40 protein-coding genes, 3 pseudogenes and 1 riboswitch are annotated in these 48,269 nt (G+C 72.2%); of the genes and pseudogenes, 25 read left to right on the forward strand and 18 right to left on the reverse strand.

Translation table 11 applies throughout. The annotated features are described in order from the left end of the window. A pseudogene (locus AB0B85_RS30010) lies at window positions 1–99 on the reverse strand (pentapeptide repeat-containing protein); the annotation flags it as partial. A gap of 212 nt (window positions 100–311) precedes the next feature. On the opposite strand from AB0B85_RS30010, the gene AB0B85_RS30015 reads away from it, so the two are divergent. The 3 genes from AB0B85_RS30015 (at window position 312) to AB0B85_RS30025 (ending at window position 4,586) form a co-directional block, all read left to right on the forward strand. Next, window positions 312–713 (forward strand): hypothetical protein, encoded by a 402-nt coding sequence (locus AB0B85_RS30015; protein WP_357412529.1) that lies wholly within the window; start codon window positions 312–314, stop codon window positions 711–713. An 87-nt stretch (window positions 714–800) separates the two neighbouring features. Next, window positions 801–2,897, forward strand: a complete 2,097-nt coding sequence (locus tag AB0B85_RS30020; protein WP_357412531.1) for an amino acid transporter — start codon at window positions 801–803, stop codon at window positions 2,895–2,897. 171 nt (window positions 2,898–3,068) lie between these two features. Continuing rightward, entirely contained in the window at window positions 3,069–4,586 is a 1,518-nt protein-coding gene (locus tag AB0B85_RS30025; protein ID WP_357412533.1) for a hypothetical protein, read from the forward strand. Between the two features lie 157 nt (window positions 4,587–4,743). Here AB0B85_RS30025 and AB0B85_RS30030 read toward each other — a convergent pair whose 3' ends face one another. After that, window positions 4,744–5,703, reverse strand: coding sequence for a TIGR03557 family F420-dependent LLM class oxidoreductase (locus AB0B85_RS30030; RefSeq protein ID WP_357412535.1), 960 nt, complete (start codon window positions 5,701–5,703; stop codon window positions 4,744–4,746). 190 nt (window positions 5,704–5,893) lie between these two features. Then, on the reverse strand, window positions 5,894–6,100 hold the full coding sequence (locus AB0B85_RS30035; RefSeq protein ID WP_110566517.1) for a hypothetical protein: 207 nt from the start codon (window positions 6,098–6,100) through the stop codon (window positions 5,894–5,896). A 251-nt stretch (window positions 6,101–6,351) separates the two neighbouring features. Here AB0B85_RS30035 and AB0B85_RS30040 point away from each other — a divergent pair, with 251 nt between their 5' ends. Continuing rightward, the gene (locus AB0B85_RS30040; protein WP_357412538.1) at window positions 6,352–7,179 is read left to right on the forward strand and encodes a hypothetical protein; all 828 of its coding nucleotides are present in this window, start codon (window positions 6,352–6,354) and stop codon (window positions 7,177–7,179) included. Between the two features lie 225 nt (window positions 7,180–7,404). Here the strand turns inward: AB0B85_RS30040 and AB0B85_RS30045 are convergent, their stop codons facing one another. The 5 genes and pseudogenes from AB0B85_RS30045 to AB0B85_RS30065 all read right to left on the reverse strand — a co-directional run bounded on the left by AB0B85_RS30045 (window position 7,405) and on the right by AB0B85_RS30065 (window position 13,006). Beyond that, the gene (locus AB0B85_RS30045) at window positions 7,405–8,595 is read right to left on the reverse strand and encodes a low temperature requirement protein A (RefSeq protein ID WP_357412540.1); all 1,191 of its coding nucleotides are present in this window, start codon (window positions 8,593–8,595) and stop codon (window positions 7,405–7,407) included. A 265-nt stretch (window positions 8,596–8,860) separates the two neighbouring features. Next, window positions 8,861–9,115: pseudogene (locus tag AB0B85_RS30050) on the reverse strand (hypothetical protein); the annotation flags it as partial. Window positions 9,116–10,299: 1,184 nt separating this feature from the next. Beyond that, entirely contained in the window at window positions 10,300–11,649 is a 1,350-nt protein-coding gene (locus AB0B85_RS30055; protein ID WP_357412542.1) for an NAD(P)/FAD-dependent oxidoreductase, read from the reverse strand. A 154-nt stretch (window positions 11,650–11,803) separates the two neighbouring features. Then, a pseudogene (locus AB0B85_RS30060) lies at window positions 11,804–12,118 on the reverse strand (TcmI family type II polyketide cyclase); the annotation flags it as partial. 90 nt (window positions 12,119–12,208) lie between these two features. After that, window positions 12,209–13,006, reverse strand: a complete 798-nt coding sequence (locus AB0B85_RS30065) for a BTAD domain-containing putative transcriptional regulator (protein ID WP_357412544.1) — start codon at window positions 13,004–13,006, stop codon at window positions 12,209–12,211. A 445-nt stretch (window positions 13,007–13,451) separates the two neighbouring features. Here AB0B85_RS30065 and AB0B85_RS30070 point away from each other — a divergent pair, with 445 nt between their 5' ends. From AB0B85_RS30070 to AB0B85_RS30115, 10 genes are all read left to right on the forward strand, one after another. Continuing rightward, a complete protein-coding gene (locus AB0B85_RS30070; RefSeq protein ID WP_357412546.1) occupies window positions 13,452–13,790 on the forward strand; it encodes a TcmI family type II polyketide cyclase in 339 nt (112 codons plus the stop codon). After that, a complete protein-coding gene (locus AB0B85_RS30075) occupies window positions 13,787–15,520 on the forward strand; it encodes an acetyl-CoA carboxylase carboxyltransferase subunit alpha (RefSeq protein ID WP_357412548.1) in 1,734 nt (577 codons plus the stop codon). Before AB0B85_RS30070 ends, AB0B85_RS30075 begins: the two co-directional genes overlap by 4 nt. Continuing rightward, window positions 15,517–16,038 carry an acetyl-CoA carboxylase biotin carboxyl carrier protein gene (gene accB / locus AB0B85_RS30080; RefSeq protein ID WP_357412550.1) on the forward strand — a complete coding sequence of 174 codons (522 nt, stop codon included), beginning with the start codon at window positions 15,517–15,519 and terminating at the stop codon, window positions 16,036–16,038. The genes AB0B85_RS30075 and accB overlap by 4 nt, the downstream gene beginning before the upstream one ends. Window positions 16,039–16,057: 19 nt before the next feature. Next, entirely contained in the window at window positions 16,058–17,500 is a 1,443-nt protein-coding gene (locus AB0B85_RS30085) for an acetyl-CoA carboxylase biotin carboxylase subunit (protein WP_357412552.1), read from the forward strand. After that, window positions 17,497–18,252 (forward strand): SRPBCC family protein, encoded by a 756-nt coding sequence (locus AB0B85_RS30090; RefSeq protein ID WP_357412554.1) that lies wholly within the window; start codon window positions 17,497–17,499, stop codon window positions 18,250–18,252. Before AB0B85_RS30085 ends, AB0B85_RS30090 begins: the two co-directional genes overlap by 4 nt. Then, window positions 18,245–18,649, forward strand: a complete 405-nt coding sequence (locus tag AB0B85_RS30095) for a cupin domain-containing protein (protein WP_357412556.1) — start codon at window positions 18,245–18,247, stop codon at window positions 18,647–18,649. Before AB0B85_RS30090 ends, AB0B85_RS30095 begins: the two co-directional genes overlap by 8 nt. Window positions 18,650–18,695: 46 nt before the next feature. Beyond that, complete coding sequence (locus tag AB0B85_RS30100; RefSeq protein ID WP_357412558.1) at window positions 18,696–19,970, forward strand: beta-ketoacyl-[acyl-carrier-protein] synthase family protein; 1,275 nt, start codon at window positions 18,696–18,698, stop codon at window positions 19,968–19,970. A gap of 50 nt (window positions 19,971–20,020) precedes the next feature. Then, a complete protein-coding gene (locus tag AB0B85_RS30105; RefSeq protein ID WP_357412598.1) occupies window positions 20,021–21,277 on the forward strand; it encodes a beta-ketoacyl synthase N-terminal-like domain-containing protein in 1,257 nt (418 codons plus the stop codon). Next, window positions 21,274–21,591 (forward strand): antibiotic biosynthesis monooxygenase family protein, encoded by a 318-nt coding sequence (locus AB0B85_RS30110; protein ID WP_357412559.1) that lies wholly within the window; start codon window positions 21,274–21,276, stop codon window positions 21,589–21,591. Before AB0B85_RS30105 ends, AB0B85_RS30110 begins: the two co-directional genes overlap by 4 nt. Before the next feature lie 86 nt (window positions 21,592–21,677). Further along, complete coding sequence (locus tag AB0B85_RS30115) at window positions 21,678–21,938, forward strand: hypothetical protein (protein WP_357412561.1); 261 nt, start codon at window positions 21,678–21,680, stop codon at window positions 21,936–21,938. A 147-nt stretch (window positions 21,939–22,085) separates the two neighbouring features. On the opposite strand, the gene AB0B85_RS30120 is transcribed toward AB0B85_RS30115, so the two are convergent. Then, entirely contained in the window at window positions 22,086–23,522 is a 1,437-nt protein-coding gene (locus AB0B85_RS30120; RefSeq protein ID WP_357412563.1) for a glycine hydroxymethyltransferase, read from the reverse strand. 19 nt (window positions 23,523–23,541) lie between these two features. Beyond that, window positions 23,542–23,631, reverse strand: a riboswitch (ZMP/ZTP riboswitch). A 131-nt stretch (window positions 23,632–23,762) separates the two neighbouring features. Here AB0B85_RS30120 and AB0B85_RS30125 point away from each other — a divergent pair. Then, window positions 23,763–24,569: an SDR family NAD(P)-dependent oxidoreductase gene (locus tag AB0B85_RS30125; protein WP_357412565.1), complete on the forward strand. Its 807-nt coding sequence runs from the start codon at window positions 23,763–23,765 to the stop codon at window positions 24,567–24,569. Between the two features lie 60 nt (window positions 24,570–24,629). On the opposite strand, the gene AB0B85_RS30130 is transcribed toward AB0B85_RS30125, so the two are convergent. The 4 genes from AB0B85_RS30130 to AB0B85_RS30145 all read right to left on the reverse strand — a co-directional run bounded on the left by AB0B85_RS30130 (window position 24,630) and on the right by AB0B85_RS30145 (window position 28,398). Beyond that, window positions 24,630–25,130, reverse strand: coding sequence for a hemerythrin domain-containing protein (locus AB0B85_RS30130; RefSeq protein WP_357412567.1), 501 nt, complete (start codon window positions 25,128–25,130; stop codon window positions 24,630–24,632). Between the two features lie 80 nt (window positions 25,131–25,210). Continuing rightward, window positions 25,211–26,080, reverse strand: coding sequence for an NAD(P)H-hydrate dehydratase (locus tag AB0B85_RS30135; RefSeq protein WP_357412569.1), 870 nt, complete (start codon window positions 26,078–26,080; stop codon window positions 25,211–25,213). Then, a complete protein-coding gene (locus tag AB0B85_RS30140; protein ID WP_357412571.1) occupies window positions 26,064–26,795 on the reverse strand; it encodes a histidine phosphatase family protein in 732 nt (243 codons plus the stop codon). Before AB0B85_RS30140 ends, AB0B85_RS30135 begins: the two co-directional genes overlap by 17 nt. 43 nt (window positions 26,796–26,838) lie before the next feature. Further along, on the reverse strand, window positions 26,839–28,398 hold the full coding sequence (locus AB0B85_RS30145; RefSeq protein ID WP_357412573.1) for a glycosyltransferase family 39 protein: 1,560 nt from the start codon (window positions 28,396–28,398) through the stop codon (window positions 26,839–26,841). A 196-nt stretch (window positions 28,399–28,594) separates the two neighbouring features. On the opposite strand from AB0B85_RS30145, the gene AB0B85_RS30150 reads away from it, so the two are divergent. The 4 genes from AB0B85_RS30150 to AB0B85_RS30165 are packed head-to-tail and all read left to right on the forward strand — an operon-like array spanning window position 28,595 to window position 32,818. Next, the gene (locus AB0B85_RS30150; RefSeq protein ID WP_357412575.1) at window positions 28,595–29,485 is read left to right on the forward strand and encodes a glycosyltransferase; all 891 of its coding nucleotides are present in this window, start codon (window positions 28,595–28,597) and stop codon (window positions 29,483–29,485) included. 23 nt (window positions 29,486–29,508) lie between these two features. Further along, a complete protein-coding gene (locus AB0B85_RS30155) occupies window positions 29,509–30,483 on the forward strand; it encodes an NAD(P)-dependent oxidoreductase (RefSeq protein WP_357412577.1) in 975 nt (324 codons plus the stop codon). Between the two features lie 21 nt (window positions 30,484–30,504). After that, the gene (locus AB0B85_RS30160; protein ID WP_357412579.1) at window positions 30,505–31,809 is read left to right on the forward strand and encodes an acyltransferase; all 1,305 of its coding nucleotides are present in this window, start codon (window positions 30,505–30,507) and stop codon (window positions 31,807–31,809) included. A 37-nt stretch (window positions 31,810–31,846) separates the two neighbouring features. After that, a complete protein-coding gene (locus AB0B85_RS30165) occupies window positions 31,847–32,818 on the forward strand; it encodes a DNA primase small subunit domain-containing protein (RefSeq protein ID WP_357412581.1) in 972 nt (323 codons plus the stop codon). Between the two features lie 13 nt (window positions 32,819–32,831). Here AB0B85_RS30165 and AB0B85_RS30170 read toward each other — a convergent pair whose 3' ends face one another. Both AB0B85_RS30170 and AB0B85_RS30175 read right to left on the reverse strand, forming a co-directional pair. Next, on the reverse strand, window positions 32,832–35,021 hold the full coding sequence (locus AB0B85_RS30170) for an acyltransferase family protein (RefSeq protein WP_357412584.1): 2,190 nt from the start codon (window positions 35,019–35,021) through the stop codon (window positions 32,832–32,834). 75 nt (window positions 35,022–35,096) lie between these two features. Further along, window positions 35,097–35,570, reverse strand: a complete 474-nt coding sequence (locus AB0B85_RS30175; RefSeq protein ID WP_357412600.1) for an Lrp/AsnC family transcriptional regulator — start codon at window positions 35,568–35,570, stop codon at window positions 35,097–35,099. Between the two features lie 106 nt (window positions 35,571–35,676). On the opposite strand from AB0B85_RS30175, the gene pdhA reads away from it, so the two are divergent. From pdhA to AB0B85_RS30195, 4 genes are all read left to right on the forward strand, one after another. Beyond that, window positions 35,677–36,876, forward strand: coding sequence for a pyruvate dehydrogenase (acetyl-transferring) E1 component subunit alpha (gene pdhA, locus AB0B85_RS30180; protein WP_357412602.1), 1,200 nt, complete (start codon window positions 35,677–35,679; stop codon window positions 36,874–36,876). Then, window positions 36,873–37,877: an alpha-ketoacid dehydrogenase subunit beta gene (locus AB0B85_RS30185; RefSeq protein ID WP_357412604.1), complete on the forward strand. Its 1,005-nt coding sequence runs from the start codon at window positions 36,873–36,875 to the stop codon at window positions 37,875–37,877. The genes pdhA and AB0B85_RS30185 overlap by 4 nt, the downstream gene beginning before the upstream one ends. Further along, window positions 37,874–39,316 carry a dihydrolipoamide acetyltransferase family protein gene (locus tag AB0B85_RS30190; RefSeq protein WP_357412586.1) on the forward strand — a complete coding sequence of 481 codons (1,443 nt, stop codon included), beginning with the start codon at window positions 37,874–37,876 and terminating at the stop codon, window positions 39,314–39,316. The genes AB0B85_RS30185 and AB0B85_RS30190 overlap by 4 nt, the downstream gene beginning before the upstream one ends. A gap of 215 nt (window positions 39,317–39,531) precedes the next feature. Then, a complete protein-coding gene (locus AB0B85_RS30195) occupies window positions 39,532–41,211 on the forward strand; it encodes a right-handed parallel beta-helix repeat-containing protein (protein WP_357412606.1) in 1,680 nt (559 codons plus the stop codon). Between the two features lie 101 nt (window positions 41,212–41,312). Here AB0B85_RS30195 and AB0B85_RS30200 read toward each other — a convergent pair whose 3' ends face one another. Together AB0B85_RS30200 and AB0B85_RS30205 are read right to left on the reverse strand one after the other, a co-directional pair. Then, window positions 41,313–43,412 (reverse strand): PQQ-dependent sugar dehydrogenase, encoded by a 2,100-nt coding sequence (locus AB0B85_RS30200; RefSeq protein WP_357412588.1) that lies wholly within the window; start codon window positions 43,410–43,412, stop codon window positions 41,313–41,315. A 23-nt stretch (window positions 43,413–43,435) separates the two neighbouring features. Then, complete coding sequence (locus AB0B85_RS30205) at window positions 43,436–44,386, reverse strand: sugar phosphate isomerase/epimerase (protein ID WP_357412590.1); 951 nt, start codon at window positions 44,384–44,386, stop codon at window positions 43,436–43,438. A 711-nt stretch (window positions 44,387–45,097) separates the two neighbouring features. Here AB0B85_RS30205 and AB0B85_RS30210 point away from each other — a divergent pair. Continuing rightward, the gene (locus tag AB0B85_RS30210) at window positions 45,098–46,366 is read left to right on the forward strand and encodes an Ig-like domain-containing protein (protein ID WP_357412592.1); all 1,269 of its coding nucleotides are present in this window, start codon (window positions 45,098–45,100) and stop codon (window positions 46,364–46,366) included. Between the two features lie 112 nt (window positions 46,367–46,478). Here the strand turns inward: AB0B85_RS30210 and AB0B85_RS30215 are convergent, their stop codons facing one another. Beyond that, window positions 46,479–47,492, reverse strand: a complete 1,014-nt coding sequence (locus AB0B85_RS30215; RefSeq protein WP_357412594.1) for an SMP-30/gluconolactonase/LRE family protein — start codon at window positions 47,490–47,492, stop codon at window positions 46,479–46,481. 200 nt (window positions 47,493–47,692) lie between these two features. Between AB0B85_RS30215 and AB0B85_RS30220 the strand changes: the two genes are divergently transcribed. Continuing rightward, window positions 47,693–48,115: an STAS domain-containing protein gene (locus tag AB0B85_RS30220; RefSeq protein WP_357412596.1), complete on the forward strand. Its 423-nt coding sequence runs from the start codon at window positions 47,693–47,695 to the stop codon at window positions 48,113–48,115. Window positions 48,116–48,269: the final 154 nt, after the last annotated feature.

A 48,269-nucleotide genomic window follows, 5' to 3' on the forward strand; every position in this document is an offset into this window, starting at 1 on the left:
GATGCGCGGTAGTCGACTGGAGGACCACGCGCCGTTGGTGAGATTGCAGTCGGTGAACGCTTCCGAGCCGACGGCGGCGACGCGGTGGAAGGTGGGCCACGGGGGTGCCGGCCGACGGTGGGGTCCGGGGGAGTCGGGGTCGTCCCGACGATGGCGCGCTGTCGGGGGTGTCGGCGGGCTCGTAGCGGGTACGCCCGCGCCATGACCGTCCTGGCCCGGCGCCGGCCCGCCGCCCGACCCCGGCCCGCGCGGCCCGGCCCGCTGCGGCCAGGCGGCCCGGTGCCGCGACCCACCATCCGACCTGGTGCGCGATGACCGGTGCCGAGACGCGGTTCGCGTTCCGCTTCGACCCGCTGTTCCGGCCGGTGCTGGCGCTGCTGGGGGTCCGCCCGGCGACGGCCTGGGTCGCTGTCACCGACCGGGAGCTGTTGATCCGGTACGGGCCGTGGCGGCTGCGGACCGAGCGCGGGAACGTGACAGCCGTCGAGCTGAGTGGCCCGTACCGCTGGTGGCGGGTGATCGGACCGCACATGTCGCTCGCCGACGCGGGCGCCAGCTTCGGCACCAGCACGGCCGGCGGGATCTGCCTGCGTTTCGGGACGCCGGTGCCGGCTGTGGTGCCGGGCGGGCGGCCACGACACCCGGCCGCCACGGTGACCATCGCCGACCCGCCCGCGCTGGCCCGCCTGCTCGCTGTTCCGGACCTGTCCTGAGCTGGCCATTCACCTGCCCGGTTCCGCCGGCCGGGTCCCGCGCCACCGCCTACCGTCGGATCAGGACCTGTGAGGGTGGGACTGGCGATGGGTGACGAGCACCGGGCGAAACCACGACGTTGGAGCGGACGCCGTCACGCGCCCACCGGGCCGGACCCGGCTCTGCGGGCGGCCCGCGACCCGGCCCGCCCGCACCGGGGCGGCCGGCCGGGTGTCGTGGTGCCCGAACGCGTGGCGACGCCGGCGCGCTCGACGCCGCCGGCCAGTCCGCTGCGCCGGTGGCTGTTCCAGCACCAGGTGCAGCCACCCGGGCCGGAGGCGGGCGAGGGACAGAACCGCAGGCACGCCTGGTGGCAGGTGATGTGCCTGACCGGCGTCGACTACTTCTCGACGCTGTCGTACCTGCCGGGTATCGCGGCGGTGGCGGCCGGTGCGCTGTCCCCGCTGGCGACCCTGCTGATCGTCGTGCTCACCCTGTTCGGCATGCTGCCGATGTACCGGCGAGTGGCCCAGGAGAGCCCGCACGGGCAGGGGTCGGTGGCCATGCTGGAGCGCCTGCTGCCGTTCTGGCGGGGCAAGATCTTCGTACTCGTGCTGCTCGGCTTCGTGGCCACCTCCTGGATCATCACGATCACCCTCTCCTCGGCGGACGCCACAGTGCACCTGTTGGAGAACCCGTACCTGCCGGACGCGCTGCACGGCCCCGCCGTCCCGGTCGTCGTCACCGTGGTGCTGCTGCTCATCCTCGGCGGGGTGTTCCTGCTCGGCTTCCGGGAGGCGGTGGTGGTGGCCATCCCGCTGGTCGCCGTCTTCCTGGCGCTCAACGCGGTGATCGTCGTGGTCGCGGTGGCCCGGATCGTCGACGACCCGGGCATCGTGTCGGACTGGACCGCCGCGCTCACCGCAGGCGGCGGCGGGCCGGGCCACGTGCTGCTCACTGCCGTGCTGGCGTTCCCGCTGCTGGTGCTGGGCCTGTCCGGTTTCGAGACCGGGGTGAGCATGATGCCGCTGGTCCGGGCCGACGGGGCGGACAAGCCGGCCCGGCTGGCCGCCAGGATCCGCAACACCCGGCGGCTGCTCACCACCGCCGCGCTGATCATGTCGGTCTACCTCATCTCGACGACCTTCGTGACCACGGCGCTGATCCCGCAGGAGGAGTTCCGCCCCGGCGGGGCCGCCAACGGGCGGGCCCTGGCGTTCCTGGCGCACGCCCATCTGGGGGAGGCCTTCGGCACCGTCTACGACGTGAGCAGCGTGCTCATCCTCTGGTTCGCCGGCGCCTCGGCGATGGCCGGGCTGATCAACATCGTGCCGCGCTACCTGCCCTCGTACGGCATGGCACCGGAGTGGGCGCGGGCGGTGCGCCCTGTGGTGATCGTCTACACCGTGGTCAGCGTCGCCATCACCGTGGCCTTCCGGGCCGACGTCAACGCGCAGGCCGGGGCGTACGCGACGGGCATCCTGGCGATGATGGTCTCCGGTGCGGTGGCGGTGACGATCTCCGCGGTCCGCCACCGCCAGCGCGCCATCGCCATCGGTTTCACGGTGCTGACCCTGGTGCTGCTGTACGCGTTGCTGGAGAACGTCATCGAGCAGCCGGACGGGATCACCATCTCCGCGTTGTTCATCCTCGGCATCATCGTGGTCTCGTTGGTCTCCCGGGTCACCCGGACCACCGAGCTGCGCGCCGAGCGGATCGAGTTCGACGAGCCGGCCCGTCGGTTCATCACCGAGTCGCTGGCCCACGACGGGCAGCTGCACCTGATCGCGAACAAGCGGCAGCGCGGGTCGGTGAAGGAGTACACGATCAAGGAACGGGCGCAACGGGGGATGAATCCGGTGCCCGGGGCGGCGGACGTGCTCTTCCTGGAGATCGACGTGGTCGACCCGTCGGAGTTCAGCCAGGTGCTGCGGGTGCACGGGATCGAGGCAGGTGGCTTCCGGGTGTTGCGGGCCAGCAGCCCGGCGGTGCCGAACGCGATCGCCGCGATCCTGCTGGCCCTGCGCGACGCCACCGGGGTGCGGCCGCACGCGCACTTCGAGTGGTCCGAGGGGAGCCCGATCGCGCACCTGGCGCGCTATCTCATCCTCGGTCGAGGTGACACCCCGCCGGTGGTACGGGAGATCATCCGGCGGACCGAGCGGGACCCGTTGCGCCGTCCCGGGATCCATGTCGGCGGCTGACCGGCGACCGTTTGGTGGGTTCAAAGATGAATAGGGGCACTATTCACGTTCACACCTTCCTGTCCGTATTGCGGACCTATCGTGACGTTTGGTGGTCGACGCTACGTCGAGCCCCCCGCGCCCGGATCGGCGCGCGGTCACGTCTTGCAGCCAGGAAGGCAGGCACCTTTGATGTCCACGTACCACGGGGGAGACCGCGAGATCCGACCCAGACGCCGGTCCCGATGGTTACTGGCCAGCGGGTTGCTGGCGGGGAGCCTGGTCGTGGGAGCGGCCGGCGTGGCCGGTGTGGCCGCTGCGGCCGACCGTCACCTCGCCCTCCCCGGTCTGGGCCGGCTGAGCACGGCAGCCGGCAACGACGACGACCGCCGGCCCGGCGACCGGGGCGGCGCGGAGCGCGACCCGGACAGCGCCGAGCGGGGCCGCGCACCCGGCCCGGGCACCGGCAAGCGGGGCGTGGTGTCGGTGCCCTGCGACGCCGCGAAGCTGGTCGCGGCGCTGGTGACGGCGAACGCCGAGGGCGGCGGGGAACTCCGGCTCGCGCCCAAGTGCCGCTACCTGCTCACCGAGGCGTTCCACGAGACCGACCAGTACGACGGGGGGATCCGCGACGCACGGGAGGCGGCCGACGCCGCGGAGACCCCCGGCGACGCCGACGCCCCACCGCACAACCCGGCCGACGACACCGCCGGCCTGCCGGTGATCTACCAGAGCATCACGATCGACGGCGCCGGCGCCACCATCGCCCGGGACGCCCAGGCCGCGCCGTTCCGCTTCTTCACCGTCCGCGACGGTGGCGAGTTGACCCTGCGCGACATGGAACTGCACAACGGCCGTTCGGCGATCGAGGGCGGCAGCGTGCACGTGGTGCACGGGGCCACCGCGGTGGTGGAGCGGGTCACCGTCTCGCAGAGCACCTCGCTGTCCCCGGAGGGCGGCGGCGGTGGAATCTTCAACGACGGCAACATGGTGGTCAGCGACTGCACCTTCGTGGGCAACAGTGCCTCCGGCGCGGCGGGCAAGGGCGGGGGCCTGCTCAACGGCGGTGTGCTGACCCTGAAGCGCTCCGAGTTCCGCAGCAACAGCGCGAACGGCTACGGCGGCGGGCTGGGCAACTACCGCGGCGCGGCCGACGTGGAGAGCGTCTCGTTCACCCAGAACAGCGCGGGCCAGGGCGGCGGTCTGGCCAGCTTCTCGGCCCGCACGAAGGTCTCCGACACCGAGTTGCTCAACAACACCGCGCAGGTCGGCGGCGGCGCGGCGAACTCCGACGCGGTGCTGGTGATGCGCAAGATGACCATCCGCGGCAACACGTCCACCGTCAACGGTGGCGGCATCTCCACAGTGAAGGGCCTGACGCCGATCGACGACAGCGTTGTCGACGGCAACACCACCCACGGCGTCGGCGCCGGGATCTACGCCGAGAAGTCGAACCTGCTGGTCCGCGGCAGTGACGTGACCCGCAACGAGGCGGTCGGCGCGGCGTCCACCGGCGGTGGCATCTACGCCTCAGCGGGTTCGGTGGCGATCTACACCAGCAAGGTCACCCACAACGCCTCCACCGTGAAGCCCGGTGGCATCTCCGCCATGCACGCCCAGGTCAAGATCGACGACGAGAGCGTGGTCGTCGAGAACGAGCCGACCAACTGCGAGGGCAGCCCGGTACCGATCGCGCACTGCTTCCGCTGAGCAGACCGACGCGCCGGCGCGGCGCGTGGCCGGCCGCCCGGACGATCACCACGATCGTCCGGGCGGCCGTCCGCTGTCCCGCCCGGCCGTCGCGGGCGGTCGTCGCCTCGTCCCGTTCGACAGTCCGAGCGTGCGGGCGGTGGCCGTGCCGGCTGCGTCAGGACCTGGCCCGCAGCCGGGCGGAGAGGGTGCCGGCGAAGAAGTCGAGGAAGCCGTCCGGGTCGGGGCCGGCGTTCTGCAGGACGATGTGATCGAAGCCGGCCTCGACGTACGACTGGACCTTTGCCACGTGCGGCTCCGGATCCGGGCCGACGGCGAAGAGCTGACGGATGTGCTTCTCCTCCACGTGCGCGCTCGCCGCGTCGAAGTTGACAGGGTTCGGCAGTTCGCTCATCACCTTCCAACCGGTAACCATCCACCTGCTGGTCTGCATCACCGCCCGTACCGCCTGCTGCTCGTCACTTGCCCACGCCAGGGGGACCTCGGCGTAGCGCGGGCCGGAGCCGCGGGCCCGCCGGTAGTGCTCGACGATCGAGGCGTCCGGTTCGGTGGCGAACAACCCGTCGCCCAGCTCGGCGGCGAGCTGGGCCGACGCCTCGCCACTGGCCGCCACCGCGATCACCGGCGGGGTGTCCGGCAGGTCGAAGATCCGGGCGTCCTCCAGGTGCAGGTGCCGGCCTTCGTAGGACTGGTAGCCGCCCTGCCAGAGCAGTCGGATGATCTCCAGCGCCTCGCGCAGCCGTTCGTGTCGGCCCCGGACGCTGGGAAAGCCCGCTCCGACCACGTGCTCGTTGAGTCGTTCGCCGGCCCCCACCCCGAGGGTGAACCGCCCGTCGGAGACCAGCGCCATGGTCGCCGCCGCCTGCGCGATGATCGCCGGGTGGTAGCGGACGGTCGGGCAGGTGACGCCGGTGGCCAGACCCAGGGTGCTGGTCTTGGCGGCGATGGCGCCGAGCACGCTCCAGGTGAACGAGGAGTGGCCCTGCGCGTCCAGCCAGGGGTGGAAGTGGTCGCTCATCTCGACGAAGTCGAAACCAGCCCGTTCGGCAAGCACGGCCTGCCGGATGATCTCCTGAGGGCCGTATCCCTCCGCGGCCAGCTTGTAGCCGATCTGCATGCCACGCTCCCGTTGTCGTCGGCCGACTGACGCGGGGGCGGTTCCCGACCTCCGCGCCGACAAACCCCGACGACACCCGCAGGCCAGCCTCCTAGGATGCCGTACGGGGTGTGTGAGCCGAGCCGCCCTCCGGGCAGACCTCGGCCCGTGCCCCGGGGTCAGGGGGCACGGGCCGAGGTACGTCTGGGTCCTACTTGGAGGGCTCCGGCAGCTTGCAGTCGACCTTGGGGTTGGCGCCGATGTAGTTCAACGGACCGGCCACGATGGTGACCAGGATGGTGCCGGCTTCGGCGCAGTTGGTGTCGTCGCCGCTGTAGTAGCCACGCTGGCCGGCGGCGATCGCGCCGATCAGCAGCCAGATCACGACGATGACTCCGAGTATCGAGGTGCCGCGCATCGCTGCCTCCTGAGGAAATGTGGTGGATCTGAGGTGCAGTCGTTGTACCCAATTGGGTCGTGCGGCTAACGGCCACCGGAACGGGGCCGGGCCGGATCCTCCGTCCGGCCGATGCCGTTCGCCGTTGCGTACCGCCCGGGGTCGGCCGCTCGCACGTGGAAACGCGTGTCGGCTATCGGATCGGCGACCGACCCGGCCGTCGTGCCGTCCGCGGACGTAGAACTGCCTCACGGCCCCGCCGAGGAGGACTCATGGAAGCCCGGACACCGCCCCTGTACATCGACCGCCCCGAGGACGTCGCGGTCGCGGCCCGCGCGCTGGCTCGCGGCGCGGTCGTCGCGGCGGCGTTCGCCAACTTCTACGTCATCGTCACGCGCCCCGAGGCGGACACCGTCCGCCGGGTCAATCTGGCCAAGGGCCGCCCAGCCCAGCAGGTCGGCAGCATCACCACCGCGATCGGCCGGATCCCGGGGATGTTCGACTGGACCCGGATCTCGCCGCGGCTGCCGGTCGGTCGGGTGCGGGCCCTGATGGACGCCCTCTACGGGGCGGGGCCGTTCGGCTTCCGGGGGCCGGCGGCGGAGCGCCTCCCCGGGCACCTCACCCAGGTCGACCAGGGGCTGCGCACCACCCAGGTGATCGCCCCGGGCCTGACCTGCCCGTCCAACGTCTTCTTCGAGCGGGCGCTCGCCGAGACCGGATCCGACCACCTCTACATCACCTCGGCGAACCGGTCCCGGCATCTCACCGGCGCGGCGGAGGAGCCGGCGCACTGGAAGGCCGGCGCTCTCGCCGCCGACTTCGCACACCTCGACGACCTGGTGGTGCTCGCCCACCGGGACGAGTCTGCGGCCCGCGCCGCGTACCCGGGCTATCTCACCACCTCGGTCACCCTGCTCTCTTTCCACGCGCCGGAGGGCGAGCTCGAGGAGCCGCCGGTGCTCACCGTCGACCGGCACGGGTCCCTGCACCTTGACGACGTGCGCCGCGCCGCCGCGCCGCTCGGGTTGCAGGTGCGCCTGGGCGGCACCGCCGGGCAGCGGCTGCGGGTCCGCGCGTACGCCGGGGCGCTGGTGTGAGCGGTTACCGCGTCGGCCTGGTGGTACCGAGGCGGCGAGTCTGAGCGAGCCGGACAACGTCGCGGTGGGGCGCATCCCCACCGCTCGACTGGTCGAGCTGGCCGAGCGACTGGACGTGACCGACGTGGACACGGTGGTGCTGTCCGCCTGCGTCCAGCTGCCGTCGTTGGTGGCTGCTCGCCGGGTCGACCGCACGCTGAGGTGGGCCGGTGCTGGCCGGCCGGTTCAGTGCGGCGGGGACGGGGCCTCGGGTGGTTTGCCGTAGCTGCGCCGGAAGTCAGCGTAGGCCACCCCGATCAGCACCAACAGGGCACCGATCGAGGCGAACACCGGCGTCAGGTACAGCACCGCGGGCGCGATGGTCAGCAGCGCCAGCACACCGCCGGGCCGGGATCGGGACACCCTGCTGAACACCTCGTACTCGAAGGAGGCCCGGCCGGCCAGGAAGAGGGCCGGACCGCCGAGGATCACCGCCGCCCAGGCCGGCGGCGTCGGCCCGGTCGTCTCGTGCAGCACGAGGTCGAACCCGGAGGCCGTGGTGACCACCCCGGCGACCATCAGCAGATGGGTGTACGGCGCGGTGAACAGGAACTTGCTCGGCGACCCCGACCCCTTGATGGCCTGCGGGAGCAGCTGACCGGACTTGTGCACGTAGATCCGCCAGAGCAGCAGTGTGGTCAGGAACGCCACAGCGAACGCACCGATGTTGTGCACCTCGCTGTGAGCGGCGCTGAACATGGTGCCGATGGTCAGGATGGCGTCGCCGAGGGCGATGATGAAGAACTGCTGGTAGCGCTCGGAGAGATGCTCCGCGGTGACGTTGCGCTGGGGTTCGGGCACCACTCCGAGCCCCGGCACCGGGTACGCCAGTCGGAAGCCGACGTAGTCGATCGCGAGCGCGATGGCCCAGCACGCCAGGCGGGCGTCCTTGCTGACGAACGCACCGATGATCCAGGGGATCGCGGACACCGCGAACCAGACGAAGATGCGTGCCGCGCGGCGTTGGGTCTGTGGTTCGCGGCGGACGGCCGGCATCAGGAACAGCCCGCGCCCGAGGTGGATCGAAACGTAGGTGCCGGCGAACACGAGCCCACGGTCGCCGAACGCCTCCGGGATCGCCGTGGTCATCAGCAGTGCGCCGAACATCACGGCGCTGATCAGCAGCTTGATCTCGGTGCGTTCCGGGTTGTACAGGTCGGTGACCAGGGTGGTGATCACCCAGGTCCACCAGACGGCGGCCAGCATGATCAGTGCCTGTCCGGCCCGGTGCCAGTCGAGCTGGTTGACCAGCCCTCGGGAGATCAGTGCCAGGGCGACCACGTACACCAGGTCGAAGAAGAGTTCGAGGAGGGTCACCCGGCGCGGTGCCGCCGGGTCACGCACCGGGGACCCGGGCTCCGGCGCGGCGAGGTGCACTGTCTACTCCTGCGGAACCGGTCGACGACGGACCTGTCCGGCCCACCTGAGCGGACGGTAACCAGCTGTCGGCCGCGCGGCTGCGGATTCGCCGGGTCTTCCCCCAACCGGGGACTATCGACTCGCGTTCCCGCAGGCCGGGGTGTCCGGGGCGGCCCGATGCCCCGACTTCCTTGGACTCCGGGCCGGTTGTGGCGAGCCTTCCGGTCCCGGAGCCCCGGCCCACGGTCGCGTCGGACGGTGGGCCGGGGCCTCGATCCAGGTGTCAGGCCTGGTTGCCGTTCGACAGCACGGCGGCCATCTCGTCGCCCGCACCGGCCAGCACGCGGGCCTGCTGCGGCCAGGTGGCCAGCGCGGGTGCCGCGCGCAGGCCGGCGGCCCGGATCAGCTCGCGCAGCGCCGCCTCGTCGAGCGCACCGAGCTGGCCGTACGTACGCACACCGGCGTCCTGCAGGGCAGCCGCCATCTTCGGCCCGATGCCCTGGATGCGGCGGAAGTCGTCCGCCGGACCGGTCGGGTCGGTGTCCGTGTCGCTGGCGTTGTCGACGGCCGGGTCGACCGGCGGCGTCGCGGTGTCGCTCGGGAGGTCCGCAGGCGTGGCCGCCACCGGCCGCACCGACTCCGGCTCGGCGTCCAGCGACTCCGCTTTGGTCGTCCCGGTGCCCACCGCGCCGACGTTCACCAGGTCGTCGCCCACCGCGTCCACGCCGTTGGTCCGCACCGCGGTGCTCTCCGCAGCGTCGGCGTCCGCCGTGTTGGCGTCCGCGTCCTTCGACTCCGCGTGCACCGCGCCGTCGGTCACCGGTGCCTCCGCCGGCACCTCGTCGGTCGCCGCATCGTCCGTCGGGGTCGCCGGGGCCGGCTCGTCGGTCGGGGTGGTGTCGAGCGGCGTGCTGTCGGCGGACGGGAGGTCGTCCGCGGGCTGGCGGGGGGCGATCACGGCAGCCGGGGCGGGCTGCTCGTCGACCGCTACCGGCTCGGGGGTCGGCTCCACAGTGGGCTCCGCCGGCAGGTCAGCCGGGTCGGACTGCTCGGCGGCCGGTACGGGCGGCGGGGCCTCGGTCAGCGCCATGTCACCCGGGTCGACGGTGCTCGGGGCGTCCGCCGGTACCGCCACTGGCGTGGGCGCCGAGCTGGCGCCGTCCGGGCCGGTGACGGCGGCGGGCGCGCTCACCGTGTCCACCGGCGCCGGTTCGTCGGCGACCGCGGTCGGCGCGGCGTCGATGGTGGCCGCGGGCCGGGCCTCGTCGGTGGTGGCTGCCGGCGTCGGCGTGGCGATCACGGCCAGGCCGGCGACGGGATCACCGTCCACTATCGAATTGCCCTGTACGCCCCGCCGGCCGCGCAGCAGCCACCCGGCGGCCAGGCCCAGCAACAGTGCCAGTACCACTATCAGCGAGTGTCCGATAGACCACGCCACGGCGAACCTCCCTCTCAGCTCGTTGGAAAAGTCACGAGAAAAACTCGCCGCAGCTTCGCATACGCGTATTTCCGACGACAGACAGGATCGGCAGCAGATGTCCCGTTGGGGACTGTCACCTCAGACGGTGCCCGCCGAGTCACCCAGCGTCGCGCCGACAGGCGCAAAACCGGGATGACGGCGGCACCGGGAGAACGACGGGGGTGGGAACCCCACGGGGCCGGACACGACGGGACCCGGGCCGGCGGGGACGCCGGACCCGGGTCGACAGGCCGATACCGGGCTCAGTCCTGGTCGCCCTCATAGGTGTGGAAGTCGTCGACGAACCGGCGACGCAGCCGCGGCACCCGGCTTGTCACTCCGAAGTAGCCGCGTGCGCCGAGCAGCGCGAGTCGACCCACCACCGGCCGGTACATCCGGTCGTCGCCGCTGGTGCCGCTGCGGTTGAGTGATTCGGCGACCCGGGCGAAGCCGTACGGCACCATCGCGGCCTCGTAGTCGGCAACCGCCTGGACCAGCGTCTTGTCGCCGGTGACGGCCTGGCCGAGCTGGTCGCAGAGCAGGCGGGCGTCCCGAAGCGCGGTGTTCGCGCCCACCCCACGGCCGGGGGTCATGGTGTGGATGGCGTCGCCGAGCATGGTGACGGTGGTGCTCTTCCAGGGCGGCGTCGGCTCGGACGTGGACACCCGGATCGGCAGGGCACTCGCTGGGTCCGCGCGGGTCAGCAACTCCCGCAGGTTCGGGTGCCAGTTCGAGGTGAGGTCCAGGGCGACGCTGATCAGGTCCTCGCCGCGACGCTCCAGCACGTCGGCCGGGAAGCGGCGGCCGGTGCTCCAGATGATCAGATTGATGTTGTCGGTGGTGGTGTCGTGGGACAGGCCGGGCCAGCTGCGCAGCAGGGCGGCGTCGGCGTCGCTGACGTCGGGTTTGACCGCACGCCGGGCGTCCCACTTGAACTCCATGACGTGCAGCACGCCCATCATCCCGCCGACGCCGAAGATCAGCGAGATGCCCTGCCGGACCCGCTCCGGGACGAGACCACGGGTGTGCGGGGTGAGCGGAATCCGGGTGGCGATGTTGATCGTGCCGGCGTCGCGGGTGACGGCGTGCGGCAGGTACTGCCGGCGTACCGCAGAGTGGGTGCCGTCCGCGCCGACAAGCAGGTTGCCGGTGGCGCTGGTGCCGTCGGCGAAGTACGCGGTGACCGTGCCGTCGTCGCGCTGCTCGTAGTGGGTGAAGGTCTTGTCGAAGTGCACCACGTCGTCCAGGCCGGTGAGCAGCACCTGGCGCAGCACCATCCGGGCCACCGAATGTTCGGTGCGCACCGGGTCGGCGTTCGGTCGTAGCGCGAACGACGCGGTCTGGCGCAGCCCCTGGGTGACCACGTTGAAGTAGTGCGGTGGCCGCGCGCAGGTGACCAGGAAGGTGGCGAACAACTCCGGGGGCAGGCACTGCCGCAGGGCCCGGCTACCGGTGGGGCCGATGCCGACCCGGTAGCCGAGCAGTCCTTCGGTGCGGTCGCGGTGCCGTTCGTAGACGGCGACGCTGATCCCGGCCCGGCGCAGACCGTGCGCCAGGCACAGTCCGCCCGTGCCGGCGCCGATGATCAGGACGTGCGGTGGGGCGGCGGGCATGTCAGCCGGCCGGGTGCGCGGCTGGCGCGTCGGTGCTGGCCGGACGCGTGCCGGGCACGTCGGCGTTGGCCGGGCGCGTCGCGGAGGCGTCGGTGCTGGTCGGGCGGGTGGGGGACGCGTCGGTGCTGGCCGGGCGCGTGGGGGACGCGTCGGTGGCGTCCCACCGGTAGAAGCAGCCGGCGATCGCGTCCCGGGGGGAGCGCCAGGTCGGCAGGTACGGCGACGTGTGGGCGGAGAGCCGCTCGTTCACCTGTTGGAAGAGTGGGTGGTTGCGGGCCGCCGCGAGCGCGTCCGGGTCGACGTCCGAGGTCTCCAACAGGTGTACGCACAGGTCGTGCAGGCAGTACAGGGATCGGTGCGTGACGCCGGTCAGGCCGGGCAGGTCGGTGGCGTCGGACTCGGCGAAGATCTGTGCGACCCGCCCCTCCGCGCCCGGGATGATCCGGCTGACGATCAGTAGACGACTCATGGGACCCCTTCCGCCGGTGGCTCTCCGATCCTCGGACCGGCGCCACGTGCTCTGTGCGCCTACCGTGCCGCAGCGTCTGTCACATCACCGTCACGTCCGCCGGGCCACTGGTGACGGACGGTCGGTCACGGGGTCGCGGGTGGCCTGGCGGATCGGGGCCAGGGTGTCGTCGAGCAGGGCGCTCATCGCGGGACTCGGCTCCAGACTCAACTCCCGACGCAGCAGGTCCCGGTAGACGTAGAAGGCGTGCACGGCCTCGAAGGCGTTGCCCTCGGCGAGGTGGATGCGGACCACCAGCCGGTGCGGCGTCTCCCGTAGCGGCTCGGCGGCCATCGCCTCCAGCGCGGCCTCGAGGGCCTCGCCGTGCCGCCCCGCGCTCAGGTGCTGCCCGGCCACCTGTTCCAGCATGTGCAGGCGAAGTTGGCGCAGTCGCTCCCGGTCCAGCAGCACCCAGTCGTCGTACCAGCCGGGCAGCAGGTCGTGGCGGCCGGCGGCGAGAGCTCCCGCCGCGATCCGCGGATCGTCGCCGTGGCGGACCCGGGCCGCGGTGCCGACCAGGTCGTCCACGTCGAGCCGGACCGTCGGGTCGAGCCGTACGGTGTCGCCGGCCACTGTCATCGGGCAGCACGGGTCCTGGCGGAGCCGCCACAGCGCGGTGCGCAGCGAGGACAACGCCCGTTCCTCCGACGCGTCGGACCAGAGCAGCCCGGCGAGTTGGCTGCGGGTGGCACCGGGGCGCAGGCCGATCAGGGCGATCACCCGTTGCAGCCCGCGCGGGACCACGACCGGCACCGCCCCGCGCAACAGTCGGAAACCACCGAGCAGGTGCAGTGCGACGCCGTCGCCGGGCGGCTCGCCGGCGGTCGGCACGGACGGGTCAGCGGTCACGGCGGCACCCCCTGCGGAACGCTCGTCCCGACTGTCAGCTGTGTCCCGGATTGGTCGCCCGGGACGCCACTGTCGGCCCCGCCGGTGCAGGCGCGGCCCCACGGCTGCCGGGCGCGGCCCTGCCCGCCGAGGCGGCCGGGCTGACCACCACGAAGATTATCAATAGCGGTCACGGTGAGTCAACGACGCGGCGGCCGTTCTATTGGCGACAGTCAACCTGAGATCGGTTCTGAACTGCGAAAACGTGCACCGGGTTGGCTGCTTTGGGTGGGGCGCGCGCATAGCTGGTACACAGGTTGCGTCAACGCAGCGTCACCATCATGCGTCGCTGGCCGATGCGGCACGGTGACGCCGCCGTGACGAGGACTGCCGCATCGTGTCCGCAGTCGTCCAGCGCGTCCGGGGCCACCCGTCGCCGGCCGGACGCCGTGGGGGGAGGCCCAGGATGGACCGATCACTGATCGTCGCGAAGGTGGATCCGACCGCCGAGGAGCGGGTCGCCGAGATCTTCGCCGAGTCGGACGCGACGGAGCTGCCGCGCCTGGTCGGCGTCCGACACCGTTCGCTGTACCGGCTGCACGATCTCTACGTGCACCTGCTGGAGACCGAGCAGCAGGCAGCGGACGCGGTGGAGGGCGCCCGGGGCCACCCCGAGTTCATCCGGGTCAGCGAGCGCCTACGCCCGTACGTGTCGCCGTACCTGCCGACCTGGCGCTCGCCGCGCGACGCGATGGCGCAGTGCTTCTACCGGTTCGACGCCCCGGACACCCGGCGGCGGTCGTGACCGCCACCGCACCACGGGAGGAGCAGCTCTGGTCCCGCTGCGCCGGCTGTGCCAGCCTGCTCTACCGCAAACGGTTACGCCGCAACCTGGATGTCTGCCCCGAGTGTGGCGAGCACGCCCGCCTCGGCGCTCCGGAGCGCCTGCGTCAGCTTGTCGACCCGGGGTCGCTGCGTCTGCTGCCCAACCAACTCCCCGAGACGGACCCGCTCGACTTCGTCGACGTGCTGCCGTACCCGCACCGGCTCAGCGCCGCCCGTGCCAGCACCGGCCTGGCCGAGGCGGTCGTCTGCGCCACCGCCACCATCGGCGGGCACCCGGCAGTGTTGGCGGTGATGGATTTCCGGTTCCTGGGCGGCAGCCTGGGCTGCGCGGTGGGGGAGCTGATCACCCGGGCCGCCGAACGCGCACTCGACGACGGCGTCCCGCTGATCCTCATCACCGCCTCCGGCGGGGCGCGGATGCAGGAGGGCGTGCTGTCGTTGATGCAGATGGCCACCGTCAGCCAGGCCATCGCCGCGCTACGCGAGGCGGGCCTGCTCACCGTGAGTGTCCTCACCGACCCGACCTACGGCGGGGTGGCCGCGTCGTTCGCCACGAACACCGATCTGGTGCTCGCGGAGAGCGGCGCGCGGATGGGCTTCGCCGGCCCCCGGGTGATCCGCCAGGTCACCGGCCGGGCGCTGCCGGAGGGCTTCCAGAGCGCCGACGTCCTGCTGCGGCACGGACAGGTCGACATGGTGGTGCAGCGCCGGTCCCTGCGCGCCCGGCTGGGGGCGCTGCTCGCCGCCACCCGCGCCACCCGACCGGCCCGTGCGCCGGTACCCCGGCAGGAGCCGGCGCCGCGCCACGAGCGCCTCGGCGAGGCCGCCGCGACCCCGGCGGGCACGCCGGGTGCGGTGGACTCCCCGACGGTACGCGACGCGTGGGACACGGTCCGGCTGGCGCGACACCCCGGGCGACCGACCACACTGGACTACCTCGACTCGGTCTTCGACGGGTTCCTGGAGCTGCACGGCGATCGGCTCGGCGGAGACTGTCCGGCGGTCGTGGGCGGGGTGGCGCGGCTGGCCGACCGGCACGTGATGGTCATCGGCCACCAGAAGGGGCACACCACCGCCGAGTTGGTGGCCCGCAACTTCGGCATGGCCAGCCCGGCCGGGCATCGCAAGGCGCTGCGGCTGATGCGCCTCGCCGCCCGGCTCGGCCTGCCCGTGGTCACGCTGGTGGACACCCCCGGTGCCGACCCCGGGGTGAGCGCCGAGGAGCAGGGCCAGGCGGCGGCCATCGCGGAGAACATCCTCACCCTCACCGTGCTGCCCACCCCCGTGCTGGCCGTGATCACCGGTGAGGGCGGCAGCGGCGGCGCACTGGCCCTCGCCGTCGCCGACCGGGTGTTGATGTTGGAGAACGCCGTCTACTCGGTGATCAGCCCCGAGGGATGCGCGGCGATCCTCTGGCCGGACCGGTCGGCGGCGCCGCAGGCCGCCCGCGCTCTCCGACTGACCGCGCCCGACCTGTGCCGACTCGGAGTGGTCGACGAGGTCGTACCGGAGCCGTCGAGCGCCGCGCACGACGACCCGGCGGAGACCGCCCGCCGGTTGCGCGCCGCCCTGCTGAGCAATCTGCTGCCGCTGCTGGACGTGCCGCCCGCCATGTTGGTTCGCCTGCGTCGACAGCGCTTCCGCCGGTTCGGGGCGGCCCGTGCCGGTGCTCGGGCGGGTGCCCGATGACCGCCGGGGACACGAGCGTGTCGAGCGTCGAGGCACCCTCCGACGACGGGGTGGACGGCGAGGAGGCGCTCGCCGTCCTGCGTCGGCAGGCACACCACCTGATCGCCGAACTGGCCGGGCCGGTGCGCCGGATCCGGCTGCGCAGTGGGCCGGCGGTGCTGGAGGTCGAGTGGCACCCGGAGGAGCCGACCCGAGCGGACGGGCCCGCCGCGTCGACCGGGGCGCAGCGACCTACCGTCGATCCGCCGGGGGCGCCGGTGCGGGCCCCGGCGCCCGGACGGGCCGCGGTGCGGGCACCCATCGTCGGCACCTTCTACCGGGCACCCGAGCCCGGCGCGAAGCCCTTCGTCGCGGTGGGTGACCTGGTCCGTCCGGGCCAACCGGTCGCCATCGTCGAGGCGATGAAGCTGATGAACGAGGTGAGCGCCGACCGCGCCGGTCGGGTGGTCGCGATCCTCGTCGAGGACGGCCACCCGGTGGAGTACGACCAGCCGCTCGTCGAGCTGGACCCGGCATGACGGCGCGGGGTGGTGGACCATGTTCGAGACCGTGCTGATCGCCAATCGGGGCGAGATCGCGCTGCGGGTGCTGCGCGCCTGCAAGGAGTTGGGCGTGCGCACGGCGGTGGTCTACTCCGCGGCGGACGCCGACTCGGCGGCGGTCCGCCTCGCCGACCAGGCGGTCCGGATCGGGCCCGCGTCGAGCCGGCGCAGCTACCTCAACGCGGCGGCGATCGTGGAGGCCGCCCGGCAGGTGGGCGCGCAGGCGGTGCATCCCGGTTACGGCTTCCTCTCCGAGGACGCCGACTTCGCCGAGATCTGCGCGGACAACGGGCTGATCTTCATCGGCCCACCACCGGCGGTGATGGCCGCGCTGGCCGACAAGTCCTCGGCGCGGGCCCTGCTGAGCCGCGCCGGGCTACCACTGTCGCCGGGCAGTGTCGCACCGGTGCCGACCGCCGCCGCGGCGGCGGAGGTCGCCAACGCCGTCGGGTACCCGGTGATCGTGAAGGCCGCGGCCGGCGGCGGCGGTCGGGGCATGACCGTCGTGCGGACGCCCGGCGAGCTGCGCCGGGCGTACCCGCGGACCCGGGCGGCCGCCCAGGCCGCCTTCGGCGACGACCGGGTGTACGTCGAGCGTTACCTCACCGAGGCGCGCCACGTCGAGGTGCAGGTGCTCTGCGACTCCCACGGCAACGGTGTGCACCTGGGCACCCGGGACTGCTCGGTGCAGCGCCGGCACCAGAAGCTGGTCGAGGAGGCGCCCGCTCCGGCGCTGTCCGCCGCCGTCCTCGACACCATCGCCGAGGCCGCCCTGCGGGGTGCGCTGGCTGTCGGTTTCGTCGGTGCCGGCACGCTCGAGTTCCTTGTCGACGCCGACGAGAAGTTCCACTTCCTGGAGATCAACTGCCGGATCCAGGTCGAGCATCCGGTCACCGAGATGGTCACCGGCATCGACCTGGTGCACGAGCAACTGCACATCGCCGCCGGGGTGCCACTGCGCTTGCGGCAGGAGGAGATCCGTCTGCGGGGCGTCGCTGTGGAGTGCCGGGTCAACACCGAGGACCCGGCCCGGGACTTCGCACCGACCCCCGGCCGGTTGACCCGGTTCACCCCACCCGGCGGCCCGTTCACCAGGGTGGACACCCACGCCAGCGCCGGCTACCTGGTCGGCCCCTGGTACGACTCGCTGCTGGCCAAGGTGATCGTCTGGGCGCCGGACCGGGAGTCGGCCCTCAACCGGCTGGAACGGGCCCTCGGCGAGTTCGACATCGCCGGACCGGGCGTACACACCACCATCCCGTTCGTCCGGCGCGTGCTCGACGACGCCGGATTCCGCAAGGGCCGCTACACGACCGGCCTGGTCGACCGGCTGCTCGCCGCACCCGACGCGACGACCGCGCAGCGGCCGACGGCCACCCCCGCCCCACGCCCCGCCGCCGCGGCGGAGCCCGACAACACCCTCAGGAGGACCCGATGACCGTCACTCATGGTCGCCCGATGACCGCCGAGATCACCGACATCCTGGTGGCGCACTGTGGGCTGGACCCCGACGCGGCGGCCCGGGCACCCGCCGCGTCGCTCGAAGAGCTGGGGATGGACTCCCTCGCGCTGCTGGAACTCTCCGCGGTCGTCGCCGACCGGTGGCAGGTGAGCATCCCCGAGCAGGCCGGGGCGCTGAGCATCCCGGCGGTGGCCGACCTGGTGGCCCGCCGCGTCGACCCACCCGGGCACACCGAGAACACGGTGCTCATCGACGCGCCGCTGCCGCTGGTCTGGGAGGTCACCAACGACGTGGCGAACTGGACCGAGCTGTTCACCGAGTACGCAGTGGTGGACATCCTGCACCGCGAGGGGCACACCGTGCGGTTCCGGCTCACCATGTATCCCGACGAGAACGGGGTGTCCTGGAGCTGGGTCAGCGAGCGCACCTCCGACCCGGTGAGCAGGCAGGTCCGGGCGTACCGGGTGGAGACCGGGCCGTTCGAGTACATGCGGATCCACTGGCGCTACACCGAGGAGGCCGGCGGCACCCGGATGACCTGGACGCAGGACTTCGCGATGAAGCCGACCGCGCCGGTCGACAACGCCGCGATGACCGAGCGGATCAACACCAACAGCGTCATCCAACTCGCGGTGATCAAGGATCGGGTGGAGCGGATCGCCCGGCAGCGCGCCGACCAGGGCGTCCCGGTGGCCGGCGCCGACACGACGGAGGCCGACGATGAGTGACCTGAGCACCCGGCCGATCGCCGCCGGGGACGTACCCGCCGACCGTCGACGCGGTGGTGAGCTGCGGGTGTTGCTCGGTCCCCGCACCGTCGGCAGCACCTCCGGGTTCCTCGGGGTCGCCACCATCGCGCCGGGGGAGCGGATCGCCGAGCACTACCACCCGTACAGCGAGGAGTTCCTGTACGTGGTGCGCGGCGCGATCACCGTCGACCTGGACGACCAGCCGACCCTGCTGGCCGCCGGTGAGGCGCTGTTCGTACCGGTGAACGTGCGGCACCGACTGCGCAACACCGGTGTCGAACCGGCCGAGGTGGTCTTCCACCTGGGCCCGCTCGCACCCCGCCCGGAGCTGGGGCATGTCGACACCGAGCTGGCCGAACAGCGCGGTGGGTCGTGAGCGCGAGTCGGGCGCCAGCCGTACCGTCGCGAACCGGGGTGCCGTCGTGACCGCACGCCGCACTGTGGTGACCGGGATCGGGGTGGTCGCCCCCGGCGGCGCGAGCCGGGACCGGTTCTGGAAGACCATCACCGAGGGGCGGACCGCCACCCGGCGGATCAGTTTCTTCGACCCGTCGGCGTTCCGGTCGCAGATCGCCGCGGAGTGCGACTTCGACCCGGGCGCCGCGGGGCTCACCGACGCCGAACGGCGCCGCGCCGACCGGTACGTGCAGTTCGCGCTGGCCTGCTCCGTGGAGGCCGTCGCCGACGCCGGGCTGGCGCTCACCGACGCCGAACGGGACCGGGCCGGGGTGGTGCTCGGCACCGCGGTGGGCGGCACGATGGCGCTGGAGCAGGAGTACGTCACCGTCAGCGAGCACGGCCAGCGCTGGCTTGTCGACGCGACCCGCGGTGGCCCCTACCTCTACCAGGCGCTGGTGCCCAGCAGCCTCGCCGCCGACGTGGCCTGCCGGCACGGGCTGCACGGCCCGGCGCAGGTGGTGTCCACCGGCTGCACCTCCGGCATCGACGCCATCGGCTACGCCCACCAGTTGATCGTGGACGGTGAGGCGGACGTGATGCTGGCCGGGGCGGCGGACTCGCCGATCTCGCCGGTCACCGTCGCCTCGTTCGACGCGATCAAGGCGACCAGCCCGGACAACGACGACCCGGCGCACGCCTCGCGCCCGTTCGACGCCGACCGGCACGGGTTCGTGCTGGCCGAGGGCGGGGCGGTGCTGGTGTTGGAGGAGTTCGGGCACGCCCGCCGGCGGGGCGCGCACATCTACTGCGAGGTGGCCGGCTACGCCAGCCGCAGCAACGGTTACCACATGACCGGGCTGCGCCCGGACGGGCTGGAGATGAGCCTCGCCGTCAGCGACGCGCTGAAACAGGGGCGGGTTCTCCCCGAGCAGGTGTCCTACATCAGCGCCCACGGCTCGGGCACCCGGCAGAACGACAGGCACGAGACTGCCGCGTTCAAACGGGCCCTGGGCCAGGCCGCGTACCGGGTGCCGATCAGCTCGATCAAGTCGATGGTCGGGCACTCGCTCGGCGCGATCGGGTCGATCGAGATGGCGGCCTGCGCCCTCGCCATCGAGTTCGGCGTGGTGCCCCCGACGGCCAACTGGAGCACCCGCGACCCGGAGTGCGACCTGGACTACGTACCGAACGAGGCTCGGGAGGTCCCGGTGGACGTGGCACTGTCGGTGGGCAGCGGGTTCGGCGGCTTCCAGTCGGCGATGGTGTTCCGCAGGCCGATCGGGCCGGTGGCGGCGTGAGCGCCGCCCAGGAGCGTGCCGGCGTGAGCGCGCCTCAGCAGCGGGACGGGATGAGCGTCCCCGCGGCCCGGGCGGTGGTGACCGGCATCGGGGTGGTCGCGCCCAGTGGCATCGGTGCGGACGCGCACTGGGAAACGGTGCTGGCCGGCACCCGACGGACCGGACCGATCACCCTGTTCGACCCGGCCGGCTATCCGACCCGACTCGGCGGTGAGGTGCCCGGCTTCACCGCCGACTCGTACGCCGACAGTCGACAGGTGGTGCAGACCGACAGGTGGACGCACCTCGGTTTCGCCGCCACCCGACTGGCGTTGGCCGACGCCGGCCTGCCCGAGCGGGCCCCCGACCCGTACGGCTACGCGGTGACCCTGGCCAGCTCGTCCGGAGGCAACCTGTTCGGCCAGCGGGAGCTGCAACGGCTGTGGGGCGGGCCGTCGCGCACGGTCGGGGCGTACCAGTCGATCGCCTGGTTCTACGCGGCGAGCGTTGGGCAGCTCTCCATCCACCACCAGTTCAAGGGCCCCAGCGGGGTGCTGGTCGCGGAGTCCGCCGGCGGGCTGGACAGCCTCGCGCACGCTGCCCGGGCGGTACGCCGGGGCACCCCGGTGGTGATCGCCGGGGGCACCGAGTGCCCACTCAGCCCGTACGCGTTGGCGTGCCAGCTGCGCTCCGGGCTGCTCAGCGACGTCGCCGATCCGCAGCGCGCGTACCGACCGTTCGACGCCTCGGCAAGCGGCTACCTGCCCGCCGAGGGGGGCGCGGTGTTCGTGGTGGAGGAGCTGGGGCATGCCCTCGCCCGGGGTGCCCGGGTCTACGGCGAGGTGAGCGGGTGGGGTTCCACCCACGACGCCGCGCACACCACAGCGGACAGTGCCGGCGACCCGGCCCAGTACGCGCGGGCCATGCGGCTGGCCCTGGACCGGGCCGGCGTGGTCGCGGGCGGGATCGACGTGGTGCTGCCCGACGCCCTCGGGGTGCCCCGCTACGACCGCAGCGAGGCCGAGGCGTTACGCGCCGTGTTCGCCGACCGGCCGGTGCCGGTGACGACGCAGAAGCCGCTGACCGGGCGGGCGTACCAGGGCGGGTCGGCGTTGGACGTGGCCACCGCGCTGCTGGCCTTCGCGCACGACACGCTGCCCGCGTCGGCCGGCCCGGAAGAGGTCGCCGAGGGGTGCGAACTCGACTTCCTGCGCGAGCACCGCCAGCCGCGCAGCCGCCTCGCGTTGGTCTGCGCGCGGGGTTTCGACGGGTTCAACAGTGCGCTGGTCCTGCGCGGGGCGGTGCCGATGAGAGGAGAGACGCCATGAGTGGACAGCGGGCGCGGGTGGTGTTCCTGGTGCGGGTGCCGGTGCCCCGCACCGAGGAGTTCCTCGCCGCCTACGAACAGGTGCGGCACCTGGTCGCCGACGGGGTACCGGGACACCTGGTCGACCAGGTGTGCCGCTCGTCGACCGACCCGGAGCAGTGGTTGATCACCAGCGAGTGGGCGACCCTCGCCGACTTCGAGGCCTGGGAGCGCAGCCCCGAGCACCGGGATCTGGTCCGCCCGATGCGGGAGTGCTTCACCGACGCCCGCTCGCTGCGGTTCCACATCCACGCCCAGACCCCGGCCCTGGTCTGACGAAGACGGGAACCGCTGACACACCGCGTTCACCGGATGGCAATGCGCGACGGTCAGTGTGCCGTCGTCCTGGGTGGACGGTCATAATGGGCCGCATGGTTGCCTGGGAGTACGCCCTGCTCGTCCGCCGCTATCAGGGACAGGGCCGCAATTTCCATGTCTCGTTCGTCTGGTACGCCCCGGACGGGTCCCGCAAGGACATCACCGCCTACGGTGACACCGCCATCGCGCACCTCAACCGCGCCGGCCGGGAGGGCTGGGAGCTGGTCTCCGCCGCCGAAGACGTCAACAACGTCCAAGGCAGCACCGAAGTCCACCGCTACCACCTAAAACGCCCCCTCCCCTAACCCACCCCCACCCCCACCCCCCACGCCCCACGCCCCACGCCCCACCCCCGCCCGGGTCGATCATGGAGTTGTGGTGGTGGACAAAGCGCGCTATCCGCCCCGATTCGGGCACCACAACTCCATGATCGACCCCGCAGGGGGCGGGGGTCAGGTCAGGTTGATGGCGGGGTAGAGGGGGTGGGGGGCCAGCAGGTCGGTCGCCTGCCGGGCGATCTTGTCGGCCAGGTCGGTGTCGAGAACGTACTTCGCCTTGGACGGGGTGCCGTCGGCGTTGGCGCCGGCGGTGGTCTGGGTCAGCACGGTGTGGATCAGATCCGCGGTCTGGTCCATCTCGGCGGTGCCCAGGCCCCGGGTGGTCAGGGCCGGGGTGCCGATCCGGATGCCGGAGGTGTACCAGGCGCCGTTCGGGTCCTGCGGGACCGAGTTGCGGTTGGTGACGATGCCCGAGTCGAGCAGCGCCTGCTCGGCCTGCCGGCCGGTGAGCCCGTAACCGGACACGTCGATCAGCACCAGGTGGTTGTCGGTGCCACCGGTGACCAGCTTCGCGCCCCGGCTCAGCAGCCCTTCGGCGAGGGCCTGGGCGTTGTCCACGATCCGCTGGGCGTAGTCGGCGAAGTCGGGGCGGCGGGCCTCGGCGAGGGCGACGGCCTTGGCGGCCATCACGTGCGGCAGCGGACCGCCGAGCACCATCGGGCAGCCCCGGTCCACCTGGTCGGCCAGCTCCGGCTGGCAGAGCACCATGCCGCCGCGTGGGCCGCGCAGCGACTTGTGGGTGGTGGTGGTGACGATGTGCGCGTGCGGCACCGGGTCGAAGTCGCCGGTGAAGACCTTGCCGGCGACCAGACCGGCGAAGTGGGCCATGTCGACCATGAAGGTGGCGCCGACCGAGTCGGCGATCTCCCGCAGGATCCGGAAGTTCACCTTGCGGGGGTACGCCGAGTAGCCGCCGACCAGGATCAGCGGCTTGAACTCGCGGGCCGCCTCGGCCACCCGGTCGTAGTCGATCAGGCCGGTCGCCGGGTCGGTGCCGTAGCTGCGCTGGTCGAACATCTTGCCGGAGATGTTCGGCCGGAAGCCGTGGGTGAGGTGGCCGCCCGCGTCCAGCGACATGCCGAGCATCCGCTGGTTGCCCAGCTCACGGCGCAGCGCGAACCAGTCGGCCTCGGTGAGGTCGTTGACCTGCCGGACCTGGGCCTTCTTCAGGGCGGGGGACTCCACCCGGTCGGCCAGCACCGCCCAGAAGGCGACCAGGTTGGCGTCGATGCCGGAGTGCGGCTGCACGTACGCGTGCGCGGCCCCGAACAGCTCGCGGGCGTGCTCGGCGGCGAGCGCCTCGACGGTGTCGACGTTCTGGCAGCCGGCGTAGAAGCGGCGGCCCACGGTGCCCTCGGCGTACTTGTCGCTGAACCAGTTGCCCATGGCCAGCAGGGTCGCCGGGGAGGCGTAGTTCTCGCTGGCGATGAGCTTGAGCGACTCCCGCTGGTCGGTCAGCTCGGCGCCGATGGCGTCGGCCACCCGCGGCTCGACAGCCCGGATCACCTCAAGGGCGCTACGGAATGCGGTGGACTCGGCGTTGTGCGACATGCGACCTCCAACAGACGTGCGGGAAGGCCCAGGCGCTCGGCAAACGTCCTCGTGACGGGGCCGCTCCCCGATGGTTGTCCATCCCCACGCGCCAGTAACGGCCCGCGCCGATCCTACCGGGCCGGCCGGGGCCGTCCCGGGCGACCTCCGGACGCCACCCGCCGGGAGGGTTGGGCGACCGCCGTGGGGGCACCCCCTTGACGGGCGGGTACGCCACCCGCGGGAGAGGAGTCACCAATCATGACCACACCGACCACCGACCGGCCGCTCGCCGTGGTGACCGGGGCGTCCAGCGGAATCGGGTACGAGCTGGCAGTGCAGTTCGCCGAGCACGGCTTCGACCTGGTCGTGGTCGCCGACGACGACGGCATCTCGACCGCTGCCGAGAAGCTGCGCCGTGACGGCGGCCCGCAGGTCCAGCCGGTCCGCGTCGACCTGGCCCGGGAGCAGGGCGTGGAGGAGTTGGCCTCGACGATCGCCGCCACCGGCCGCCCGGTGGACGCCCTCGCGCTCAACGCCGGCCGGGGCGCCGGCGGCGCCTTCGTCGGCGGCACCGACCTGCGCGACGAGCTGGAGATCGTCGACCTCAACGTGCGCTCGACTGTGCACCTGGCGAAGCGGCTGCTGCCCGGCATGGTCGAGCGGGGTGCCGGCCGGGTCCTGTTCACCTCGTCGATCGCCTCCACCATGCCGGGGCCGTTCCAGGCGGTGTACAACGCGTCGAAGTCGTTCGTGCAGTCCTTCGCCGAGGCACTGCGCAACGAGTTGAAGGACACCGGCGTCACGGTGACCGCGCTGATGCCCGGGCCCACCGACACGGAGTTCTTCGAGCGGGCCGACATGCAGGACACCCGGGTCGGCTCCGGCTCCAAGGACGACCCGGCCACGGTCGCCGCGCAGGGCTTCGAGGCGCTGATGAAGGGCGATCAGACGGTCACCGCCGGCTCGTTCGTGAACAAGCTGCAGACCGCGGCCGGCAAGATCATTCCGGACAGGCTCAAGTCCGAGCAGCACCGGCACATGGCCGAGCCGGGCTCGGGCAGCTGACCCCTGGTGTACGACGAAGGGCCCGACATCGTGCCGGGCCCTTCGTCGTGAGCAGGCGTCTCAGGCGGTCATCGCGTCCATCGCCTTCTTGATCGCCTTCGGCGCGGTGGGGGTACGCGGAGCGTCCGCCCGCAGCGCGATCATCCGCTCGCCGATCTCCTGCAACTGCTTGCGACCCAGGGCGTCGCGGACCTTCGGGAACCACTCCTCCTCTTCCTCCTCGACGTGGTGGGTGACGTTCTCGATCAGCACCGTCGTCTTGGCGTTGAAGCGTTCGTCGGTGGCGTCCATGCTGGCCAGCTCGGCGCAGAGCACGTCGGCGACGTGGTGCTCCTCGTACGACTCGAGGATGTCGTCCTCCAGGTCGGGCAGCAGGCGGCGGACCTCCGGGTACATCACCTCGTTCTCCAGATAGGTGTGCACCGTCAGGGCCTCGAGGATCTGGTTCACCAGCTTCTGGCGCTGGTTCGCCGGCCCCTCCTCGGCATCCTGGAAGGCCTTGAAGAGACGGCGCATCTCCTTGTGGTCCTCTTTGAGCAGGACGATCGCATCGGTCGACACGGGCATGACCTCCCTGGATCTCGGCTGGTGGAAATCCGGTACCCAGCAGGTCAAATGTGGAAACAGCGGATATCGGGCGATCAGACCATGGACAGTGTGCCGGGAATCTCGTCGAGCAGTTCCCGGGCGAGGAAGCCGATCCGGCCGTACCGGGGGATCAGCCGCTGACCGCTCACCGCGTGCGCGAACGAACCCCAGCAGGCGGACTGCGCCGGGTCGGCGCCCCGGGACAACAGCCCCGCCAGCAGCCCGGCGAGCACGTCCCCGCTGCCGGAGGTGCCCAGCCCGGCATCGCCGCTCTCCTCCCGCCACCGTCGCCCATCCGGCGCGGCCACGTGCCCGTAGAGCGAGACGACCGCCTCGTACCGGTCGGCCAGCTCGGCCGCCTCGGCGTCCAGATCGTCGCCCGGTTCCCGGCCGAGCAGGTGCTCGGCCTCGGTGACGTTCGGGGTGAGCACCACCGGCCGGCCCGAGCCGACAAGCAGCTCCGGTTCGTGGCTGAGCGCGCCGAGGGCGTACGCGTCGATCACCAGCGAGGTCCGCGGCCGGGCCGCCTCCAGGACCAGACCCAGCAACCGCCGCGTCTCCTCGATCCCTCGCAGCCCCGGCCCGACGGCCACCACGTCGGCCTCGGCGACCAGCTCGCCGAGCTGCCCGTCCCGGTCGGCGGCGACCGCACCGGCGGAGGTCTCCGGCAGCCCGACCACCAGCGCCTCGGGCACCTGGATGCTCAGCGTGGCGGCGGTGGACTCGGCGGCGGCGAGCTGGAGCACCCCGGCGCCGGCACGCAGCGCGGCCACCCCGGCGAGCAGCACCGCGCCCGGGGTGAAGCGGGAACCACCGACGATCAACACGGTGCCCCGGCTCTCCTTGCCGCCGGCCGGTACCGGTAGCGCCCAGTCCCGCAGCAACCCCGGCGTGATCACCTGCACCTCAGACCGGTTCGGCATGAATCTCGTCCTCCCTGGTCGGCTGGGCTCCCTGCCGCCGCAGGTGGCCGACCTCGTTGAATCCGCCAAGTGTCAGTCGGCCGCCCGCGTCGGCGGACCAGTCGGTGATCGAGCAGTTGGCGATCACGTGCTCCCGGGTGAGCGCCATCAGGTCCGGCTCGGTCAACCCCTCCACCAGGTAACGCAGCAGGAAGACGAGCGCGTCGTGACCGAACAGCAGCACCCGCTGGCCCTCGTGGTCCCGGCGCAGGTCGCCGAGGAGGGTCCGCAGCCGCAGCGCCACGTCGGTCCAGGACTCCCCGCCGGGCGGCCGGTAGTAGAACTTGCCGAGCCGGGCCCGGCGCTCGGCCTCGTCGGGGTACCGCCGGCGCACCCCGTGCCCGGTCAAGCCGTCGAGGATGCCCAGCTCCCGGTCGCGCAGCCGCTCGTCCCGGCTCATCGGCACCCCGGTGCCGTGCAGGGCCAACTCGGCGGTGCTTACCGCGCGCAGGTACGGCGAGACCACCGCCACGTCCGGGCGGCGGTCCGGCGGCAGCCCGGTCAACCACCGACCGGTCGCGCGGGCCTGCTCCGCGCCGGTGGGGGAGAGCGGCACGTCGGCGTCGCGGTGACCGAGCCCGATCAGCTCCTCGCCGGACGCCTCGGCGCGCGTCGCCGCCACGTTCGCGGTGCTCTCACCGTGCCGGATGATCCAGAGCGTCGCCAGTTCCGCCATGCCGACCCCCTACCCGGGTGTCGGTGGCGGTAACCGTGTCCGGTCAGCCGCGCCGTTGCAGCAGGGCGACGGTCAGCCCCTTCACGCGGGTCAGCCGGGCCAGTTGGTACCGCTCGCCGAGCAGGGCGGCCCGTTCCTTGGGCAGCCCCGCCAACGGCGCGTCGGTGACCGTCGGCAACACCAGCCAGAGCCGCGGCTCGTCGCGCAGACAACTCGCCGGGTCGTCGCAGTCCGCGCCGGACAGCTCGTCGCGCTGAGCCGCCGTCCGCTTCTGGAAGACGTTGCGGGGGGAGACGTCCGCCGGAAGGTAGTACCGCACCCCGGGTTCGGTCATCCACCACCAGACGCCGCCCACGACGAGGCCGTCACCGGGCTCGTAGCCGGCCTCGATGACCCGGGCCGCCTGGGAGTAGGACAGTGGCTCGAAGGCGCGGGTCCGCGGGTACGTGTACCAGCCGTGCGAGTACTCCCCGCGCAGCGCGAGCTGACCGGGCACGGACAGCGCGGCGACGACCACCAGCCCCGCCGCCATCAGCGGGGCCCGGCGCAGCGCGGCGATCCCGGCGCCGGCCAGCACCGCCCAGGCCGGCAGCAGGAACAGCAGGTACTTGGAGAAGAAGTAGTTGATCTCGCCGGTCGAGGCCAGCAGGATCACCGGCACCGGCAACACTGCGACAAGCACCGCGCTCACCGTCCGGTGCACGGCGTCGCGGCGCAGGTGGGTGAGCAGACCCGCGGTGGCAAGCGCGGTCACCGCGACGGCGAGCAGCGTCGAGCCGTACGCCTGCTCCCAGACCGTCCAGGGGGAGAGGTCCGGGATCCAGCTGATCTGCCGGCCCGCCTGTTTCATGCCGCGCAGGATCACCGGCGCGGCGATCGCCACCCCACCGAGGGCACCGAGCGGGAACCAGGCAAGCGACCACCAGTGGCGCTGCCGCCAGCAGTGGATCAGAACGGCAGTGCCGTGCCCGACCAGGAGGGTCAGCGCCACCACGTTGACCAGGCCGATGCCGGCCACCGCGAGCGCGTACGCCACCCAGCGCGGCCACCCGGGCCGCTCCAGCGCGCGGAGCAGGAACAGGGTGGCCGCCGCCGCGGCGAGGACGACGAAGGCGTACGAGCGGGTCTCCTGCCCGAACCGGGTGACAGTGGGCACCAGCGCGAAGACGAACCCGGCCGCGACACCCGTCGGGTGGTCGAACAGTCGCCGCCCCACAAGCGCCACGCTGGCCGTGGCCAGGGCCATGGCCAGCGCCGACGGCAGCCGTACCGCGATGGGGCCGGTGCCGAACACCGTCGTCCAGACGTGCATGAACAGGTAGTAGGCCCCGTGCACCGCGTCGACGTTCGCCAGCATGGCCCGGATCTGTCCGGTGGAGCGCGTCGCCACGTCGATGGTGACCAGCTCGTCGTGCCACATCTCCGGGCTGCCCAGCCGCCACCCGACGGCGAGCGCGGCGAACGCCGTGGGCCAGAACCAGACGCTGAGCGCCAGCCGGCGGGCGAGGGGGACCGGCTGGTGGTCCGGCCCGGCGGGCAAGGGTGGGGTCCTCCCGCCGGTCTGCGCGGGCTGCGCGTCCGTGGCGACGGCGCGGTTCGACATCGGCGTCCGATCGGGGGGCGGGGTTACGGGGCGCGACGATGATAGCGCCCGCCCCGGGCCGGCCCCGGGCGGCGATCGGTGGGGTCGGGGTGGGCGCGTCGTCCGGTTCGGCGCTGGCCGATCGCGGGGGTGAGCCTGATAATGTGGCCGCGCCCGTCGCGCATTCCCACCACGCACAGTGAGGCCTACCGACCCAATGATTGTCGACATTATGCTGCCGTACTACGGAAGCGTGCCCCTCATGCAGGCGGCGGTGCGCAGCGTGATGGCGCAGAGTGACCCCGGTTGGCGCCTCACAGTGGTCGACGACGGCACCGAGCCGGGCGTGCCCGAGTGGTTCGCGGGCATCGATGACGAGCGGGTCCGGTACCAGCGCAACGAGCACAATCTCGGGATCACCGCCAACTACCGCAAGTGCGTAGGTCTCGCTGAGCACGAGTACCTGGTGATGATGGGCACCGACGACATCATGCACCCCAACTACGTCGCGACGGTGCGATCGGTGATCGAGCAGTACCCGGGCGTCGGCATGGTCCAGCCGGGGGTGGAGATCATCGACGCCAATGGCACGGTGGTCAACACCATCGTCGACGAGGCGAAGCGGCGGATCTACGCCCCCCGGATCGACTCCCGCGAGCTGATGGGCGGCGAGGACCTGGCGGCCAGCCTGCTGCGCGGCTGCTGGTTCTACTTCCCGTCGATCTGCTGGCGGACGGACGCGCTCAAGGCCGTCGACTTCCGCGAGGAGTTCCAGGTCATCCAGGACCTGGCCCTGGTGATCGACCTGATCCAGCGCGGTGAGCAGATGGCCGTCGACAACACCCTCTGCTTCCAGTACCGGCGGCACGCGGTGAGCAAGTCCGCTGCCGACGCGGTGAACGGCTCCCGGTTCACCGAGGCGCGGGCGTTCTTCCTCGACGTCGCCCGGCGGATGGACGAGCAGGGGTGGCCGCGGGCGGCGCGGGCGGCCCGCAGCTACACCTCGTCACGCCTGCACGCCATCACCCTGCTGCCGACGGCGGTGCTCTCCGGCAAGATGTCCGGCGTACGCAGTCTGTCCCGGCACGCGTTCGGGCCGGGCCGATGACCGACGACAGCCAGGGAGACGCCATGACCGTCAGACCACGACGTCCGGCGGGAGACGCCGTAGCGCCCAAGCGGGTGGTGGTGCTCGGCGGCACCGGCTTCCTCGGCCGCCCGATCAGCCGCGCCCTGGCCGATCAGGGTCACACGGTGGTCGCCGTGGCGCGTACCCCGAAGACCATCGGCGCGGGTGTCGAGGTCCGGTCACTGGACCTGGCCGCCGCCGACATCGACGAGATCACCGCGGTGCTGCGGGACCTCGACCCGGACGTGGTGATCAACGCGGCGGGCGGGATGTGGGGCCTCACCGAGGCGCAGATGCTCGCTGTCAACGTCACCCTGGTCGAGCGGCTCCTGGCGGCCGCGGGCCGACTGCCAAGGCGGGTCCGGGTGCTGCAGATGGGCAGCGTGCACGAGTACGGGCTGGTCCCGGTGGACACGTCGATGCCCGAGCAGCTGACCCCGGCGCCGGTGATGCCGTACGGCGAGTTCAAGCTGCGCTGCACCGAGGCGGTCACCGCGGCGGACCGGCAGGGCCTGATCGAGGGCGTCACGCTGCGGGTCGGCAACGTCATCGGTGCCGGCCAGCCCGGCCACAGCCTGCTCGGCGTGGTCGCGGGCCGGCTGCGCGACGCCCAGCGGGCCGGCGAGCGCGCCCGGTTGGAGTTGGCACCGCTCGGCTCCCGGCGTGACTTCATCGGTCTCAGCGACGTGGTCGCCGCCGTGCAGTTGGCCGCGACCCGTCCCGAGGCGGCCGGTCGCGTGATCAACATTGGTCGGGGGGTGGCGGCCAGCGCGCGTGATATGGTCCGGCTCCTCATCGAGGTGAGTGAGGTGCCGACCGACCTGATCGAGGCGGAGCAGACCGGTCCCGCCGAGACCAGTTGGCAGCGGCTGGACGTCGGATCGGCCGCCGCGGTGCTCGGCTGGTCGCCGAGCGATGACCTGCACACCGAGATGAAGCAGTTGTGGGAGCACGCCGGCGCCGAGGTGCCCGCCTGATGCCGAGAGGTGCCTGACCGCATGACCACCCCCGCTCTCATCCGGTCCCGCGGCACACTGGCCGACCTGCTCTCCGGCCGCAGCAACGGCATCGGGCTGATCCGGCTCTGCCTGGCCGTCGGCGTCGTGCTCTCGCACTCCAAGCCGCTCGGCTTCGGTGCCCACGACCTCGGTTACTACCTGACCGGTCGGCAGACCAACGTCGGCACCATGGCCGTGTACGGCTTCTTCGTGCTGTCCGGCCTGCTGATCACCCGCAGCGCCCGGCGTACCGGCATCATCAGGTACGCCTGGCACCGGGCTCTGCGGATCTTCCCCGGGCTCTGGGTCTGCCTGTTGATCAGCGCGTTGGTGATCGCTCCGCTCGTCATGTTGCGCGAGCACGGCAGCACCGCAGGCTTCTTCGACAACGCCTGGGACCGGGGCGGCCCGTTGGCCTACCTGCGGGCCAACTGGTGGACCGGTGTCCGCCAGTACGGCATCCACGACCTGTTCACCGAGACCACCCCGTGGGGTCAGAAGGTCAACTACAGCGTCTTCAACGGTGCGCTGTGGTCGCTCAAGTACGAGATGTTCTGCTACGTCGTGGTGGGCGTGCTGGCGGTGACCGCGGTGCTGCGTAACGCCCGCCGGTTCGTGCTGTTCCTGACCGTCGCCCTCTACACGAGCATCGTGTACGACTGGGTGAGCTCCGGGCACTTCAGCGGCCCGGCGTCGACGGCGAGTTGGAGTTTCACCTCGCCACTGGTCGGCAAGATGACGTTCTACTACATCGTCTACCTGGGCTTCCTGTTCGCCGTCGGCGCGACCCTCGACCTGTACCGGGAGCGGGTGCCGATCAACGACGCGCTGGGCATCGGCTCGGCGGTGGCGCTCGGGTTGTCGCTGCTCTTCGGTGGCTTCTTCGTCATCGGGCTGCCCGCGTTCGCGTACCTGCTGGTCTGGCTGTCGGTGCGGATGCCGCGTCAGTTGCACTGGGTGGGGCGCAAGAACGACTACTCGTACGGCATCTACATCTACGGTTTCGTGTTCCAGCAGGTGATGACCAGTCTCGGTTGGAGCCGCTGGGGCTACGTGCCGTTCGCCGCGATGTCGGTAGCGGTCGCCTTCGCCGCCGCGTTCGTGTCCTGGAAGTTGGTCGAGCGGCCGGCGCTGCGGTTGAAGGACTGGACGCCGGGCTTCGTGGCCCGCCGCTCCGCGCAACGGGTGCCGGTCGAGCAGCAGACAGCTGTGGCCGAGGAGCCGCCCGCGACGCCGCCGGCACACCTCGACGGCCCGACCGAGGGGCTGCCGCAGCATCCTGGCACGCTGGTCCCGGGCCGGTAGCCCCACCGGGCCGCCGCCACGCCGTACCCTCGGGGGCGTGGCCACGGCGGCGGAGGAGATCCGGGTGGGGGAGCGGCTGGTCCGCGTCTCCAGCCCCGACAAGCCGTACTTCCCGGAGCGTGGGCTGACCAAGCTCGATGTGGTCCGCTACTTCCTGGCGGTGGGTGACGGGATCCTGCGCGCCCTGCGGGACCGGCCGACGATGCTCGAACGCTGGCCGCGCGGCGTCTTCGACGGCGCGACGATCGCCACCCGGCAGACCAACCGCGGCGACGCGTTCTACCAGAAGCGGCTGCCGGCGGGCGCGCCCGAGTGGGTGCGCACCGCCCACATCACCTTCCCCAGTGGCCGCACCGCCGACGAGATCGCCCCGAGCGAGTTGGCGGTGGTGATCTGGGCGGCCAACCTGGGCACCCTGCGGTTCCATCCGTGGCCGGTCAGCGCCGCCGACGTGGAACGCCCCGACCAGCTGCGCATCGACCTGGACCCGCTGCCCGGCGTCGGCTTCGAGCAGGTGGTGCCGGTGGCGCGGGAGGTCAATGCCTTCCTCGCCGAACTGGGGATGACCGGCTACCCGAAGACCACCGGCGGACGCGGCCTGCACGTCTACCTGTCGATCGAGCCGCGGTGGAGCTTCGGCGACTGTCGGCGCGCGGTGCTCGCCCTGGGTCGGGAGATGCAGCGCCGGCTGCCGGAGCTGGTCACCACCACCTGGTGGCGCGACAAGCGGGACCGCCCGGTCTTCGTCGACTACAACCAGATGTCCCGGGACCACACGATGGCCTCGGCGTACTCGATCCGACCGACACCGCAGGCCCTGGTGTCGGCGCCGCTGACCTGGGCGGAGCTGGACGACGCCCGACCGGAGGACTTCGACGTGCTGTCGATGCCGGCCCGCTTCGCCGAGCGCGGCGACCCGCACGCCGGCCTGGACGGCGACCGGCACTCGTTGGAGCCGCTGTTGGAGCTGGCCGACCGGGACGGGCTGGAGGCCCCGCCCGTCCGGTGACCCGCCGCCGACGTCACCGCGCGGTGATCACCGGTTTCAACGCGGCGCCCACCTGGGGCGCGAGGGTCGCCGAGTAGGTGGCGCTCAGGTGGTGCGCGTCGCGCCAGACGAGCACGCCGCCGATGACGGGGGCGCACCGGTCCGCGGGGCAGATCCAGTCGTTCAGGTCGATCAGGTGGGCGCCGGTGAGCCCGTCGGCCGCCGCCTCCTGGGCGGGACCGCCCCCGCGACCCAGGGCCTCGGTCCGGGCGGTGGCGCACTTCGTCAGCCGGTTGCGGTTCTTCGACACGCACTCGGCGATGTCCTTCAGGTGTAGCGGCGTGTCCCGCAGCACCACCACCGGCACCCCCTGCGCGATCATGCCGCCCCAGGTTGAGCGCAGCTCGCGGGCCAGCGCCGACCGCCAGTTCGCGGCCGACTCACCACGGACCGGGTACTCGGCGTTGGTGACCACCAGCAGGTCGGGGCGGTCCTCGCCGAGCAGCTTCTGCCGCACCGACTCGTTCCACTGGGTGCAGGAGGAGTAGGGCCTGTCGTTCAGGGATATCTCCGCCGTCAGGAACGGGCAGCCGCCCTTGGTGTAGGTGGCCAGGCGCCACCCGTTGGCCTCCGCCGCCAGCCGCATCGCGGGGACCCACTGGTCGGCGTGGGAGTCACCGGCCAGCGCGATAGTGGTCGCCGAGTCCGTCTTGCCGAAGACACACACCTCCGGTGTGGCGGATTCCAGCGACACGTGGCAACTCTTCGCCGCCTGCAACAGCGGTGCGTCCCGGGCGGCGCGTGCCGGGTCGGGGACTATCGAGTCCACAGTGTCGACGGGCACCCCGGCGCGACTGGTGCGGGGGGACCGGCCGAGGGCCGCGGCACCGGGCGCGGACGGTGGCGCTGCCGCCGGGGCGCTGGCGCCGGGCACCTGGCCCATGATGACCGACGAGGCGGGTGCCGGGCCGTCCGTCGACGGAACGGCCACCTGGAAGGTCAGGCCGGCGAGCGCGGCCGCAGCGGTGCAGACGGCGCCGATGCGCAGGGCTGCGGAGGGCCGGTCGGCGAGGGCCGGTGAGCGCCGGACCGGGTTCTCGATGAAGTGGTACGTCAGCGCGGCGGGGATGGCCGAGACGGCCACGACGGCGAGCGCGGCGCCGACGCCGAGGTCGCCGACGTGCGCCTGCGCGGCGACCAGCACCGGCCAGTGCCACAGGTACAGCGAGTACGAGATCCCCCCGACGTAGCGCAGGGGTTGCCGGCCGAGCAGGAGCGCGGGTCCGGCGCGACCGGCGGCCGGCCCGAACGCGATCACCGCGGCGGTACCGAGGGTGGGGCCGAGCGCGGCGTACCCGGGGAAGCCGGCCTCGGTGGTGATGAGCGCGGCCGAGGCGCCGACGGCGATCAGCCCGGCCCAGGCCAACGGGACGGCCACCAGGCGCGGTGACCGGCCCCACCAGACCGCCGTGACGGCGACGGCGCCGCCGAGGGCCAGCTCCCACATCCGGGTGGTGGTGACGTAGTACGCCGAGGCGTCGGTCGGTGAGACGTACAGCGCCCAGGCGAACGAGGGGACCGCGATCAGCGCCAACCCGAACAGGTAGCGACCGCGGCCCGCCCGTCCGTGGTGACGGGCGAACCAGCCGAGGCCGATCAGCAGCAGGGGCCACACCAGATAGAACTGTTCCTCGACGGCGAGGGACCAGAAGTGCTGGGCGATGCTCGCGGCGTCGTTGGCGGCCACGTAGTCGGCGGACTCCCCGGCCATCCGCCAGTTCATGGCGTAGCAGGCGCTGGCGATGACGTCCCAGGCCGTGGCCGCCCAGCGCCCCCGGGGCAGGAAGACGTAGGTGAGCACCAGGGTCGCGAGGAGTACGGTCGCGGCGGCCGGGAGCAGCCGCTTCGCGCGGCGGGCGTAGAAGTCGGTGAGGGACAGCCGCCCGCTTCTGTCGAGTTCCGCTAGCAGCAGGCCGGTGATGAGGAACCCGGAGATCACGAAGAACACGTCGACGCCGACGAACCCGCCGGGCAGGTGCGGCACCCCGGCGTGGCCGAGGAGCACCAGCAGCACGGCCACCGCCCGCATGCCTTCGATGTCCCCACGGAAGGACCGCGCGCCGGTGGGTCCCGGCCCGGTCGACACCCGCCTGGTCGACGTCGCCCTGCTCGGCGCCGGTGCGGTGTGCCGGGCCCGCTCCCACAGATCGTCTGAGATAGCCACGTCGCGGATAGTAGTGGCGCTTCGCGGCAATTAACCCGAGTCGGGGGGTTTTGTAGGTGGGTTCGTGTTATGGCGCTACTGCCAGGGGCTCTGCGTCCCGCCGAACTCCTCGAAGACGAGCCAGGACCGCGTCGACAACACCCCGGCGATGCGCTGCACCCGGTCCAACACCACGTCCCGCAGGGCGGCGTTGTCCGGAGCCCGGACCAGCGCCAGCACGTCGTGCTCGCCGCTGAGCAACGCGACGTGCTCGACGTAGCGGACCCGGGCCAGCTCGGCCGACACCTCCCGCCAGGTGTTCTGCTCGATCGTCAGCGCCATGTACGCCGAGGTGCCCAGCCCGGCCGCCTCGGGCGCCACCTGGGCGCGGAACCCGGTGATCACCCCGTCGCGCAGCAGTCGCTCCACCCGCGCGTACGCGTTGGTGCGGGAGATGTGGATCCGTTCGGCGAGCGTGCGCACCGACGTACGCCCGTCCCGGACCAGTTCGTCGAGGATCCGCCGGTCCACCTCGTCCAGGGCTCGAACCGATCGTCCCGATCCCGCCACCCGGTCTGCTTCGTCGCCGGTTTCCTGGCTCACTGAGACCTCCTCCGGATGCCAACCGTCCCGCCTTCTGCGTGGATCTTGAGTCAATCATCCGACACGCGGAAGCATAGGCTCACCACACGTCCCAGGAGGTTCCGCCGTGACGACCACTCCCCAGGCGGTCCGCAGGGCATCCCCGCGTACGCGTCGAGCGGCCACCCCGCCCGACCCGGCGCGCCCGCTACTGCCGGACGCCGAGCCGGTTCGCCTGCTCGACCCGAACGGCACACCGTTGCCCGCCCGTCCCCACTACCCGGAGCCACCCGTCGAGGCGCTGCGCGAGCTGTACCGCCGGATGGTGCTCGGCCGTCGGTTCGACACCCAGGCCACCGCCCTGACCAAGCAGGGCCGGCTGGCCGTCTACCCGTCCTCCCGGGGGCAGGAGGCGTGCCAGGTCGCCGCGGTGCTCGCGGTCCGCGACACCGACTGGGTCTTCCCCACCTACCGTGAGTCGATGGCGCTTGTTGCCCGGGGCATCGACCCGGTCGAGGTGCTCACCCTGCTGCGCGGCGACTGGCACTGCGGCTACGACCCGACCGAGGTGCACACCGCACCGCAGTGCACCCCGCTCGCCACCCAGTGTGTGCACGCCGCCGGGCTGGCGCACGGCGAGGCGTACCAGGGCCGCGACACAGTGGCGCTCGCCTTCATCGGTGACGGCGCCACCAGCGAGGGCGACTTCCACGAGGGGATCAACTTCGCCGCCGTGTTCAAGGCGCCGGTGGTCTACTTCGTGCAGAACAACAGGTACGCCATCAGCGTCCCGCTGTCCCGGCAGACCGCGGCCCCCTCGCTTGCCTACAAGGGCGTCGGTTACGGCGTGCCCAGCGAGCAGGTCGACGGCAACGACCCGGTCGCGGTGCTCGCCGTGCTCACCCGCGCGGTGGAGCACGCCCGCTCCGGCAACGGGCCGTTCCTGGTCGAGGCGCACACCTACCGGATGGAACCGCACACCAACGCCGACGACGCCAGCCGCTACCGCGACGGCGCCGAGGTCGACGCCTGGCGGGACCGGGACCCGATCGCCCGGCTGGAGACCTACCTGCGGGCGCGCGGGGTGCTCGACGACGCGGCGGTCGCCGAGGTCGCCGAGCAGGCCGAGGCGTACGCGGCGGACCTGCGGACCCGGATGAACGAGCAGCCCACGGTGGACCCGCTGAGCCTCTTCGACAACGTCTACGCCCAGCCCACCCCGCAGCTGATCGAACAGCGCGAGCAGGTTCGGGCCGAGTTGGCCGCCGCCCGCGACGAGGAGGGGCACGCCTGATGGCCACCACCATGGCGAAGGCCCTCAACACCGCGCTCGCCGACGCCCTCGCCGCCGACGACCGGGTTGTCGTCTTCGGTGAGGACGTCGGTCAGCTCGGCGGCGTCTTCCGGATCACCGACGGCCTGCAGGCCCGCTTCGGCGAAGACCGCTGCTTCGACACCCCCCTCGCCGAGGCCGGCATCGTCGGCTTCGCCGTCGGCCTGGCCATGTCCGGTCTGCGGCCGGTGGTCGAGATGCAGTTCGACGCGTTCGCGTACCCGGCGTTCGAGCAGATCGCCTCGCACGTGGCGAAGCTGCGCAACCGCACCCGGGGCAAGCTCAGTGTGCCCATCGTGATCCGGGTGCCGTACGCGGGTGGGATCGGCGGGGTCGAGCACCACTGCGACTCGTCCGAGGCGTACTACGCGCACACCCCCGGGCTGAAGGTGGTCACCCCGGCGACCGTCGAGGACGCGTACTCGCTGCTGCGCGAGGCGATCGACGACCCCGACCCGGTGGTCTTCATGGAGCCCAAGAAGCTCTACTTCGGCAGCGCCGAGGCGCAGCTGCCGACCCGGACCGAGCCGTTCGGGCGGGCCGTCGTACGCCGACCCGGCCGCGACGCCACCCTTGTCGCGTACGGGCCGGCGGTGCCTGTCGCGCTGGAGGCCGCCGAGGCAGCCCGCGAGGAGGGCTGGGACCTGGAGGTGGTCGACGTCCGCACCATCGTGCCGTTCGACGACGAGACCATCACCGCCTCGGTTCGGCGTACCGGTCGGTGCGTGGTGATCCAGGAGGCGCCCGGCTTCGCGGGTGTCGGCGCGGAGATCGCCGCCCGGGTGCAGGAGCGCTGCTTCCACGCCCTGCACGCCCCGGTGCTGCGGGTCGCCGGGCTGGACATCCCGTACCCGGCGCCGATGCTGGAGCACACCCACCTGCCCGGGGTGGACCGGGTGCTCGACGCGGTGGCCCGCCTGCAGTGGGACGACCAGCCGGACGCGCGTTGGGCGGCGGCATGACCACCGTCGAGCGGACGCAGGTCTTCCTCCTGCCCGACCTCGGTGAGGGGCTGAGCGAGGCCGAGATCGTCGAGTGGCGGGTCGCCGTGGGTGACATCGTCACCGTCGACCAGAGCGTGGTCGAGGTGGAGACCGCCAAGGCCGTCGTCGACGTGCCCTGCCCGTACGCCGGCCGGGTCGTCACCCTGCACGGCGCGGCCGGTGAGGTACGCCCGGTCGGCCAGCCGTTGATCACCATCGCGCCGCTGGACGGCGGCGACGAGCCCGCCGGACACGCCACCTACCGCGAGGAGGAGCGCGCCGGCTCCGGGAACGTGCTGATCGGCTACGGCACCGGCCACGGCGGCCCCACCCGCCGTCGACGTCGACCTCGGCTGACGCTCGCCCCCGAGCCGGCCGACACCGCGCGGACCGACACGGCTCCGACCGGTGGTGCCTCTCCGACCGGTGGTGCCGCCCCGAGCGGTGGTCCGGTTCCGGCCGGTGGTGCCGCCCCGGCGGTGGCCGCCGGGGCTGCCGCTGGCGCGGGGGACGCGCCCGGTCGTTCGGCGCGGCCGAGTGCCCTGGTCATCTCGCCGATCGTGCGGCGGCTGGCCCGGGAACGCGGCATCGACCTGAACGCGGTGCGGGGCACCGGGCCCGGTGGCGTGATCCGCCGGGCCGACGTGGAGGCGGCGCTCGCCGCACCCGCCGCCCGGCTCGCCGCCGTGCCGGACGCCCCCGTCGCGCCGGTGCCGTCCGGGGACGACGACGTGATCATCCCGCTCACCGGGGTCCGTAAGGTCATCGCCGACAAGCTCTCCCGCAGCCGGCGGGAGATCCCGGAGGTGACCATCTGGGTCGACGTGGACGCCACCGGGCTGCTGGAGACCCGGGCCGCGATCAACGCGGCGACGCCCGACGCGCCGGTGAGCATCCTGGCCCTGCTGGCCCGGATCTGCCTCAGCGGGCTGCGTCGGTTCCCGCAGCTCAACGCCCGCGTCGACAGCGAGGCGCAGCGGATCGTCCAGTCCGCAGGGGTGCACCTCGGCATCGCCGCGCAGACCGACAGGGGTCTGCTGGTGCCGGTGCTGCGCGACGCCCAGCGTCTCACCACCGCCGAGCTGGCCGCCGAACTGGCGGCGACCACCGCCGCCGCGCGGGCCGGCAGCCTGCCGCCGGCCCGGCTGACCGGGGGCACCTTCACCCTCAACAACTACGGGGTGTTCGGCGTCGACGGCTCCACGCCGATCATCAACCACCCGGAGGCGGCTCTGCTCGGCGTCGGCCGGATCGTGGACAAGCCGTGGGTGGTCGACGGGCAGCTCGCCGTCCGCAAGGTGACCCAGCTCAGCCTCACCTTCGACCACCGGGTCTGCGACGGCGGGGTGGCCGGTGGCTTCCTGCGGCACGTCGCCGACTGCGTGGAGCGCCCGGCGCTGCTGATCGCCGCCGTCTGACGCGTACCCCCGGCCCCGGCGCTGCCCGTGCGGCGCCGGGGCCGGCGTCGCGTCCGGGGTCTCGCCCGGCGGCGTGGGCGGGGCCCGCATTGCGCGGCGTGGGCGGGCCGGGATCGTCTGGCGGCGTGTGCGGGCCAGGGTTTCCCGGCGGCCTCACCGGGAAGTCGGCCCCGCCGGAGCGCACCGAACGCGTCGAAGGGAGCCCGACCGTGGCCGTGGCGAACGAGCAGCTGCTGAACTCGGTCCGGGTACGACGGCCCGCCGCGGCCGGGGCGCCGCTCTACTGCGACGCCCTGGACTTCGGGTTGACAGGTGACGGCTCGACGAACGACCAGCCGGCGTTGGCCGCCCTGGTGGATCGCCTCGGAGCCGGGTACGCCTCGGACGGGCGGGCCCGGGTCATCTACTGCCCGCCGGGCATCTACTCGATCCGGGACGCCGGCACGGTGTGGCGCAGCGGTGTGTCGCTGATCGGGGCCGGCCCGGCGGCGACCCGGTTCATGTTGAGCAACGAGGGAAACCGGTCCGACCCGACTCCATTGGCGTTCTGGACGACGCTTCAGCACGGCGCCGACCGGGACCGGCACATCGCCGACTGCACCTTCTCCGACTTCCAGATCGACGGCTCCGGCGTCGCCATGGCCGAGTACAACTACCTGGCCAAGGGCTTGGGCCTGCAGTACGTGGTGCGCGGCGTCTTCCGCAACCTCTACATCCACCACACCGCGGCCAGCGGGCTGGGCTGCGACTTCCTCCAGGACTCCCTGATCGACGGCGTCGTGGTGGTCGGCTGCGGCCGGTTGGACAACGGTGAGCAGATGGGCGGCGCCGGCATCGGTATCGGCGTCGGCGGGTGGGGTCCGGTGGAACGGCTGACCATCGCCAACTGCACCGCCCTGGCCAACGGCACCAACGGGATCTTCCTGGAGTTGCAGAAGGACTACTGGGAGCCGCCCCGCGGCTACCGGATCATCGGCTGCCACAGCCAGGGCAACCGCTTCGGCATCTCCGACTGGGGCACGGACGGGCTGATCGTGTCCGCCTGCACGATGACCGGCAACCTGGAGGCCGGCTTCGACGTGTCGTCGCAGGGCACCTCGACAGTGGCCGGTCGGGGCGGGCTCGTCACCGACTGCGTCATCGACGGCAACCTGCGCGACGGGGTCAGCATCGGCAACAGCCCCGGCCCGTACGTCGTGCGGGGCAACCGGATCAGCGGAAACGGCCAGCACGGCTACCACGCGCGCGACCTTCGGCGCGGGTACCAGGGCCCGATCCGGGACGTGGTGATCGAGAGCAACGAGTTCTGGGGCAACGGGCTGGACGCCGTCCGCATCGACCACCAGATGACCGACGCCGTGCTGCTCAACAACCGGGTCCGCAACAACGGGCGGCAGTACGCCCGAGCCGCCGGCGGTGCCGGCGAGGCGGTCCGCTACAGCGAACGGAGCCTGGTGGACCGGACCGCCGACTGGCCGCACGACGGGCACCGGGGCAAGATCCTGCGGGTCGGCCGGTCCGTGGCCACGGTGGCCGCCAACAGCGGCGACGAACTCACCCTGGCCCCGGTCCGCCCGGACGCGTTCAGCGCGTGGAGCGGGGACGTGCCGCCGCCGGGCTGCGCGTACGAGCTGGACCCCGCCCCCGGGCAGCGGGCCGGCATCACCATCAACGCGCCGTTCGACTCGGCCACCATCCGGGGCAATCGGATCTGGGACAGCGACGAATCCCAGACCCAGACGCACGGACTGTGGATCACCGATCGGGGCAGTTGCGTGGACTGCCGGGTCGAGGACAACGACCTGGCCGGGAACGCCGACGAGGGGATGCGACTGGACACCCCGCCGGTGGGCGGACGGTGGCGGGACAACCACGTGGACAGCGACTGGAGCTGACCGGTCCACCCGTCGGCGGTGCCGGCGAGACCGGGGAGCTGAACGACGTGCGGCGGCGGCCGGAGTGATCCGGCCGCCGCCGCTGTCGGGGGTTGGGCTGGTCAGCCGGCCAGACCGGCCACCGGGGTCGGATCCAGCACCACGGTCGCCGAGGCGGACTGCGCGGGTACGCCCGGGTCGGTCGGCGCGTCGGTGTACTCCGCGACGAACACGGCGGTCAGATTGTCCGCACCGCTGTGCCCACCGTCCAGGAAGGTGGGGATGGTGCCGGAGCAACCCGTCGAGGTGGAGAGCGGGTGCCCGTGCTCATCGTGCCCGAGCACGTAGGTGACCTTCACCCGGGAGCAGTCCACCGGCAGGTCGTCGGTGACCTTCACCTCGTACGCGACGGTCTGCCCGAACTGGAACGGCTGCCCGGCCTCCGGGGTGACGAACTCGATGACCGGCGCGGTCGGCCCGACCACAAGCGGCAGGGATGCCGAGGCGGACCGTCCGGTGCGGTCGGTCACCTTCAGCGTCGGCAGGTACGAGCCGTTCTCCGGGAACGTCCAGGTCGCGTTCGGGTTGGTGCTGTCCACCGAACCGTCGGCGTTGAAGTCCCACGCGTAGCTCAGCTTGTCACCGTCCGGGTCGGTGGTGCCGGCGCTGGAGAAGGACACGGTGAGCGGGGCCTGCCCGACGGTCGGCGTACCGCTGATCTTCGGGATCGGCGTCCGGTTGCCCCGGACGAAGTCGATCCGGGACAGCTGGGCGTCCGGGTTCTCGGCGAAGTAGCCGTCGCCGTACTCCAGCACGTAGAGCGCGCCGTCCGGGCCGAACTCCATGTCCATCGGGTTGTCCACCACCAGCGACGGCGCCACCGGACGGATGTCCTGCACGTCCCCGTCGGAGTCGAGGCGGAACTCCTTGATGTAGTCGCGGGTCCACTCGTAGAACAGCGGCACCCCGTCGTAGTACGCCGGCCAACGGGTACGCGACGTGCTGGTCCCGTCGTAGTCGTACGCCGGGCCACCCATCGGGGCGATGCCGCCGGTGCCCAGCTGCGGGAACTCGGCCGAGGGGGCAGCCGCGTACCAGACCTCCGGCTGCTCGACCGGCGGCAGCACGCGCTTGCCGGTGTTGTGCGGTGAGTCGTTGACCGGGCGCTTGCAGTTGAACTTCGCGCCGGACTCGCCGGTGGCGAAGTCGTAGTCGCGGTAGGCGATCGTCGGCGTCACGCAGTACGGCCAGCCGTAGTTCGCCGGCTTGTCGACGCGCATCCAGCGACCGTGCCCGGCCGGGCCGCGCTCCGGGTTCGGGTTGGAGGCGTCCGGCGAGTAGTCGCCCACGTACACGTCGTCGGTGCGCCTGTCGACGGCGAACCGGAACGCGTTGCGCAGCCCCATCGCGTAGATCTCCGGGCGGGTCTGCGCGGTGCCGGGCTTGAACAGGTTGCCGGCCGGCACCGTGTAGCCACCGCCGGCCTTCACCTTGATCCGCAACAGCTTGCCGCGCAGGTCGTTGGTGTTGGCCGCGGAGCGCTGGGCGTCGAACGCCGGGTTGCGGTCGGCCCGCTCGTCGATCGGGACGTACCCGTCGGAGGCGAACGGGTTGGTGTCGTCACCTGTCGACAGGTACAGGTTGCCCTTGCTGTCGAAGTCGATCTGGCCGCCGACGTGGCAGCAGATGCCCCGGTCGGTGGGCACGTCGATGATCTGCTGCTCGCTGGCGAGGTTCAGCTTCATCCCGTCCAGCTTGAACCGGGACAGCCGCAGCGCGCCCTTGAACCGCTGCCAGTCCGCCTCGGTCCCGGTCTCCGGCGCGTCCCCCTCGTTGACGCCGGGGGTGGCCGGGTCGTCCACCGGGGTGTCCATCGGCGGCGAGTAGTAGAGGTAGACCCACTTGTTCTGGGCGAAGTTCGGGTCGATGGCGACCCCCTGCAACCCTTCCTCGTCGTGCTCGTACACCGGGATGTCGGCGGCGAGGGTGTTCAGCCCGGTGCGCGGGTCGTGGATGCGGACCTCGCCGGTGCGGGAGGTGTGCAGCACCCGCAGGTCGGGCAGGACGGCGAGGCTCATCGGCTCGCCCGGGAAGTCGTTGAGTGTCACTTTCTGGAAGCTGCTGTCCGGCGGCGGGGCCGGCGCGGCGGCCGCCGCCGACGGCGGTACGGCCAGGCCGGCCGTCGCCAGCAGCAGGGCGGACGCGAATGCGGTCCTGTTCATCAGGTGAGTCCCCCGGGGTGGTTTCAGTACCGAAGTGAAGCGAGATAGTCGAAGCCGACGCGGGCGGTGTCCAGGGCGTCGGCGGGGGAGCGTGGCGCGGTGCCCGCGTCGTCGCGCTCCACGATGTACTCCTCGATGCCGGCCTCCCGCTCGTGGGCGAAGATGCGGCCGAAGTCGATGACGCCGTCGCCGAGGTCGGCGAACCCGCTCTCGACGTCGAGGTCCTTGACGTGCACCTGGCGGATCCGGCCGCGGTTGGCCCGAATGATGTCGACCGGGTCGTGCGCACCCCGCCAGGTCCAGTAGAGGTCGAGCTCGAAGTGGACCAGGCGCGGGTCGGTCTGCCCGGTGAGGATCTCGAAGCCGGTCGAGCCGTCGGTCAACGGTACGAATTCCAGCTGGTGGTTGTGGTAGCCGAACTCGAGCCCGGCGCGTTCGGCGAGCCGGCCGGCCTTGTTCAGGTCGCGCGCCAGGGCCCGGTAGACGTTGGGGTCCCGGAACGGCTGACCGTTGGCGTCCCGACCGAAGTAGGGGTGGACGATCTTCTTGCAGCCCACGATGTTGGCGTCGGCGAGGGCCTGCTCCCAGGTGGCGGCGTCGAAGGGCTGCGGGATGCCGGTGTGCCCGGAGGTGGCCCGCAACCCGGCGTCGTCGAGCGCGGCCCGGAACTGCGCGGCGGTGCGTCCGACGAAGCCGGCGTGCTCCACCCGCCGGTAGCCGATCCGGCGCAGCGCGTCCAGGGTGCCGGGCAGGTCGGCGGCGAGCTGATCGCGCAGGGTGTAGAGCTGGATGCTGATCCGGTCGACCGGCACCCGGCGGCGGCCCTGGGGCTGCCCCGCGGGTGCGGCGGCGGCCGGGCCGGCGAGCAGGCCGGCGGTGCCGACGGCGGCGGCGGAGACGGTCGCGGCGCGCAGCACTCCGCGCCGGCTGATCGGCTCGGATGCCGGTGTCGGTCGGTTGAGCTGTTGATCCATGGTGGTGGTCCCTTCCTGACGGCAGGTACGCCGTCGGCGGCGGTCGACCTGGCTGTCGTCACCCGGGCGCGCCGAACCGGCCGGAGGCGGGCTCCGGCTGGACGGTGAGGACGGCGTGCCGGTGCGGCCCGGCCCCCGTCGGGGGCGGAACACGGCGACTCGGCAGGGTGGCGGCAGGCTGATCGACGAATGGGCAACCCTCTATCTAGATCGTGACCCTACCCTTGCAGCGGGACGAAGGCAAAGCTTCGTCGCGTTCGGCAGAAGTTTCGCTCCAAATGACAAAAGCGTGCTGTCGAGGTGCGCCGGGCGGTCGGCACGGGGCGTGATCCACTCGTGTTCGTGGAATCCGCTGTGTCGTAGCGCGGTTGATGCCCCGCTTTCGGGGAAACCCGAGTCGATCATGGAGGGTCGGGTTCGGTGGGCCCGGTTCACGGCGCGCGCGACCGCGCGGGAGGGTCGGACGGGCTCCTTCGGCGCGGTTCACCGCAACCGCCACGACGGGTTGTCTTCCGGACAGCCGGTGTCGCCCGCGTCGAAGCAGAGCAAACGGCACGACAGGTGCTGGTGAAGCTCCTGTTCCACCAAGCGGAACATTGTCGGAAAACTGTGCCGACAATTGCGCCGACGATTATTTCTAAATACCGCAATCGCCCACGCCGGGGAAGCGAGAATGTCGGCATAGGGAAGTCGAAAACGGGGGGACTGAACATGACGTGTAGGCGGCGATTGACGCTGTTGGCGGTAACCATCGCAGCCGCACCACTCGTCCTGGGTGGGTGCACCGCCGACCGGGGGTCGGCGACCGGCTCGGCCAAGAAGCACGCCGCCCCGCCGGAGCTCGTCGTGACACCGGGCGACAAGGCCCGGGACGTCCCGGTCAGCGCCGAGGTGGGCACCGTGGTCAAGGGTGGGCGGGTCACCGGCGTACGCCTCACCGACGACAAGGGCAAGCAGGTCGGGGCCGAGCCGCGCGAGGACGGCTCGGGCTGGGTGCCGAACGCACCGCTGCAACCGAAACGGACCTACACCGCCGAGGTGACCGCGACCGGGGACTCCGGTGCCACCACCACCCGCACGACCACGTTCACCACGATGGCCAAATCCACCAAACCGCAGATCACCAGCACCCTCTATTTTGTGGGCAATCGGACGTACGGCACGGCGATGCCGGTAACCGTCGCGTTCGACCCGGGAATTCCGAAAGAGGCCAGAGCGGATGTTCAACGGCGGTTGTTCGTAAAGACGAACCCGCCGCAGCCGGGCACCTGGTCGTGGCTCGAGGACGGCACGCAGGTCTATTACCGGGCGCCCGATTTCTGGAAGCCGGGGACCACGATCAGTGTGCGGGCCGGCCTGGAGGGCCTGCCGATCGGCAAGGACCGGGTCGGCGACGTCGAGCGGACCGCGACCTCCAAGATCGGACGCCAACTATCGCTGGAGATCGACAACGCCACCAAGCAGATGACAGTGCTGCGGGACGGCAAGCAGATCCGCCGGATACCGGTCAGCATGGGCAAGCCGAGCACGCCAAGTTCCAGCGGCAAGATGGTGATCATGGAAAAGCACGAGCGGACCACCTTCGACACCCGGGGTGAGCCGAACGGTGGCTACGTGGTCGACGTCGACGACGCCCAGCGCTACACCTGGGGTGGCGAGTTCATCCACTCCGCGCCCTGGTCGGAGGGCGAGCAGGGCTACACCAACACCTCGCACGGCTGCGCGAACGTCTCCGCCACGGCCGCCGACTGGTTGATGGGGGTGACCGAGGTCGGTGACCTGATCACCGTCAAGGGCACCGAGGTGGAGTTGCAGCCGGGCAACGGCTGGACCGCGTGGAACGTGAGCTGGGACGAGTTCGTCCGGGGCAGCGCCCTGCCCGTGCCGCCCGGGCTCAAGCCCGCGCCGGCCGCCCCGGCGCACCCGGGCGCGGTGGCCGGCGGTTCGCCCGCCCCGGCACCGTCGGTGAGCGGACGCTGAGGCACCGGGCCGACCCGCCATCGCGGTGGGTCGGCCCGTTCGCCGTGCGGGCAGCCCGGGCCGCGTCGGGGTCGGCCACCGCCCGACACGACGGGCGCGAGCCGGGCGCGCACTACAGGGGTACGCGGGCCACGCCGGGCCCGATGAGGCTGCCCAGCCAGAGTTGGTCGCCGTGCTGTCGTACCCCGGTGATCATCCAGTAGTTCCCGGCGGGACCGTGCAGCGTACGACGGACAGTGCCCTCGCCGTCGACGAGCGCGACGAGCCCGTAGCGGCGCGGCTGCGGCTGCATCGCGTCGGGCAGCAGCGCGGCGAGCTGGCGCAGCCGCGGGTGCGGCAGCAGCCGTTCCGCGATGGGCACGCGAGGGCTGGGCAGGGCGATCCAGTACGTCCCGTCGCCCACGGCGGAGAGATTGTCCGGGTACGCGGGCAGGTCGGCGAGCACCCGCACCCCGCCGCGCAACTCCACCCGGAGCAGTCGGTGGGTGGTGGTCTCGACAAGCATCAACGCCGACTCGTCCGGGGTCAGCGCGATCCCGTTGGGAAAGTACAGCCCCTCGGCCACCACCTCGGTGCGCCCGCTGCCCGGATGATGGGCCAGCACGCGGCCGTTGGGGCGATGCTCCAGCAGGTCCCGCTTCCAGTGCGAGACCGGAAACCGGTCCGACGAGTCGGTGAAGTAGACGGTGCCGTCGCGGGCCACCGTCGCGTTGTTGGCCAGGTGCACCGGCGACGCGGTGCCGGTCAGCTCGCGGACCGCCCCGTCCGGCGTGACCCGCAGCAACCCGCGGTACGCGTCGCAGACGATGAGCGCCTCCCCGGACGGGTCCGTCTCGATGCCGAGCGGCCGGCCGCCGGTCTCGGCCAGCAGCAGTCCTCGGGTGCCGGCCGGCGCGTCGGCGGGCCACCACCAGAGGTTGCCGTCCTCGTCGCCGCTGATGACCCGGCCGCTGGGGTCGATGACCACGTCCTCCGGCCCGACGGCCCCCTCGGGCAGGGGCAGGAGGTCGACCTGGTCGAGCCGGCGGTCCGTGGCCGCCCACACACCGTTGAGCGGAGGCGGGACGGTGGCCGGTTCGCGGACGGGACGGATCAGCCGTGGCGGTCGGGGCCGGGGGATCACCATCGGGTCATTCTCCACCGCCGATGCCCCGCGTACCCGAAGCGCCGAGCACGCGGCGCGGCACCGGACGTCCGGTCGACCGCGGGGCCGCTGGCCTCCACCCCTAGGGGGATGAGGGGCACCTCGGGGGATGACCCTGGGCGTACCCGGAATCACTCCGCCGAAGGGCGAAACTGTCGGTGGTGGGGGCTAGATTTCACGTCATGGAAGAGCGCAGCAACCGGATTGACGTGCAGGTCAGCGTGGGTGACCAGGTGGTCCAGGTGCGGGTGGCCGGCGAGGTCGACATCGCCACCGTTGCCGCGTTCCGGTCCGCTCTGTGGTCCGTGCCGGCGCGGCCGGTCGTGCAGCTGGAGATGTCCGGGCTGCGCCTGCTCTCCGCGGCCGGGGTGCGCGCGTTGCTCGGCGCGCACCTGCGTGTCCGGGCCAGGGGCGGCGAACTGGTCCTTGTCGATCCCACCCCGGTGGTGGCCCGGGTGCTGCGCGCCACCGGCCTGCACCGGGTGATGCCGATCCTCGAGCCCGCCCGGGTGGTCGAGGCCGCCCGTCGTCAGGTGCCAGCCGACCTGGTCGCGATCGTCCGTCGTCCGCCCGCCGCGGCCGGTGGCCTGGTGCTGGCCGCCTGAGGCTGATCTGGGGCGTGGCGTGCGTCAGGGGGTGGGGGGGGGGGGGGGGCCGGCCCCCCCCCCCCCGCACCCGAGAGAACACCCCACCCCGACCCCCTCCGCACACAAACAAACCAAAGACCCCCCCGGGGAAAACCCGCGCCCCCCCCGCGCC

It is taken from the genome of Micromonospora sp. NPDC049044 (assembly GCF_040649215.1).
In the GTDB taxonomy this organism is placed as follows: domain Bacteria; phylum Actinomycetota; class Actinomycetes; order Mycobacteriales; family Micromonosporaceae; genus Micromonospora.

Excerpts from the sequence above, each read along its gene's own strand:
- AB0B85_RS30200 (WP_357412588.1), bottom strand. The coding sequence starts at position 43,412 with ATGAACAGGACCGCATTCGCGTCCGCCCTGCTGCTGGCGACGGCCGGC.
- AB0B85_RS30085 (WP_357412552.1), top strand. The coding sequence starts at position 16,058 with ATGTTCGAGACCGTGCTGATCGCCAATCGGGGCGAGATCGCGCTGCGG.
- AB0B85_RS30110 (WP_357412559.1), top strand. The coding sequence starts at position 21,274 with ATGAGTGGACAGCGGGCGCGGGTGGTGTTCCTGGTGCGGGTGCCGGTG.
- AB0B85_RS30145 (WP_357412573.1), bottom strand. The coding sequence starts at position 28,398 with ATGTCGAACCGCGCCGTCGCCACGGACGCGCAGCCCGCGCAGACCGGC.
- AB0B85_RS30035 (WP_110566517.1), bottom strand. The coding sequence starts at position 6,100 with ATGCGCGGCACCTCGATACTCGGAGTCATCGTCGTGATCTGGCTGCTG.
- AB0B85_RS30095 (WP_357412556.1), top strand. The coding sequence starts at position 18,245 with ATGAGTGACCTGAGCACCCGGCCGATCGCCGCCGGGGACGTACCCGCC.
- AB0B85_RS30025 (WP_357412533.1), top strand. The coding sequence starts at position 3,069 with ATGTCCACGTACCACGGGGGAGACCGCGAGATCCGACCCAGACGCCGG.
- AB0B85_RS30120 (WP_357412563.1), bottom strand. The coding sequence starts at position 23,522 with ATGTCGCACAACGCCGAGTCCACCGCATTCCGTAGCGCCCTTGAGGTG.
- AB0B85_RS30015 (WP_357412529.1), top strand. The coding sequence starts at position 312 with ATGACCGGTGCCGAGACGCGGTTCGCGTTCCGCTTCGACCCGCTGTTC.
- AB0B85_RS30220 (WP_357412596.1), top strand. The coding sequence starts at position 47,693 with ATGGAAGAGCGCAGCAACCGGATTGACGTGCAGGTCAGCGTGGGTGAC.
- AB0B85_RS30070 (WP_357412546.1), top strand. The coding sequence starts at position 13,452 with ATGGACCGATCACTGATCGTCGCGAAGGTGGATCCGACCGCCGAGGAG.
- AB0B85_RS30155 (WP_357412577.1), top strand. The coding sequence starts at position 29,509 with ATGACCGTCAGACCACGACGTCCGGCGGGAGACGCCGTAGCGCCCAAG.
- AB0B85_RS30135 (WP_357412569.1), bottom strand. The coding sequence starts at position 26,080 with ATGCCGAACCGGTCTGAGGTGCAGGTGATCACGCCGGGGTTGCTGCGG.
- AB0B85_RS30125 (WP_357412565.1), top strand. The coding sequence starts at position 23,763 with ATGACCACACCGACCACCGACCGGCCGCTCGCCGTGGTGACCGGGGCG.
- AB0B85_RS30205 (WP_357412590.1), bottom strand. The coding sequence starts at position 44,386 with ATGGATCAACAGCTCAACCGACCGACACCGGCATCCGAGCCGATCAGC.
- AB0B85_RS30040 (WP_357412538.1), top strand. The coding sequence starts at position 6,352 with ATGGAAGCCCGGACACCGCCCCTGTACATCGACCGCCCCGAGGACGTC.
- AB0B85_RS30020 (WP_357412531.1), top strand. The coding sequence starts at position 801 with ATGGGTGACGAGCACCGGGCGAAACCACGACGTTGGAGCGGACGCCGT.
- AB0B85_RS30115 (WP_357412561.1), top strand. The coding sequence starts at position 21,678 with ATGGGCCGCATGGTTGCCTGGGAGTACGCCCTGCTCGTCCGCCGCTAT.
- AB0B85_RS30105 (WP_357412598.1), top strand. The coding sequence starts at position 20,021 with ATGAGCGTCCCCGCGGCCCGGGCGGTGGTGACCGGCATCGGGGTGGTC.
- AB0B85_RS30055 (WP_357412542.1), bottom strand. The coding sequence starts at position 11,649 with ATGCCCGCCGCCCCACCGCACGTCCTGATCATCGGCGCCGGCACGGGC.
- accB (WP_357412550.1), top strand. The coding sequence starts at position 15,517 with ATGACCGCCGGGGACACGAGCGTGTCGAGCGTCGAGGCACCCTCCGAC.
- AB0B85_RS30160 (WP_357412579.1), top strand. The coding sequence starts at position 30,505 with ATGACCACCCCCGCTCTCATCCGGTCCCGCGGCACACTGGCCGACCTG.
- AB0B85_RS30140 (WP_357412571.1), bottom strand. The coding sequence starts at position 26,795 with ATGGCGGAACTGGCGACGCTCTGGATCATCCGGCACGGTGAGAGCACC.
- AB0B85_RS30030 (WP_357412535.1), bottom strand. The coding sequence starts at position 5,703 with ATGCAGATCGGCTACAAGCTGGCCGCGGAGGGATACGGCCCTCAGGAG.
- AB0B85_RS30190 (WP_357412586.1), top strand. The coding sequence starts at position 37,874 with ATGACCACCGTCGAGCGGACGCAGGTCTTCCTCCTGCCCGACCTCGGT.
- AB0B85_RS30150 (WP_357412575.1), top strand. The coding sequence starts at position 28,595 with ATGATTGTCGACATTATGCTGCCGTACTACGGAAGCGTGCCCCTCATG.
- AB0B85_RS30090 (WP_357412554.1), top strand. The coding sequence starts at position 17,497 with ATGACCGTCACTCATGGTCGCCCGATGACCGCCGAGATCACCGACATC.
- AB0B85_RS30210 (WP_357412592.1), top strand. The coding sequence starts at position 45,098 with ATGACGTGTAGGCGGCGATTGACGCTGTTGGCGGTAACCATCGCAGCC.
- AB0B85_RS30215 (WP_357412594.1), bottom strand. The coding sequence starts at position 47,492 with ATGGTGATCCCCCGGCCCCGACCGCCACGGCTGATCCGTCCCGTCCGC.